The 55320-nt window shown below is 64.9% G+C and carries 53 protein-coding genes (1 of these 53 only partly in view); 26 read left to right on the top strand and 27 right to left on the bottom strand.

Annotated elements, in window-relative coordinates; translation table 11 throughout:
- On the top strand, window positions 1-10 hold the 3' end of the coding sequence (locus ACM9HJ_RS06905) for a 4a-hydroxytetrahydrobiopterin dehydratase (protein ID WP_416570974.1). 302 nt of this gene lie to the left of the window's left edge; 10 of the gene's 312 nt are visible here — the last part of the coding sequence; its start codon lies off the left edge, out of view; its stop codon occupies window positions 8-10.
- A 120-nt stretch (window positions 11-130) separates the two neighbouring features.
- On the opposite strand, the gene ACM9HJ_RS06900 is transcribed toward ACM9HJ_RS06905, so the two are convergent.
- The 7 genes from ACM9HJ_RS06900 to ACM9HJ_RS06870 form a co-directional block, all read right to left on the bottom strand.
- Window positions 131-1054, bottom strand: a complete 924-nt coding sequence (locus tag ACM9HJ_RS06900) for a 5'-methylthioadenosine/S-adenosylhomocysteine nucleosidase (protein ID WP_416570973.1) — start codon at window positions 1052-1054, stop codon at window positions 131-133.
- 99 nt (window positions 1055-1153) lie between these two features.
- Entirely contained in the window at window positions 1154-3016 is a 1863-nt protein-coding gene (locus ACM9HJ_RS06895) for a DUF885 domain-containing protein (RefSeq protein WP_416570972.1), read from the bottom strand.
- Between the two features lie 81 nt (window positions 3017-3097).
- Window positions 3098-3784 (bottom strand): DNA polymerase III subunit epsilon, encoded by a 687-nt coding sequence (gene dnaQ / locus ACM9HJ_RS06890; RefSeq protein WP_416570971.1) that lies wholly within the window; start codon window positions 3782-3784, stop codon window positions 3098-3100.
- Between the two features lie 5 nt (window positions 3785-3789).
- On the bottom strand, window positions 3790-4413 hold the full coding sequence (coaE, locus tag ACM9HJ_RS06885; protein ID WP_416570970.1) for a dephospho-CoA kinase: 624 nt from the start codon (window positions 4411-4413) through the stop codon (window positions 3790-3792).
- Window positions 4410-5255, bottom strand: a complete 846-nt coding sequence (locus tag ACM9HJ_RS06880) for a shikimate dehydrogenase (protein WP_416570969.1) — start codon at window positions 5253-5255, stop codon at window positions 4410-4412. Before ACM9HJ_RS06880 ends, coaE begins: the two co-directional genes overlap by 4 nt.
- A gap of 16 nt (window positions 5256-5271) precedes the next feature.
- Window positions 5272-5886 carry a Maf family protein gene (locus tag ACM9HJ_RS06875; protein ID WP_416570968.1) on the bottom strand — a complete coding sequence of 205 codons (615 nt, stop codon included), beginning with the start codon at window positions 5884-5886 and terminating at the stop codon, window positions 5272-5274.
- Window positions 5886-6773, bottom strand: coding sequence for a pyruvate, water dikinase regulatory protein (locus ACM9HJ_RS06870; RefSeq protein ID WP_416570967.1), 888 nt, complete (start codon window positions 6771-6773; stop codon window positions 5886-5888). Before ACM9HJ_RS06870 ends, ACM9HJ_RS06875 begins: the two co-directional genes overlap by 1 nt.
- Before the next feature lie 436 nt (window positions 6774-7209).
- Between ACM9HJ_RS06870 and hemE the strand changes: the two genes are divergently transcribed.
- The 5 genes from hemE (at window position 7210) to ACM9HJ_RS06845 (ending at window position 12157) form a co-directional block, all read left to right on the top strand.
- Complete coding sequence (gene hemE, locus ACM9HJ_RS06865) at window positions 7210-8274, top strand: uroporphyrinogen decarboxylase (RefSeq protein WP_416570966.1); 1065 nt, start codon at window positions 7210-7212, stop codon at window positions 8272-8274.
- Between the two features lie 30 nt (window positions 8275-8304).
- A complete protein-coding gene (locus tag ACM9HJ_RS06860; RefSeq protein WP_416570965.1) occupies window positions 8305-9330 on the top strand; it encodes a hypothetical protein in 1026 nt (341 codons plus the stop codon).
- A gap of 118 nt (window positions 9331-9448) precedes the next feature.
- Window positions 9449-10003 carry a NifU family protein gene (locus tag ACM9HJ_RS06855; RefSeq protein ID WP_416570964.1) on the top strand — a complete coding sequence of 185 codons (555 nt, stop codon included), beginning with the start codon at window positions 9449-9451 and terminating at the stop codon, window positions 10001-10003.
- Between the two features lie 442 nt (window positions 10004-10445).
- Window positions 10446-11483, top strand: coding sequence for a glucosaminidase domain-containing protein (locus tag ACM9HJ_RS06850; protein ID WP_416570963.1), 1038 nt, complete (start codon window positions 10446-10448; stop codon window positions 11481-11483).
- A gap of 86 nt (window positions 11484-11569) precedes the next feature.
- Window positions 11570-12157 (top strand): malonic semialdehyde reductase, encoded by a 588-nt coding sequence (locus ACM9HJ_RS06845; RefSeq protein WP_416570962.1) that lies wholly within the window; start codon window positions 11570-11572, stop codon window positions 12155-12157.
- 83 nt (window positions 12158-12240) lie between these two features.
- On the opposite strand, the gene ihfB is transcribed toward ACM9HJ_RS06845, so the two are convergent.
- Window positions 12241-12525: an integration host factor subunit beta gene (gene ihfB, locus ACM9HJ_RS06840; protein ID WP_416570961.1), complete on the bottom strand. Its 285-nt coding sequence runs from the start codon at window positions 12523-12525 to the stop codon at window positions 12241-12243.
- 358 nt (window positions 12526-12883) lie between these two features.
- On the opposite strand from ihfB, the gene ACM9HJ_RS06835 reads away from it, so the two are divergent.
- Window positions 12884-13201 (top strand): DMT family transporter, encoded by a 318-nt coding sequence (locus ACM9HJ_RS06835; protein WP_416570960.1) that lies wholly within the window; start codon window positions 12884-12886, stop codon window positions 13199-13201.
- A 7-nt stretch (window positions 13202-13208) separates the two neighbouring features.
- On the opposite strand, the gene ACM9HJ_RS06830 is transcribed toward ACM9HJ_RS06835, so the two are convergent.
- Window positions 13209-13871, bottom strand: a complete 663-nt coding sequence (locus ACM9HJ_RS06830; protein WP_416570959.1) for a TetR/AcrR family transcriptional regulator — start codon at window positions 13869-13871, stop codon at window positions 13209-13211.
- Between the two features lie 213 nt (window positions 13872-14084).
- On the opposite strand from ACM9HJ_RS06830, the gene ACM9HJ_RS06825 reads away from it, so the two are divergent.
- From ACM9HJ_RS06825 to ACM9HJ_RS06815, 3 genes are all read left to right on the top strand, one after another.
- Window positions 14085-14924 carry a SirB1 family protein gene (locus ACM9HJ_RS06825; protein ID WP_416570958.1) on the top strand — a complete coding sequence of 280 codons (840 nt, stop codon included), beginning with the start codon at window positions 14085-14087 and terminating at the stop codon, window positions 14922-14924.
- A gap of 93 nt (window positions 14925-15017) precedes the next feature.
- The gene (gene gshB / locus ACM9HJ_RS06820; protein WP_416570957.1) at window positions 15018-15968 is read left to right on the top strand and encodes a glutathione synthase; all 951 of its coding nucleotides are present in this window, start codon (window positions 15018-15020) and stop codon (window positions 15966-15968) included.
- A 191-nt stretch (window positions 15969-16159) separates the two neighbouring features.
- On the top strand, window positions 16160-17995 hold the full coding sequence (locus ACM9HJ_RS06815) for a DUF885 domain-containing protein (protein WP_416570956.1): 1836 nt from the start codon (window positions 16160-16162) through the stop codon (window positions 17993-17995).
- Here the strand turns inward: ACM9HJ_RS06815 and ACM9HJ_RS06810 are convergent.
- The 3 genes from ACM9HJ_RS06810 to ACM9HJ_RS06800 all read right to left on the bottom strand — a co-directional run bounded on the left by ACM9HJ_RS06810 (window position 17992) and on the right by ACM9HJ_RS06800 (window position 21864).
- Window positions 17992-18966, bottom strand: coding sequence for a quinone oxidoreductase family protein (locus tag ACM9HJ_RS06810; protein WP_416570955.1), 975 nt, complete (start codon window positions 18964-18966; stop codon window positions 17992-17994). The genes ACM9HJ_RS06815 and ACM9HJ_RS06810 overlap by 4 nt on opposite strands.
- 107 nt (window positions 18967-19073) lie before the next feature.
- Window positions 19074-19766: a dienelactone hydrolase family protein gene (locus ACM9HJ_RS06805; RefSeq protein ID WP_416570954.1), complete on the bottom strand. Its 693-nt coding sequence runs from the start codon at window positions 19764-19766 to the stop codon at window positions 19074-19076.
- 43 nt (window positions 19767-19809) lie between these two features.
- Window positions 19810-21864, bottom strand: a complete 2055-nt coding sequence (locus tag ACM9HJ_RS06800; RefSeq protein ID WP_416570953.1) for a thioredoxin domain-containing protein — start codon at window positions 21862-21864, stop codon at window positions 19810-19812.
- 146 nt (window positions 21865-22010) lie between these two features.
- Between ACM9HJ_RS06800 and ACM9HJ_RS06795 the strand changes: the two genes are divergently transcribed.
- The 10 genes from ACM9HJ_RS06795 to ACM9HJ_RS06750 all read left to right on the top strand — a co-directional run bounded on the left by ACM9HJ_RS06795 (window position 22011) and on the right by ACM9HJ_RS06750 (window position 30799).
- Entirely contained in the window at window positions 22011-22274 is a 264-nt protein-coding gene (locus ACM9HJ_RS06795) for a DUF6489 family protein (protein ID WP_416570952.1), read from the top strand.
- Window positions 22271-22666 (top strand): (2Fe-2S) ferredoxin domain-containing protein, encoded by a 396-nt coding sequence (locus ACM9HJ_RS06790; RefSeq protein ID WP_416570951.1) that lies wholly within the window; start codon window positions 22271-22273, stop codon window positions 22664-22666. Before ACM9HJ_RS06795 ends, ACM9HJ_RS06790 begins: the two co-directional genes overlap by 4 nt.
- 22 nt (window positions 22667-22688) lie before the next feature.
- A complete protein-coding gene (mnmE, locus tag ACM9HJ_RS06785; protein ID WP_416570950.1) occupies window positions 22689-24008 on the top strand; it encodes a tRNA uridine-5-carboxymethylaminomethyl(34) synthesis GTPase MnmE in 1320 nt (439 codons plus the stop codon).
- A 61-nt stretch (window positions 24009-24069) separates the two neighbouring features.
- Window positions 24070-25938, top strand: coding sequence for a tRNA uridine-5-carboxymethylaminomethyl(34) synthesis enzyme MnmG (gene mnmG / locus ACM9HJ_RS06780; protein WP_416570949.1), 1869 nt, complete (start codon window positions 24070-24072; stop codon window positions 25936-25938).
- A 55-nt stretch (window positions 25939-25993) separates the two neighbouring features.
- On the top strand, window positions 25994-26599 hold the full coding sequence (rsmG, locus tag ACM9HJ_RS06775) for a 16S rRNA (guanine(527)-N(7))-methyltransferase RsmG (protein ID WP_416571336.1): 606 nt from the start codon (window positions 25994-25996) through the stop codon (window positions 26597-26599).
- Between the two features lie 35 nt (window positions 26600-26634).
- Window positions 26635-27459 carry a ParA family protein gene (locus ACM9HJ_RS06770; RefSeq protein WP_416570948.1) on the top strand — a complete coding sequence of 275 codons (825 nt, stop codon included), beginning with the start codon at window positions 26635-26637 and terminating at the stop codon, window positions 27457-27459.
- Window positions 27452-28348: a ParB/RepB/Spo0J family partition protein gene (locus ACM9HJ_RS06765; RefSeq protein ID WP_416570947.1), complete on the top strand. Its 897-nt coding sequence runs from the start codon at window positions 27452-27454 to the stop codon at window positions 28346-28348. Before ACM9HJ_RS06770 ends, ACM9HJ_RS06765 begins: the two co-directional genes overlap by 8 nt.
- A gap of 81 nt (window positions 28349-28429) precedes the next feature.
- Window positions 28430-28855, top strand: coding sequence for a hypothetical protein (locus ACM9HJ_RS06760; protein ID WP_416570946.1), 426 nt, complete (start codon window positions 28430-28432; stop codon window positions 28853-28855).
- Window positions 28855-29235, top strand: coding sequence for an ACT domain-containing protein (locus ACM9HJ_RS06755; protein ID WP_416570945.1), 381 nt, complete (start codon window positions 28855-28857; stop codon window positions 29233-29235). Before ACM9HJ_RS06760 ends, ACM9HJ_RS06755 begins: the two co-directional genes overlap by 1 nt.
- 100 nt (window positions 29236-29335) lie before the next feature.
- Window positions 29336-30799: an alkaline phosphatase D family protein gene (locus tag ACM9HJ_RS06750; protein ID WP_416570944.1), complete on the top strand. Its 1464-nt coding sequence runs from the start codon at window positions 29336-29338 to the stop codon at window positions 30797-30799.
- 12 nt (window positions 30800-30811) lie between these two features.
- On the opposite strand, the gene ACM9HJ_RS06745 is transcribed toward ACM9HJ_RS06750, so the two are convergent.
- From ACM9HJ_RS06745 to ACM9HJ_RS06720, 6 genes are all read right to left on the bottom strand, one after another.
- Window positions 30812-31498, bottom strand: a complete 687-nt coding sequence (locus tag ACM9HJ_RS06745; protein WP_416570943.1) for a DJ-1/PfpI family protein — start codon at window positions 31496-31498, stop codon at window positions 30812-30814.
- 21 nt (window positions 31499-31519) lie between these two features.
- Entirely contained in the window at window positions 31520-31888 is a 369-nt protein-coding gene (locus tag ACM9HJ_RS06740) for a cupin domain-containing protein (RefSeq protein ID WP_416570942.1), read from the bottom strand.
- Window positions 31889-31922: 34 nt separating this feature from the next.
- Entirely contained in the window at window positions 31923-32951 is a 1029-nt protein-coding gene (gene holA, locus ACM9HJ_RS06735) for a DNA polymerase III subunit delta (RefSeq protein WP_416570941.1), read from the bottom strand.
- 12 nt (window positions 32952-32963) lie between these two features.
- Window positions 32964-33485: an LPS assembly lipoprotein LptE gene (gene lptE / locus ACM9HJ_RS06730; RefSeq protein WP_416570940.1), complete on the bottom strand. Its 522-nt coding sequence runs from the start codon at window positions 33483-33485 to the stop codon at window positions 32964-32966.
- A 110-nt stretch (window positions 33486-33595) separates the two neighbouring features.
- A complete protein-coding gene (leuS, locus tag ACM9HJ_RS06725; RefSeq protein WP_416570939.1) occupies window positions 33596-36181 on the bottom strand; it encodes a leucine--tRNA ligase in 2586 nt (861 codons plus the stop codon).
- Between the two features lie 168 nt (window positions 36182-36349).
- Window positions 36350-36871 (bottom strand): DUF3576 domain-containing protein, encoded by a 522-nt coding sequence (locus ACM9HJ_RS06720; protein WP_416570938.1) that lies wholly within the window; start codon window positions 36869-36871, stop codon window positions 36350-36352.
- A gap of 251 nt (window positions 36872-37122) precedes the next feature.
- On the opposite strand from ACM9HJ_RS06720, the gene ACM9HJ_RS06715 reads away from it, so the two are divergent.
- Together ACM9HJ_RS06715 and ACM9HJ_RS06710 are read left to right on the top strand one after the other, a co-directional pair.
- Complete coding sequence (locus ACM9HJ_RS06715; RefSeq protein ID WP_416570937.1) at window positions 37123-37545, top strand: putative toxin-antitoxin system toxin component, PIN family; 423 nt, start codon at window positions 37123-37125, stop codon at window positions 37543-37545.
- A complete protein-coding gene (locus ACM9HJ_RS06710) occupies window positions 37542-37799 on the top strand; it encodes a pilus assembly protein HicB (RefSeq protein ID WP_416570936.1) in 258 nt (85 codons plus the stop codon). Before ACM9HJ_RS06715 ends, ACM9HJ_RS06710 begins: the two co-directional genes overlap by 4 nt.
- Window positions 37800-37948: 149 nt before the next feature.
- Here ACM9HJ_RS06710 and ACM9HJ_RS06705 read toward each other — a convergent pair whose 3' ends face one another.
- Entirely contained in the window at window positions 37949-39163 is a 1215-nt protein-coding gene (locus ACM9HJ_RS06705) for a glycosyltransferase family 4 protein (protein ID WP_416570935.1), read from the bottom strand.
- Window positions 39164-39181: 18 nt separating this feature from the next.
- Here ACM9HJ_RS06705 and ACM9HJ_RS06700 point away from each other — a divergent pair, with 18 nt between their 5' ends.
- Together ACM9HJ_RS06700 and ACM9HJ_RS06695 are read left to right on the top strand one after the other, a co-directional pair.
- Window positions 39182-39952, top strand: a complete 771-nt coding sequence (locus tag ACM9HJ_RS06700; RefSeq protein ID WP_416570934.1) for an alpha/beta hydrolase — start codon at window positions 39182-39184, stop codon at window positions 39950-39952.
- A gap of 33 nt (window positions 39953-39985) precedes the next feature.
- A complete protein-coding gene (locus ACM9HJ_RS06695; RefSeq protein WP_416570933.1) occupies window positions 39986-41710 on the top strand; it encodes an ATP-binding protein in 1725 nt (574 codons plus the stop codon).
- A 12-nt stretch (window positions 41711-41722) separates the two neighbouring features.
- Here the strand turns inward: ACM9HJ_RS06695 and ACM9HJ_RS06690 are convergent, their stop codons facing one another.
- Both ACM9HJ_RS06690 and xth read right to left on the bottom strand, forming a co-directional pair.
- Window positions 41723-42160: a hypothetical protein gene (locus ACM9HJ_RS06690; protein WP_416570932.1), complete on the bottom strand. Its 438-nt coding sequence runs from the start codon at window positions 42158-42160 to the stop codon at window positions 41723-41725.
- Window positions 42161-42506: 346 nt separating this feature from the next.
- Entirely contained in the window at window positions 42507-43301 is a 795-nt protein-coding gene (gene xth / locus ACM9HJ_RS06685) for an exodeoxyribonuclease III (RefSeq protein ID WP_416570931.1), read from the bottom strand.
- A gap of 187 nt (window positions 43302-43488) precedes the next feature.
- Between xth and ACM9HJ_RS06680 the strand changes: the two genes are divergently transcribed.
- Together ACM9HJ_RS06680 and ilvD are read left to right on the top strand one after the other, a co-directional pair.
- Window positions 43489-44706, top strand: coding sequence for an MFS transporter (locus tag ACM9HJ_RS06680; protein WP_416570930.1), 1218 nt, complete (start codon window positions 43489-43491; stop codon window positions 44704-44706).
- Window positions 44707-44836: 130 nt separating this feature from the next.
- Complete coding sequence (gene ilvD, locus ACM9HJ_RS06675) at window positions 44837-46696, top strand: dihydroxy-acid dehydratase (protein WP_416570929.1); 1860 nt, start codon at window positions 44837-44839, stop codon at window positions 46694-46696.
- 13 nt (window positions 46697-46709) lie between these two features.
- Here the strand turns inward: ilvD and ACM9HJ_RS06670 are convergent, their stop codons facing one another.
- From ACM9HJ_RS06670 to ACM9HJ_RS06645, 6 genes are all read right to left on the bottom strand, one after another.
- Window positions 46710-48215, bottom strand: coding sequence for an ATP-binding cassette domain-containing protein (locus ACM9HJ_RS06670; RefSeq protein WP_416570928.1), 1506 nt, complete (start codon window positions 48213-48215; stop codon window positions 46710-46712).
- Window positions 48216-48354: 139 nt separating this feature from the next.
- Window positions 48355-49188 carry a penicillin-insensitive murein endopeptidase gene (gene mepA, locus ACM9HJ_RS06665; RefSeq protein ID WP_416570927.1) on the bottom strand — a complete coding sequence of 278 codons (834 nt, stop codon included), beginning with the start codon at window positions 49186-49188 and terminating at the stop codon, window positions 48355-48357.
- Window positions 49189-49271: 83 nt separating this feature from the next.
- Window positions 49272-49871, bottom strand: a complete 600-nt coding sequence (locus ACM9HJ_RS06660) for a YcbK family protein (RefSeq protein ID WP_416570926.1) — start codon at window positions 49869-49871, stop codon at window positions 49272-49274.
- A 380-nt stretch (window positions 49872-50251) separates the two neighbouring features.
- Entirely contained in the window at window positions 50252-51979 is a 1728-nt protein-coding gene (locus tag ACM9HJ_RS06655) for a L,D-transpeptidase family protein (RefSeq protein WP_416570925.1), read from the bottom strand.
- A gap of 95 nt (window positions 51980-52074) precedes the next feature.
- A complete protein-coding gene (locus tag ACM9HJ_RS06650) occupies window positions 52075-54126 on the bottom strand; it encodes a hypothetical protein (protein ID WP_416570924.1) in 2052 nt (683 codons plus the stop codon).
- 221 nt (window positions 54127-54347) lie between these two features.
- Window positions 54348-55220 (bottom strand): 3-hydroxybutyryl-CoA dehydrogenase, encoded by an 873-nt coding sequence (locus ACM9HJ_RS06645; RefSeq protein WP_416570923.1) that lies wholly within the window; start codon window positions 55218-55220, stop codon window positions 54348-54350.
- Window positions 55221-55320 lie beyond the last annotated feature (100 nt).

Raw genomic sequence — 55320 nt, 5'->3', positions numbered from 1 at the left:
GGCGCGCTGATATACATGTTCCGATGATCGTTATCGATCATCGGCCTCAAGCGCCGGCGCCCACATCCGTGGGCTTGGCTCACGCGGCACGTGCCGCGCGGCGGCGGTCGCCGCCGTACCGATCCCCGATTTATCCGGGATTGGCTGCAACCGGCATCGCCGCCAGGAACGCCGTCACCACCTTGGCGGCATTGCTGGCGGCCAGCGCCATGAAGGTGTGCATGCGGTTCTCATCCGGATCGGCACCCGCCAGATCGGAGACGGACCGGAAGATGATGTAGGGCACGCCGTTCTGTTCCGCGACCAGCGCCACGGCGGCACTTTCCATATCCACGACATCAGCGCCGACCGTACCGTGCAGATAGGTGCGCCAGCCGGCATTGTCCATGAAGGCCGGGCCCGACACCCCATCGCCGCCCAGCACCGTCTTGGGTTCGGTTGCCAGACAGGTCTTGTTGGCGGCACATTTGTCCAGTTTGACGCCGGGCACCACCTTGTCCGCCAGGGCCAGCAGCCCTGCATCGGCCTCGAACCAGAATTTGCGCAGGGGTTCGGTCTTGCCGGCCTGACGGACATAGGCGTTGGATGGCTGGATCACGCCATAGGCCGGATAGGGCAGGCTGGCCCAGGGGGCGGGCTGCAATTTGCCGTCGGCCCCTTCCCGCACGAAATGGCTTTCCAGATACTGGCCCCAGCGGCGCGGCACGGTGACATCACCGATATGCAGGGCCGGGTCCAGCCCGCCGGCAATGCCGCTGAACAGCAGCGCATCGACCTTGAAGCGGTCGATCAGCATCTGCGTGGTCATCGCCGCATTCACCATGCTGACGCCCGACAGGACCAGCACCACCGGCCGGCCCGACAATGTGCCCAGGGTGAAATCCACCCCGTTCACACTGACCATCTTCTTGTCCCTGGTGGCGGCCAGCAGGGTGACCAGTTCCGGTGCGAAGGCCGACATCACCGCCGTGCGCGGCGTGGCGTCCAGCAATTCCGCCCGCGCCGGCGCCAGAACGAACAGCAGGGTCAGCAGGGCGGTGATCAGCCGGGTCATCAAGGCGCCATCCATGTTGCGGTGCGAGATGGGCATGGTGGCGACAGGTCAAACCCGCGTCAATGGGGAGAGGCTCGGGGCCCCTCCCCTTTTGGGTTCTCAGCCCTTCTTCACCTTGATCCAGGCTTCCACCTGTTCGCCCAGCACCTCCAGCGGCACGGCCCCGGTGCGCAGCACCAGGTCGTGGAAGGCGCGCAGGTCGAACTTGGCCCCCAGGGCCTGCTTGGCCTTGTCCCGCAGGTCCAGGATCTTCAGCATGCCGACATAGTAGGACGTGGCCTGGCCGGGGCTGACGATATAGCGGTCGACCTCGCGGATCACCTGGTCGCGGTTCAGGGGCGTGTTTTCCACGAAATAGGTGATGGCCTGTTCGCGGGTCCAGCGCTTGGCATGGATGCCACTATCCACCACAAGCCGCACCGCCCGCCAGATCTGCGTCGTCAGGCGGCCGAAATCGGCATAGGGGTCCTGGTAGAAGCCATATTCCTTGGGCAGGCGTTCCGCGTACAGGCCCCAGCCCTCGATATAGGCGCCGAAGAAGCCATAGCGGCGGAAATCCGGCACATCACCCAGTTCCTGGGAAATGGCGATCTGCATGTGATGGCCGGGGATCGCCTCGTGATAGACGATGGCATCGGCCTGCCATTTGGCCATTTCCCGCATGTCGGCCAGGTTGGCGTAGAAGATGCCGGGACGCGACCCGTCGGGCGAGGGCTGGTTGTAGAAGGCGGGCGGCGCCGACTTCTCCCGATAGGGTTCCACCCGCTTCACGATCACCGGCGCCTTGGGCTTGGTGATGAACCATTCATCCAGGCGCTTGCTGTAATCGCCGATCACCTTTTCGCAATGCGCCAGATAGGCGGCACGGCCGGCATCGTCATTGCTGAAATAGAATTGCGGGTCGCTGCGCAGATGTTCGAAGAACTCCCGCAGGGTGCCCTTGAACGCCACTTTCTGCATGATGGCATGCATGTCTCTCTGCAAAAGACCGACATGCTTCAGACCCAGCGCATGCACCTCGTCCGGGCTCATCTCTGTCGTCGTGCTGCTCTTCACGCAGAAGCGGTAATAGGCATCGCCGTCGGGCAGCTTCCACACGCCGTCATCCTGGGTGGCCTTCGCCTCCAGCTTGGCCACCGTGGCGTCCAGCGCCTCATAGGCCGGCTTGACCTTGGCGGTCAGGATGCCAGCGGCTTCGGCCACCAGCTTGTCCTTCTCCCCCTGCGGGATGGACAGGGCGGCGATCTTCTTCTTGAAATCGGCATAAAGCGCGCTGTCCGGACCCTGGTCGAACGGGGCGCCGGTGATGACGGAACGGATGTCCGGACGCATCTTGGTCAGGGAGAATTTCGGCGGCACCACACCACGCGCAGCCGCATCCTCCCCCCGACGGATGACGTTCTGAATGACGGCAGAGATGCCATTCAGGCGCGCCAGATAGGCACGGGCGTCGGAAATATCCTCCACCTCATGCTGGTTGGCCAGGAAACTGGGGATGCCGGTATGGCGGCCATAGAGATGGTTGATCGGATAACGCTGGTTGCGCCAGCGATGGGCCTCGATCTCCGCCTCGCACTGCGCCTCGAACAGCCGGAAATTCAGCGCGTCGGCCGCCGGCAGCGCCGACGGCTTCCACCCCTTGCGCAGCAGGTCCAGCGCCTGGCGGGTGCGGGCGATGGCGGCATCGGCGAAGGCGTCGCTGCCATCATCCCAACGGTCATAGGCGGTCTTGCGCCCCCGTTCCGTCTGCGTCTCCGGCGACAGCGACAGGTCGGCCTCGTACACTTCCGCGAAGAAGGCGTGAAGGGCGGTCGCGTCCGCATTGCCCTTGGGCGTCGCAGCATCGGACAGGGAGAGCGGGCCGGGCAGGCCCTGGGCCAGCACCGGCAGCGGCAGAGCGGTGGCGAACGCGAGGCCGGCCGTACCGGCCAGCAACTGGCGGCGGGAGATGCGGTGATGCATGGATCGCTGTTCCGTTGGTTGTTTTCTTGGGAACTTGATGACTAGCCCTGTTTCACATGAAACACAGGTTCCATTTCGGGATCACGACGCCAGCCAGGCGGCGTTTTTCAGCCCCTTCACAAACGCCTCATGCGCGGCCAGCTCATCGGCCGAGGGCGCATGGGCACGCGCCGGCCGGAAGGTGCGTTCCAGCTTGATCTGTCCGACATCGGTGGTCGTCTGTGTCTGTACCGGCCCGCCAGCAAGCACCAGGTCCGGCTGCCGCCCACCCATCAATTCCAGATACACTTCCGCCAGCAGCTGGCTGTCCAGCAGGGCGCCATGCAGGGTGCGGTTGGAATTGTCGATCTCGAACCGGCGGCAGAGCGCGTCCAGGCTGGCCGGCGCGCCGGGGAAGCGCTTGCGGGCGATCTTCACCGTATCGACCACGGGGTTGGTGAGCTTGGGCATGCCGATCCGCACCAGCTCCATATTCAGGAAGCCGATATCGAAGGAGGCATTGTGGATGACCAGCTGGCTGTCACCGATGAAATCCCGGAAATCACCGACCACGGCGGGAAATATCGGCTTGTCGGACAGGAAGGCGGATGAGAGGCCGTGCACCGCCTCGGCTTCCGCCGGCATGTCGCGTTCGGGATTCAGATAGCAATGGTAATGCTTGCCCGTGGCCACATGGTTGAACAGCTCGACACAGCCGATTTCCACGACGCGGTCACCGTTCAGCGGGTCGATGCCGGTGGTTTCGGTATCCAGTACGATCTCACGCATGCTTCTCACGCCTTCCGTGCGGGCGACCAGGCCTTGGCCTTTCGACCCTTCATGGCCGCCACGATGCGGCGCAGGTGGATCAGCGTCAAGCGCCGGCCGGCACCCGTGGGCACCACGAAATCCGCCCGCCGACGCTTCACCGCATCCGGCACCTGCCGGGCCAGGATATTGGCCAGCTTGGCCGGGTTCATGCCCGGCCGGGCCAGGACGCGCTGGCGCTGCAGATAGGCGGGGGCCGATACGACGATGACCGCATCCACCCGCCGCTCCCCCTTCGTCTCATAGAGCAGCGGGATATCCATCACCGCCACGGGCACATGGCGGCGGGCACAGCGTTTCAGGAAATCGTGGGCATCGGCGCGGGTCAGCGGATGCACCGCCGCCTCCAGCCGCTTCAACGCCGCCGGCTTGCCCAGAACAGCGGCCGACAGGGCCGTGCGGTCCACGGCACCATCCCGCACCGCGTCGGGAAACAGGGCCTGAACCTTGGCCACCGCCTTGCCGCCCCTGGCATAAAGGCGATGGACGCAGGCATCGGCATCATGCACGGGCACACCCAGACGGCGCAGCATGGTTGCCGCCGTGGACTTGCCCATGCCGATGGAACCGGTCAGGCCCAGGATGATCATCGCGGGTCCAGCACGAAGCGGCGCAGATCATCCGTCACCTGCGGATCACGCCCGAACCAGGCATGGAAGCCCGGCCGCGCCTGGTGCAGCAGCATGCCCAGCCCATCCACCGTCGGGTTGCCCCGCGCCGCTGCAGCTTCCAGCAGCGGTGTGACCAGCGGGACATAGACGATGTCGGTCACCACCGCCTGCAGCGGCAGGGCCGACAGGTCGATCTCCAGCGGCGGGTAGCCGTTCATGCCCTGGCTGGTGCTGTTGACCAGCAGCACGGCACCGTCCAGCGTCTGGTCGCGCCCGTCCCAGGCGCCCACCCGGATGCGCGGGTCGCCCAGATCGGCGGCAATTTCCGCCGCCCGCGCCTGGGTACGGTTCAGCAGGCGGATTTCCGGTGCGCCGGCATCCAGCAGCGCCACAACGATGGCGCGTGCGGCCCCCCCTGCCCCCAGCACCACCGACGGGCCGGTGGTGACGGACCAACCGGCCGGCACGCTGGCCACCAGGTTTTCCCAGAAGCCGAACGCATCGGTATTGCGGCCTTCCAGGGTGCCGTCCTCGGCCACGATGATGGTGTTCACCGCGCCTATGCGCCGGGCGCAGCCATGCAGCCGGTCGACGATGCGGAACGCCACCTCCTTGTGCGGGATGGTGACGTTGCAGCCCCGGAAACCCAGTGCCGGCAAGGCGCGGATGGCCTGTTCGGCCCGGTCGGGCGGTACGGCCAGCGGCACATAGGCCCCGTCGATGCCGTATTGGCGCAGCCAGAACCCGTGCAAAAGCGGGCTGCGCGAATGGCTGATGGGCCAGCCCATGACGCCCGCGACCAGCCCCTTACCCGTCAACATTCACGCTCTCTCCCGGTCAGGACGGCAGCACCCGCCGCACGCGCAGGAAATCCAGCAGCGGCAGCAGGGGCAGGCCCTGGATGGTGAAATGGTCGCCCTTCACCTTGTTGAACAGCTGCGCCCCCAGCCCTTCCACCTGATAAGAGCCGGCGCAGGACAGCACCACGTCGCCCGCCGCATCCAGATAGCGGTCGATGAAGGCATCGGACAAAGGCCGCATGGTCAGGGTGGCATGGTCGATATGGTGCCAGACGCGCACGCCATTGTGGAAAACCACCACGGCGGAATAAAGCGTGTGGGTGCGGCCCGACAGCAGGCGCAGATGGCCAGCGGCATCGGCCCGGTCCACCGGCTTGTCGAACCAGCGCCCGTCGCATTCCAGCATCTGGTCGCCACCGACCACATAGCCGGATGTGTATTTGCGCGCCAGCTTGGAGGCTTTCAGGTCGGCCAGGGCCTCGGCCACCTCCGGCGGCTTCATGCCGGCGGCCTTGCCGGAATGTTTGATCTCCTCCTCATCCACACGCGCGGCTTCGGCATGCACCTCAACCCCGGCGGCTTCCAGCATGCGGCGACGCGACGCGCTGGCCGAGGCCAGGATGACCGGTTCGGATGTCAGGAAGGCGGACATCAATCATCCCCCTGCACGCCGGGAACCGCCTGTGGCCGCCGGCGGGCCAGCAGCATCATCACTTCCGCCGCCGTCTCCTCGATCGACCGGCGCGAGACATCGATGACGGCCCAGCCCTTGCGCGTGAACAGGCGCCGTGCCTCCAGCAGCTCCTCCCGCACCCGTTCGGGATCGGTATAGCTGGTATCGTCGCCCTGGTTCAGCAGTTTCAGCCGGTTGCGGCGGATCTGCACCAGCCGTTCGGGATCCTTGGTCAGGCCCACGATCAGCGGCCTGGTCAGCTGGTCCAGTTCCGGCGGCAGTGGGATGTTGGGCACATAGGGGATGTTGGCCGCCTTGATGCCGCGATTGGCCAGATAGATGCAGGTCGGGGTCTTCGACGTGCGGCTGACCCCCACCAGGATGACGTCGGCATCATGCAGGCCCCAGGCGCTTTGCCCGTCATCATGGTTGAGCGCGAAATCCATGGCATCGATGCGGCCGAAATATTCGGCGGTCAGGGCATGCTGGCGCCCCGGCTTGCTCTGGCTCTGCTGGCCCAGATAATTGCCCACCGCCGCGATCAGCGGGTCCAGCACGGAGATGCTGGGGATCGACAGTTCCCGGCAGGTATCCTGCAACTTATGCCGCAGCTTCTCGTTCACCAGGGTGAACATCACCAGGCCCGGATGTTCGCGGATACCTTCCAGCACCATGTCCAGCTGACGTTCGGTGCGGACGAGGTTCCAGAAATGCTCGATCGGATGCACCTGGTCGAACTGGCTGACGCAGGCGCGGGCGACGGAATTGATCGTCTCCCCCGTCGCATCGGAAACCAGATGCAGGTGGAAATTCCGGGGGGCCGTGGGCGGCTTTATATGGCCGCCATGATGATCGCCGGGGTGCATCCTGTGGGCCGCTCCTGGGGATATGTCGGGGACGGATGTGTGTGAACGGGCAGGAAATGCGTAGCCGGGCTTTTCCATCCCTGGCAAGCCCGGTTTTATCGGCCCGGTTGCGCGGCTTGGGATTAAGCCGGCGGGTTTGCCTGTGAATCAAGGACGAATCGGCGGCATGGCGTCAATTGTCCCCACATCGCAATGATCCCGGAGATGCCTGTATTTCCGCGGGCCTTGACATAAGGTCCATAAAGTTTTCCACAATTTTTTTCCACACCTGGAACTGTGAAACCAGCTTGTGGAAAAATTTGCGGACAAAATGGAATTACCGTTATCCACAGGCCCCACTACACCCTCAATCCTTCATCTAAAAAATTAAAGTTTTAAGGAGGGGCATGGGATAAAGTCCGCGCGCTTTGGCTTTTCGTGATCCGGGTCCCTATCCATGACGTCGCTATCTCCCGTTCCGCCCAAGAAGATGCTGGCCGCCCTGGCCGGCCATCCCCAGACCCCGCCGCCCTTCTGGCTGATGCGGCAGGCGGGACGCTATCTGCCCGAATACCGGCAGCTGCGGGCCCAGGCGGGCGGGTTCCTGGACCTGTGCATGAACCCGGAAATGGCGTGCGAGGTCACCCTGCAGCCGCTTCGCCGGTATGGCATGGATGCCGCCATCCTGTTCTCCGACATCCTGATCGTACCCCACGCCTTGGGCCAGGGCCTGCGCTTTGCCGAAGGCGAAGGGCCGGTGCTGGACGCCATCCGTAGCCAGCAGGGCCTGCTGAAACTGGATCTGTCCAGCCTGCACCGGCGGGCGGCACCCGTTTATGAGACGGTGTCACGCATTCGGGCCGCCCTGGATGAACGGACGGCCCTGATCGGCTTCGCGGGATCGCCCTGGACCGTTGCCTGTTACATGGTGGAAGGGGCAGGATCGAAGGAATATGCGCATGTGAAGCGTTTCGCCTATACCGACCCCGTTGGCTTCAACCGGCTGATCGACATTCTGGTCGAAGCGACGGTGGAATATCTGTCGATGCAGATCCAGGCCGGTGCCGAACTCGTCCAGCTGTTCGACAGCTGGGCCGGTGCCTTGTCCGCGGCCGATTTCCAGCGTTTTGTCGTGGCCCCTACCAAGCGCATCACCGCCGCCCTGAAGGAAAAGCATCCGGAAACCCCGATCATCGGCTTTCCGCGCATGGCCGGGCTGAACCTGGAAAGCTTCGTGGAACAGGCCGGTGTAGATGCCGTGTCGTTGGACCCCGGCGTACCGGCCGCCTGGGCGGCGGAAAAGCTGCAGGGCAAGGTGGCGGTGCAGGGAAATCTTGATCCCGTGCTGCTGATCGCCGGCGGGGAAGCGATGGACCGGGCCGTGCTGAACCTGCTCGACACGCTGGGTCATGGGCCGTTCATCTTCAATCTGGGCCATGGCATCATCAAGGAAACCCCACCGGAAAACGTATACCGTTTGGCTGGATTGATCCGGGACTGGAAGCCTGCCACAAGGGGTTGATTCTAAGACCCTACAATTTGTGTGCCTGTGGTGACCAACAGCCTGCGGGACCGCATTGCCGTCATTTTGATGCAGCCGGGTCAACCGGCGGCGGACGGGTTGGTATTGCCCTATCTGCGGGCCCTGCTGGCGGCCGCGCGGCCGCGACCTCCCTCCCTGCCCCTGCGTCCGCTGCTGGGCCTGCGTGCCCGGCTGCTGGCCCGCCATTTCGTTCTGGACGAAATGGCGGCGGTGGTGGAGGAACCGATGGAAGGTGCGCTGGAGAACGCCCTGTGGGGCGACGGCATCGTGCGGGTGTTCACCGCCGGCCTGTTTGCCCCGCCATCGCCCATCGCCATCGCCCATGAGGTGGTGGCGTTCAAGCCCGACCGGCTGGTGCTGGTGCCGCCGTCGCCCCTGTTTTCCGGCGGGCTGAACGGCATGGCGCTGCAGGCCTGGCATCGGGCGGCCAATGCGGCGGGCCTGGATGTGCCGACCAGCAGCCTTTGCTGCCATCCCACCGATGCCGCGGTGCTGCGCGCCTTGTCACTGCGGACGGGTGAGGTACTGGCGCCCGGCGGTACCGGATCGCTCCTGCTGGTGACCCCCGGCACGGGCTGGGCGGGTGGTGATCCGCTATCCTGGCAGATGGGGCGGCTGGCGGGGGAATTGGCCAAGCTGATGGATGTGCCGGCGGCGCGCATCGCCACGGCGCGGCTGGATGTGCCGGGCTTCGATGAAGGCGGAATGCTGTCCGTGGAACAAGCGATCCGGCGCTGCCGTACCCCGTCGCTTGCCATCCTGCCTCTGTCGCCCTGGCCGCTGATCCGGGCGCAATGGGCGGATTTCGAGGGCGAATGGCGTGACCTGGGTGCGGCATCGGGCATCCTGTCACTGACCTTGGCCCGTCCCGCCCTGGCGGAGGGTGGGGAACTGGCGCCGTTGGTGCGTCAGGCGCTGGCCGGCCGGGCAGGGGTCTGTGCGGGGTTCGGGCGGCGTCTGTGTCCCGATAATCATGCCCATTGCCCATACCGGCGCATGGCGGTGGCTGCCATGCGTGACGCCGCCATGGCTTGATTATGCCGGGCATTGGCCCCAACTTCGGGGTTAACGCCTCAATGGCATGATTTGAGGCTCACGCCTTAATGGCATGTTCGAGGCTCACGCCACAACGGCATGATCAGGATCGCACCAGATGTTCATCCAGACCGAAGAGACCCCGAACCCGGCCACGCTGAAGTTCCTGCCGGGCCGGGACGTTCTGGGCACCGGTACCGCCGATTTCACCGATGCCGCCGACGCGGCCGCCCGTTCGCCCTTGGCCGACCGGCTGTTCGCGGTGGAAGGGGTAACCCGTGTTTTCCTGGCCGGTGACTTCATCACCGTGACCAAGGATGCCGGCCGCGACTGGTACGTGATGAAGCCCGGTATCCTGGGCGCCATCATGGAACATTTCGCCACGGGCAAGCCCGTGCTGACCCAGGCCAAGGCTGACGATAACGAGATCGCCGAGGATGATGACGAGATCGTCGCCCAGATCAAGGAACTGCTGGACGCCAAGGTGCGCCCCGCCGTGGCCCAGGATGGCGGCGACATCACCTTCCACGGCTTCGACAAGGGCGTGGTCTACCTTGCCATGAAGGGTGCGTGCGCCGGTTGCCCCAGCAGTACCGCCACTTTGAAGGCCGGCATCGAAAACATGCTGCGCTATTACATTCCCGAGGTTGTCGAGGTTCAGCAAATCCGATAAGGTGCGCATCCCTTGGCCTGAATTGTGCCTCAATTCGGTCGCAATGGCCTGGGATATCATGCGTCGACAGACGGCGTGCCGGGGGGTATGGGGCCCCTTCGCGGGGAATTCTGACCCCACCGGCACGAAGCCTGCGCAACGGTTTACCCTATCGGAAGGGGTCCGTTGAAAGGTGTTACCATTAAGGTGTTAACGCTGACGCTGTTGGGCCGGCCTTATTAGGGGCCAAAGGCCAAAGTGCGGAGTTTGCTCCGGCAAAATGACGAACGTGCGCCCGGGTTTTCGGGCGGCGCGCCACGTCCTTTCGGCTTGGACTGTAAGAGGTTGAACAAACATGCTGACAGACGCGAACGAGGGCCATGTGAGCCCCCGCGGTACGGCTGCCCGCATTTGGGGCGTGTCCGCCCTATTTATGCTTATCACCGCCATCCTTCCGGCAACCGTGTTCATCACCGCTTCCAGCCGTTCGCTGGACCGGACGGCGCAGGAATTCCTGCTGCCGGTGCTGCGGCCCGATCCGGGCTTCACGGTGGAGATGGCGGCCGCCACGACGCGCCATGACCCGTCTTTCAAGCTGGACGCCAAGTCCACGCTGGACCTGTTCCATGCCCGTGAATACCGCATCGAAACGGTGCGCAGCGGGGAGACGGCGGTGCCGCGCCTGGTGCTGACCGACCTGCCCACCGGCATGACCGCCATGGACAGCACGGATGACCGTAAGGCCTTGTTCGTGAAGACGTTGCTGCCGCTGATCCTGATGACCAATGAACGGATCGAGCAGGATCGCGATCGTCTGCGCCGGCTGCATACCGTCCGTCAGGGCGGCCAGGGTCTGGCGCCGCAGGATCGGCGCTGGCTGGCCGATCTGGCCGTCCGTTATGGGCTGACCGCCGATGGCGAGGTCAATACCAAGGCGCTGTTGCAGCGTGTGGACGTCGTCCCCGTCTCCCTGGCGCTGGCCCAGGCGGCAGAGGAGAGCGGTTGGGGTACCTCGCGTTTTGCCCAGAAAGGCAACGCCCTGTTCGGGCAGCTGACCTTCAAGGCGGAAGACCAGGGCATCGTGCCCCGCAACCGCCGCCAGGGCGAGACACACCGCTTCAAATCCTTCGACGATCCCAAGGGCAGCGTCGACAGCTATATCCATAATCTGAACACCCACCGCGCCTATACCCAGTTTCGGCAGATGCGGGCCAGCCTGCGCGGCCAGGACAAGCCGGTCAGCGGTCTGGCCCTGGTGAATGCCCTGGGCGCCTATTCGGAGCGGGGGGAGGATTATCTGCGCACCATCCGGTCGCTGATCCGTGCCAATTCCCTGTCCGACTTCGACAAGGCGGTGCTGAGCGAGGACCAGATGGAAGAGGTGCTGGGGCCACGTACCCGGGCCGAGCTGGCCAGGGATCCGGTGCAAAGCCAAGCCCGCAACGATGCATCGGACCGTGGATTGATGCCGGGTGTGGTATCGGCCAGCCTGCGTCGCTAGGTTCGCCCTATCTTTGCCCCTTGCCGTCGTGCCCCTTGTTGACCCATACAACGGGCACGACCCTTGTCTTAACCAAGGATGCAAAGATGACGGATACGCTTTCCGACGGCGCCCTGGACCAGCTTTTCCGCACGGCCCGCACCTATAACGGCTTCATCGACAAGCCCGTGACGGCGGAGACCCTGCGCCAGATACATGATCTGGTCCGCTGGGGTCCCACCAGTGCTAATTGCTCTCCCCTGCGCATCGTCTTTCTGACGACGCCGGAGGCCAAGGAACGGCTGCGTCCGGCTTTGTCGTCGGGCAACCTGGCCAAGACGCTGGCCGCCCCGGTTACGGCCATCCTGGCCTATGACACCAAGTTCGCGGAGCATCTGCCGCGTCTGTTCCCGCATGTCGATGCCCGTCCCTGGTTCGCCAATCCCGACGTGGCGTTCGAGACGGCGTTCCGCAACAGCAGCCTGCAGGGCGGTTATTTCCTGATCGCGGCACGGGCCCTGGGCCTGGATTGCGGCCCGATGTCGGGCTTCGACCAGGGCAAGCTGAACGCGGAATTCTTCCCCGACGGCCGGTTCAAGGTGAATTTCATCTGCAACCTGGGCTATGGCGATCCCAGCAGCCTGTTCGCGCGCAGTCCGCGTTTCGATTTCGAGGATGTGTGTCAGGTGCTTTGAGGTTCGACCTCATAAGCAGATCAAACCCCGCCAACCAGCTGGTTGGCGGGGTTTTTTCATATTATCTCAGGGAGTTACAGCGCTCATTCGTCCGTGTTCAGACGCTCGCGCAGCTGCTTGCCGGTCTTGAAGAAGGGGATCACCTTCTCATCGACATCCACGCTCTCACCGGTGCGCGGGTTGCGGCCGGTGCGGGCGTCGCGTCGCTTCACGGAGAAGGCGCCAAAGCCGCGCAGTTCGACCCGGTCACCCTTGGCCAGCGCTTCCGTGATCTCATCGAAGATCGTGGTGACGATCTTTTCCACATCGCGCTGATACAGATGCGGATTGCGTTCGGCCAGTCGCTGGATCAGTTCCGACTTGGTCATGCCTGTTAATCCCCCCTGGGACGTGAAGCCTTCCGGACCCGACCTTCTTCGACCGCTCAACGGTAGCCGGGCCGAAGGTCTGGGCCCATGGCCACCTTTGTTTGACCCTTTGAGATTGCCCCAGCCCGGCCGGCTGCGCAAGGGTAAGTCTTTCTGCGCAAACAGTTTTCCTAGGTCCATTATGCCGTTTGGGCGGGATGCCGCATGTGGACTATGTCACAATGGCGGGTTGAAGGGGGGCAGGCCAGCCACAATATGATGCGCGATATCGGTATCATTGCCTGATGCCGGCCACCGGGGACGACCCCGATGGTGCCGTATGGTGGCGGGGACGGCCCTGCGCGATGGAGGATGCTCCATGGCCTGGGTTTATCTGTTGGCCGCCGGCCTGTTCGAAATCGGCTTTGCCGTGGGTTTGAAGGCCAGTCACGGCCTGTCCCGCCCGGTTCCTTCCCTGATCATGCTGGCCTGTCTGGGGACCAGCCTGTGGCTGCTGGCGTTGGCCATGCGCACCCTGTCGCTGGGTACGGCCTATGCCATCTGGACCGGCATCGGCAGCGTCGGTGCGGTGCTGTTCGGCATGTTCCTGGCCGGTGAAGGCTTCAGCCCCGGTCGCTTGGCCTGCGTACTGCTGATCCTGGCGGGTGTTGCGGGGCTGAAGCTGCTGGAAGGGTGAAGGGTTTTCAGCCCACCATCCCCCAATATTGCCGGATCAGCCGCTTGAACTCCGTCAGCAGGCGGGCCTTGACCACGGCGTCTTCTTCCAGGGGGGCGAAGCTGCTGCCGGCCAGCGCCTGCAGGAACTGCCAGGCCAGATGCCGTCCCATTTCGAACTTGACCGGGTCGGCTTCCAGGAAGGAGCCATAGACATCCTTCGCCGTCTGTTCCCAACGCGCGGCGAAGGTGGCCTTGGCGGGCCCCATGATGGATGCCAGCTCCGTGTCGGTACGGGCGGCGGCCTCCAGTTCCTTCCAGGCGGTCCAGAACGGGCTGTGCGCGGCATGCCACAGCGCCTCGATCCCCTGGTCCAGCCCCTCCCCGCCCTCATGCGCGACATTGGCCGTGGCGGCCAGATATTCGGCGGTGAAGCGCTGGGTGATGTGGTCCACCGTGGCGCGCAGCACCTCCGGCGTGGTGGGGAAGTAATATTGCACGGCCCCGCGGGTCACCCGCGCCTGCTTGGCGATCTCCGACGTGGTGGTGCGGTGATAGCCGATTTCCAGGAAGCAGCGGATCGCGGCCTCGATGATCCGCTGATGCGTGGCGATACTTTTTGGCGTTTGCCGCACGCGCGAAGCAGGAAATTCGCTTTCAACATCCGTTGCGACCACAGGGGGGATCGGCATGGTTCTCGTTCCGGAAACCGAGGTTACTGATTAACCTGATCTTAACCCTATATCGGGTTGAGCGTTTATCTAGAGCGAATGGCGTTACCAAGGCAATATGGCAATGCGCCGGGCAGACCAGACGGCGGGGCGGGTCGCGCCTTGGGGCTCGACACCTGCGCCCCGGCTGCGCTATGGGAAGCGCGGACCATCTAGAGAACGAGCATCCCGCCCGTGACGCCGCGCCTACAGGCCCTGGATTATCTGCGCCGCATCGGACAGACGGCGGACGATGATATCGACCTGGGCGAAGCCGCCCTGGCACTGGCTGTGCTGGACCATTCCACCGATCTGGCCCCCTATCGCGCCCACCTGGCCGTCATGGCCGCCGATCTGGGCCAGCTGACCGCCGGCAAGCCGGACGGGCTGGAGGATCGCGTGGCCGCCCTTGGCCGGCTTCTGGAGAAGCACGGATATCAGGGTGACAACGAGACCTATGAGGATTTGCAGAACGCCAACCTGCTGCGGGTGATCGACCGGCGGCGCGGCCTGCCCGTGGCGCTGGGTATCCTGGTGATGGCGGCGGCCCGGGCCCAGGGCTGGACCGTGATGGGCCTGAATTTCCCCGGCCATTTCCTGCTGCGCTTGGACCATGCCGGCGGGCGCCAGATCTTGGACCCGTTCGCCGGCGTCGCCGCCTTGGGTCCGCGCGAATTGCGCGAGATGCTGAAGCAGACCGCCGGGCTGGAGGCGGAGCTGACGCCCGACCATTACGCGCCGGTGTCGAACCGCGAGGTGCTGTTGCGCCTGCAGAACAATCTCAAGCTCCGCCACCTGTCGGCCGACCAGCCGGAGAAGGCGCTGGCGGTGATCGAGGATATGCTGCTGTTCGCACCCGACCATATCGGCCTGTGGCGGGAATCCGGTCTGCTGAATGCGCATCTAGGCAAGCTGACGGCCGGCATCCAGGCGTTCGAGACTTTCCTGCGCATCGGGCAGGAACGTGGGGCGTCCGCCCAGCTGCTGGACCATACGCGCAATCTGCTGCGCCAGCTGCGCGGACGGCTGAATTAACCCTTCACCCCTGTGATGGCACGCATGGCGCGGTGCTGCCGCTTGTGCTTTCCTGCGCCCATCTTCCTTTCCGCCTGCCGGAGACATGCCGACATGACCCTCAAGGTCGCCATCCAGATGGACCCGATCGAGTCCATCAATATCGATACCGACAGCACCTTCATGATGGCGCTGGAGGCGCAGCGCCGCGGCCATGCCCTGTGGCATTACCATCCCCGCGACCTGGCGCTGCGTGGAAACAAGCTGTTCGCCAAGGTCCGTCCCATGCAGGTGCGGCGCGAGCGCGGCAACCATCACAGCATGGGTGCGGCCGAAATCGTCGATCTGTCGACTTTCGACATGGTGCTGATGCGTCAGGACCCGCCCTTCGACATGGCCTATATCACCGCCACCCATCTGCTGGAACATATCCATCCCAAGACGCTGGTGGTGAACGACCCGGCCGCCGTGCGCAACGCGCCGGAAAAGCTGTTCGTCACGCATTTCCCCGAGCTGATGCCGCCCACGGTGATCACATCATCGCACGAGGAAGTGCTGGTCGCGCGTGCCGAATGGAAGGACATTATCGTTAAGCCCTTGTTCGGCAACGGTGGCTCCGGTGTGTTTCACGTGAAACCGGATGATGAGAACCTGGGCGCGCTGCTCGAAACCTTCACCCAGCTCTATCGGGAGCCGATCATCGTGCAGAAATACCTGCCGGAGATCCGCAAGGGCGATAAGCGTATCATCCTGATCGATGGCAAGCCGGCCGGTGCCGTTTCCCGCATCCCGATGGACGGCGAGGCGCGGGCCAATTTCCATGCGGGCGGCAGCGCCGGCAAGACCGTGCTGACCAAGCGCGAGCAGGAGATTTGCGAAGCGATCGGCCCCACCCTGCGCCAACAAGGCATGATCTTCGTGGGTATCGACGTCATCGGCGATTACCTGACGGAGATCAATGTCACCAGCCCCACGGGCATCCAGCAGATCAACCAGCTGGACGGGTCCGCCCTGGAAGCCGTGCTGTGGGACGCGATGGAAGCGCGCTTCGCGGCCACGCGCTGAGGATTAGAGCGGCTTCCGGGATACCGGGAGCCGCTCCGGCGGCGACTGCCGCTGCGGCGCGCGTGCGCCGTGGAGCCAAGCCGCGGATGCGGCGCCGGCGTTTGAGGAACACCAAAGGGGTGGCAAGCCCTTGCCCGCCGTCCCCGCTTGCTGTCATCCTCCCACCCCAAAACATCGATTTGGGGGATGTGATGGTGCGTTCAAGCAACAATCCGAATATCGGCCGGCGCGGCTTTCTCTGTTCCTGCTGCGGTTTCACGGCCTGGAGCATTGCCGGTGGCCTGCTGGCCGGTCCGGCCCGTGCGGCGGATGCCGATCCCGGCCTGAATGCCTTCTTCGCCGATGCCTTCGCCCGGCAGGCGGCGAAGTCGCCGGAGCTGCGCACGGCCCTGGGCCTGCCCGGGGATCAGGGATCGTGGGACGACCTGTCGGACGCGGCCCTGGCCGCCAGTGACAAGGAACTGACGGCCGATCTGGCCCGCCTGCGCCGTGACTTCCCCGATGACAAGCTATCGGCCGACGGCAAGCTGAACAAGAAGCTCTGGGAATATCAGGCGGAGGAAAAGCTGGCTGCAGCCCGCTGGCGTGCCAACACCTATCCCGCCGACCATTTCAACGGCCGGCACGGCGACATCATCGATACACTGACGACATATCACCCGATCCGGGACAAGGTGGGGGCGCAGGCCTGGCTGGCGCGGGTCAAGGGTATCGACCAGCCTGTGGGCCAGCTGATCCAGGCATTGGAGGCCCATGCCGCGAAAGGCGTCATCCCCCCGCGCTTTTCCGTGGAAAAGGCCCTGGTGGCCGTGCGCAACGTCCTGACCGGCCGGCCCTTCGTGGCCAGTGTGGCTGAGGAGACGGCCCTGCTGGCCGGTTTCCGCCGCAAGGTGGAGATGCTGGACCTGCCCACTGCGGACAAGGCGGCGTTGGTGGCGGAGGCCGGCACCCTGCTCACCACCCACTTCGCCCCGGCGTGGACACGGCTGCAGGCGACGATGGAAGGGCTGTTGGCCAAGGCGGATGATCGCGACGGTGTCTGGAAACTGCCCGATGGTGCCGCCTATTACCAATATTGCCTGTCCCGCCACACCACCCTGCCCCTGAAGCCGGATGCCGTCCATGATCTGGGCTTGGCGGAGGTGAAGCGCATCCATGCGGAGATGGAGGGGATCAAGGACAAGGTCGGGTTCAAGGGCGACCTGCCCGCCTTCAACCAGTTCCTGCGCACCGACAAACGCTTCTATTTCGCCGATGATGATGCCGGGCACGATGCCTATCTGAAGGGCGCCAACCTGGTTCTGGACCGGGTGAAACAGGTGCTGGACGGGCAGTTCAACTTGAAGCCCAAGGCCCCCCTGGTGGTGCAGCGGTTTGAACGCTATCGCGAGGCCAGCGAGACCATCGCCCGCTACAGCCAGCCGGCCGCCGATGGCTCCCGTCCCGGCATCTATTATGTCAACCTGTCCAACATGAAGGAGATGCCGATCTGGCAGATGGAGGTCCTGGCCTTTCATGAAGGCATTCCCGGCCACCATATGCAGATCGCCCTGGCGCAGGAAGCGACGGGCCTGCCTGACTTCCGCCGCCATGATTTCCACACCGCCTATGTGGAAGGCTGGGGGCTTTATTCGGAGCGGTTGCCCAAGGAACTGGGCTTCTATGCCGACCCCTATTCCGATTTCGGCCGCCTGACCTTCGCCCTGTGGCGGGCGCTGCGTCTGGTCATGGATACCGGCATCCATGCCAAGAAATGGACGAGGACGCAGGCCATCGATTATTTCGTGGCCAATTCCGCCTTCACGCGTGAGGTGGCGGAACGCGAGGTCGACCGCTACATCGTCTATCCCGGCCAAGCCTGTGCCTATTATATCGGCATGCAGAAGATTCTGGAACTGCGGGAAGCGGCGCGGAAAAAGCTGGGCACGAAGTTCGACATCAAGCGCTTCCACGACATGATCCTGGGCAACGGATCGGTACCGCTGTCGGTGCTGGAACAGGTCGTGGAAGGCTGGGTTAAGGCTTAAGGCACCAGCACAGTGGCGCCCGTGGTGACACGGGATTCCAGGGCACGGTGGGCATCGGCGGCGTCACGCAGGGCGAAGCGCTGATGGATGTTCACCTTGACTTGGCCCCCTTTGACCACCGCGAACAGGTCATCGGCCATGGAAAGCAGCTCCGCCCGCGTGCCGGCATAGTGCTGTATCGAGGGGCGGGTGATGAACAGGCCGCCTTTCTTGTTCAGCAAACCCACATCGAAGGGCGGCACGGCACCCGACGCGTTGCCATAGCTGACCATCAGGCCGCGCCGGCGCAGACTGTCCAGCGACCGTTCGAACGTGTCCTTGCCGACCCCGTCATAGACGACATCGACGCCCTGGCCGTTGGTGATCTCCCTCACCTTCGCCACCACATCCTCGTCCCGATAGAGGATGACATGGTGGCAGCCGTTGGCGGCGGCCAGGGCGGCCTTTTCCGCCGATCCGACAGTGCCGATCACCGTGGCGCCCAGGGCGTTGGCCCATTGACTGGCCAAAAGCCCCACGCCGCCAGCGGCGGCATGGATCAGGATCGTATCACCGTGCTTCACGTGGAACGTCTGACGCAGCAGATACTGCGCCGTCAGCCCCTGCAGCAACATGGCGGCCGCCACCTCGTCGGTGATCCAATCGGGTAGCTTGATCAGCTTTTCGGCCGGCACCAGGCGGTGTTCGGCATAAGCGCCCAGAGGTGACTGGCCATAGCCGACACGGTCACCGGGTGTCAGGTCTGTCACCCCCTCACCCACCGCTTCGACGATGCCCGCCCCTTCCATGCCCGGCGTGAAAGGCAGCGGAGCGGGGTAGAGGCCGGTGCGGAAATAGACATCGATGAAGTTCAAGCCGATGGCCGTGTGCCGGATCAGGGCCTGTCCCGGTCCCGGTTTGCCCACATCAACGCTGGTCCAGCGCAACACTTCGGGTCCGCCGGTCTGTTCGACGGTGATGGCATGGGTCATGGTGTGATCCTGACAAAGTGGGATCGGTTGAACAGAATCGTTTCAAGCGTGAATCGCACGACAATAAAAGAAGCCGGGATACGTTGATCCGCATCCCGGCAGGGGCCTCAGCCCAGGTGCTTCTTGAAGAACGCGGCCGAGCGGCCATGGGCCAGCTTGGCATCCGCATCGTCATAATGCTTGCCACCGATGCGGGTGAAGGCATGGTCGCGTTCCGGATAGACATGCACTTCGACCAGGAAGTTGCCGGCCACGGCCTCCTTGATGGCGGTCTGCGCCTCGGGCGGCACGAACCCGTCCTTGCCGGCGATATGCAGCAGCAGCGGCTTGGTGATGGCCGATACCTCGCCGATATCCTTGTCGATGCCGACGCCGTAATAGCTGACGGAGGCATCGACATCGGTGCGGGTGGCCATCAGATAGGCCAGCTTGCCGCCCAGGCAGAAACCGACACAGCCGACCTTGCCGGTGACGCCGGGATATTTGCGGATGAAGGCCAGGGTGGCGGCCAGATCCTCGACCCCCTTCACCTCGCTGAAGCCCTGATACAGCTGGAAGGCCTTCTGCCATTCGGCATCGGTCTTGTCGGTGATCTGGATGCCGGGTTCCTGGCGCCAGAACAGGTCGGGCGCGATGGCGAAATAGCCGGTGGCGGCATAGGCATCGGCGATGGCGCGGACATTGGCGTTGACGCCAAAAATCTCCTGAATGACGACGATGGCGGGACCCGCGCCATTGGCCGGGGTGGCGAGATAGGCGCTGAAGCTGCCATCATCGGTCTGGATCGAAACGTCGGGCATGGTGATATCCTTCTTCGTATGGATCGTGTGAAATAGGGCCGGATCATCCGCCCAGAAGGGCGGCCAGGTCTGTGGCGGCCGTCACCGGGGCCGAACAATGCTGTTCCTGACAAAGATAAGCGGTCGCACGTCCTTTAACCATGGTTTTACCTGCGGCGGGGTGCAGCGGCGGCGGCGATACCCCACCATCCTTTTGGTGGAATAACACCAGATTGGGCCGCGACCGTTCCAACGCCACCCGCCGCATCGCCATCGCCTCTGCGTCATCTGCCGGGCCGGCGATCACCAGCACCTGGCCGTGCAGCCGCAGATCGACGCCATTCAGGAACCCGGCCAGGGGGAAGAAGTTCCTTCCCACCTCACCCGCGAAGGCGGTGATCAGGGCATCCGCGCGCTGGCGCCATTGATCGTCCCCGCTCAGCAGCCAGAGCCGGCTGAACAGCCCGACCAGTGTGCCATTGCCGGCAGGCACGGCATTGTCATGGGCATGGCGCGGGCGGCGGATTAGGTCGTCGGCATCATCGGCGGTGATGAAATAGCCGCCATCGGCATCGTCATGGAAATGGGACTGGACTTTTCCCAGCCAGGTGACGGCCTGGTCCAGATATGTGCCTTCCCCGGTGACTTCGAACAGGGTGACGGCGGCGCGGGCCATGTTGGCATGATCCTCCAGCGTGCCGCGGTGGCGGGCCTGTCCATCCCGATATCCATGCCAGAGGCGCCCGCCGGACGTGGACATGTGGTCCCGGACAAAGGCGAAGGCCCGCTTCGCCGCGTCCAGCCAGTCCGCCCGTTCGAACACGGCCCCCGCCCTGGCCAGCGCCGCGATCATCAGGCCGTTCCAGTCGGCCAGCACCTTGTCGTCCCAGCCCGGCCGCACCCGTCCGGCGCGGGCCTGCAGCAGGATGGCACGGCATCGGGACAGCACCTGCTCCGTACCCTCATCCGCCAATCCATCCTCGCGCATGCGGTTCAGGATCGTGTGGCCTTCCCAATTGCCTTCCCCGGTGACGTCATAGGTTCGGCAGAACAGCTCGGCATCGTCGGCGGGCAGCAGGCGGCGGATTTCGCTCTGGGCCCAGACATAGAATTTGCCCTCCTCCCCCTCGCTGTCGGCATCCAGGGAGGCGGCGAAACCACCGCCCTCGGCCACCATCTCCGCCAGCACCCAATCGGCGGTCTCGGCGATGCGGACGGCCAGCAGCGGATCGCGCGTCTCCTGCCAGACGGTTAGCATCAGGTCGATCAACTGGGCATTGTCGTAGAGCATCTTTTCGAAATGCGGGACCAGCCATTCGGCATCGACCGAATAGCGAGCGAAGCCGCCGCCCAGATGATCATAGATGCCGCCCTGCGCCATGCGGGTCAGGGTCTGTATGGTGGCGGTGGCGAACTGCGGCCGGCCGGTATGGCGGAAGGCCCGCCACAGCAGTTCGAAAATACCCGGCTGCGGGAATTTGGGGGCGCCGCCGATGCCGCCTTGGACCGGGTCCACCTCCTGCACCAGTCGATCAGCCACCTGGATCAGGGTGTCGGCGGTAATGGCCTCTCCCGGCCGGCCGGTGGCCAGGTTGTCCATGGCGCTGGCCAGAGCCTGGACATTGCGCTGGACCTTCTCCGGCTCCTCCGCATAGGTCTGGGCCACGGTTTGCAGGACCTCCGGGAAGCCCGGCCGGCCCCAGCGCCGTTCCGGCGGGAAATAGGTGCCGCCCCAGAACGGATGCCCGTCGGGCGTCAGGAACATGGTCAGCGGCCATCCACCCTGTTGCCCCAGCAGGCTCAGCGCTTGTTGGTAGATATGGTCCAGGTCGGGCCGTTCCTCACGGTCGACCTTGATATTGATGAACAGCTGGTTCATCAGGCCGGCGATGGCGGGGCTCTCGAAACTCTCATGCGCCATCACATGGCACCAGTGGCAGGCGGCATAGCCCACCGACAACAGGATGGGCTTGCGCAGCGCCTTCGCCTTGGCCAGCGCCTCGGGCCCCCAGCCCATCCAGTCGACGGGATTGTCCATATGCTGGCGCAGATAGGGGCTGGTTTCCCGGTGCAGCAGATTGCCGGTGCCGCGATGGGCATCCGTATTGGGCGTGGCCATGGATTATCCTTTGGCTGGATCGGGCCATCATGGCGCGGGGCCGTGACGAGCCGATGAAGAACAGATAGTTTATCCTTGTGGTCGAACCCAGGGTGCGGGAAAAATCGCGGCCAAGTCTTTTTGGGGCCGACGGGGGAGCCGCCGACATGAAGGTCACCATCAATATCGATTGCACGCCGGAAGAGGCGCGGACCTTTCTGGGCCTGCCCGATGTGCAGCCCATGCAGGAGGCGCTGATGCGCCAGATGCAGGATCAGCTGTCGGCCAATATGAAGGCCATGGATCCGGAGACGATGATGAATACCTGGCTGCCGATGAGCATGCAGGGGTTCGAGCAATTCCAGAAACTGATGTGGTCGCAGATGTCCAGCGCCATGGGCGGCACGACCACCAAGGATGGCAAGAAGTGAGTGATGCCGTGAAGGGCGATCCCGCCCCCTATTACCGCGCCCATGTCTTCGTCTGCACGAACGAGCGGGAAGCCGGTCACCCCCGTGGCTGCTGCCGCAGCAAGGGTGGGGACGAGCTGCGCGACTATATGAAGAAGAAGGCTACGGGCCTGGGATTGGGCAAGTCCGTGCGCATCAACAATGCCGGCTGCCTGGATCGCTGCGAGCTGGGCCCCTGCATGGTGATCTATCCCGAGGGCGTCTGGTACAGCGTGACCAGCAAGGCCGACGTGGATGAGGTGCTGCAGACGCACTTGGCCGAAGGCAAGCGGGTGGAGCGGCTGATGCTGAAATCCACCGACAAGCTGCCCGCGGATGTCGCCGCCCGCCGGGCTGCCGCGGCGGCGGAATGATGTTTCACGTGAAACACGCCTGATGCGCGCCGACACCATCTTCGCCCTGGCATCCGCCCCCGGTCGCGCCGGGGTGCAGGTGATCCGCCTCTCCGGCCCTGATGCCGGCCGGGCGCTGCAGGTCCTGACCGGCCGCCCCCTGCCGGCACCGCGTCTGGCCGTATTGGTGGGACTGCGTGACCCGGTCACGGATGAACTGTTCGATAAGGCCCTGGTCCTGCACTTCGCCGCTCCCGCCAGCTTCACCGGTGAGGATGTGGTGGAACTGCACCTGCATGGCGGTCGTGCCGTGCTGGCGGCGGCGACCAATGCGCTGACCGGCCTGGGCTTGCGGGTGGCGGAACCGGGGGAGTTCAGTCGCCGCGCCTTCGAACATGGCAAGTTGGATTTGACCGAGGCCGAGGCCATCGCCGATCTGGTGGATGCAGAAACGGCTGCGCAGCGGCGCCAGGCCCTGCGCCAGATGGAAGGCGCGTTGGGGCAGCTTTATGATGGCTGGCGCCATCGCCTGACCCGCGCGCTGGCCCATCTGGAGGCCGATATCGACTTTCCGGAGGAGGATCTGCCCGGCGGCCTGTCCGATGCCGTGCGGCCGGCGGTGGAAGGGCTGGTGGCCGAGCTGTCGGCGCATCTGGCCGATCAGGGGCGGGGGGAGCGGCTGCGTGACGGTATCTCCATCGCCATCCTGGGCGCACCCAATGCCGGCAAGTCCAGCCTGCTGAACGCCATCGCCCGCCGTGATGTTGCCATCGTCTCCAATCAGGCCGGCACCACCCGCGACGTGATCGAGGTGCAGCTGGACCTGGGTGGATATCCCGTCCTGCTGGCCGACACGGCCGGTCTGCGCGATGCGGCGGACCAGGTGGAGAGCGAGGGTATCCGCCGCGCCCTGGACCGGGCGGCAAAGGCCGATCTGAAGCTGCTGGTCTTCGATGGCGGTGAACTGCCCGACCCGGCGACTCTGGCCTTGGTGGATGAGGATGCGCTGCTGGTGATGAACAAGGCTGATCTGGCAGGTGCCGCCGCACCGCTGGTTGGCCGTCCCATCCTGCCCATATCCGCCCGCACGGGCGATGGGGTGCCGGCGCTGCTGATGGCGCTGGAACAGGCGGTGGCTGCCCGTTACGCCCCGTCCGGCGCCCCCGCCCTGACCCGCGCCCGCCACCGGTCGGCGCTGGAGGAATGCCGGGAAGATCTGCAACGGGCGCTGCAGGCACCTCTCCCCGAACTTGCGGCGGAGGATGTGCGGCTGGCGGTCCGTGCCCTGGGACGGATCACGGGGCGCGTGGATGTTGAGGATTTGCTGGACGTGATCTTCCGGGATTTCTGCATCGGCAAGTGACGGGGCGGCATGCAAGCCCAGCCCTTTGACTCGAAGCCTTGGTCGACATATGTTCCGCGCCATGCAGCACTATGATGTGATCGTGGTTGGCGGCGGCCATGCGGGATGCGAGGCGGCGGCCGCGGCGGCGCGTGCGGGGGCCCGTACGGCGCTGGTGACCCACAAGATCGAAACCATTGGCGAGATGTCGTGCAACCCGGCCATCGGTGGTCTGGGCAAGGGGCATCTCGTTCGCGAGATCGACGCGCTGGACGGGGTCATGGGGCGGGTTACCGACCAGGGCGGTATCCAGTTCCGTGTCCTGAACCGGTCCAAGGGCCCGGCCGTGCGCGGCCCCCGTGCCCAGGCCGACCGAAAGCTCTATCGCCAGGCGATGCAGAAGGCGCTGGCCGAGCAGCCGAACCTCGACATCATCGCCGCCGCGGCCGAGGACCTGATCATCGACGGGTCGGGCACCTGTGCCGGCATCGTGACCGGTGACGGGCGGGAAATCCGTGCCGGCGCCGTGGTCCTGACCACCGGCACTTTCCTGCGCGGTCTGATCCATATCGGGGAAGAGAAAATCCCCGCCGGCCGCGTGGGGGAAGAACCGGCGATCGGCCTGTCCCTGACGCTGGAAAAGCTGGGCTTCAATCTGGGAAGGTTGAAGACCGGCACGCCAGCGCGCCTGGATGGCAAGACCATCGATTGGGCCGGGCTGGAGATGCAGCCGGGCGACAATCCGCCCCCGCCCTTCTCCACCCTGACCGACCGCATCACCACGCCGCAGATCGACTGCGCCATCACCTATACGACGCCGGAGGTTCACCGGATCATCCGGGAGAATATCCACCGTGCGCCGATGTATTCCGGCCAGATCGAGGGTGTGGGCCCGCGCTATTGCCCCAGCGTGGAGGACAAGGTTGTCCGCTTCGCCGACAAGGAACGCCACCAGATTTTCCTGGAGCCGGAAGGGCTGGATGATGACACCGTCTATCCCAACGGCATCTCAACCTCCCTGCCGCGCGACGTGCAGATCGACATCCTGAAGAACATTCCCGGTCTGGAACATGTTCGCATGATCCGACCGGGCTATGCCATCGAGTATGATTATGTCGATCCGCGCGAGCTGACCCGCACCTTGGAGACGCGCCGCCTGCCCCGCCTGTTCCTGGCCGGGCAGATCAACGGCACGACCGGGTATGAGGAGGCGGCGGCCCAGGGGCTGGTGGCGGGCACCAATGCCGCCCTGGCCGTGGCCGGTTCCGCACCCTTCGTGCTGGACCGCGCCGAGGCCTATATCGGCGTGCTGATCGATGACCTGATCACGCGGGGTACGTCCGAGCCCTATCGCATGTTCACCAGCCGCGCCGAATACCGGCTGCTGCTGCGCGCCGACAATGCCGATCAGCGCCTGACCGACCGGGGCCTGGATATCGGCATCGTCGGCAGCAGGCGCGCCGCGCATTGGGCGGACAAGAAGGCGGCGCTGGCGACAGCGCGCGATATGGTCACCGGCCTGTCAGCCACGCCGAACGAGCTGGAGAAGCACGGGCTGCATATCAACAAGGATGGCGTCCGCCGCACCGCGCTGGATCTGTTGCGTTATCCGGAGATCGATTTTCCCCGCCTGTGTCAGGTTTGGCCTGAACTGTCCGCGCTGTCGCCCGACATCGCGGAGCAGGTGGAGATCGACGGGAAATATGCCGGGTATCTGGATCGACAGGAGGCGGATATCCGCGCCTTCCGCAAGGATGAGGCTTTGGAACTGCCGGCCGATCTGGACCCGGACAGCATCGCGTCCCTGTCTGCGGAAATCCGCCAGAAACTGAAGAGCACCCGGCCGGCGACCTTGGGGGCGGCTGCGCGTATTCCGGGAGTGACGCCAGCTGCACTCACGGCATTGTTGCGGCATGTCAAGAAGCGTGGGAGCGACCGTGGTGCCGCGTAAACCGTCCAAGCCACTGAAGCTGCCGCCCATGCCTCGCCCCCCGGGGCCGCCGCCGATGACCCCGGCGCAGTTCCAGGAAAAGTTCGGTGTTTCACGTGAAACACTGGAGAAGCTGGAGGTCTACGCGGCGCATCTGCGCAAGTGGAACCCGGCCATCAACCTAGTCTCCAACACCACCTTGGAGGACCTGTGGAGTCGGCATCTGGCCGACAGCGCGCAGGTGTTTTCCCTGGTGCCCGACGGCACGAAGGTGCTGGTCGATCTGGGCTCCGGCGCCGGCTTCCCCGGTCTGGTCCTGGCCATCCTGGGCGTGCGGTCGGTGCATCTGGTCGAATCGGATGTGCGCAAGGCGGCATTTCTGCGGGAAGTGGCGCGGGTTACCGGGGCACCGGCCACCATCCATCCGGTACGGATCGAGGTGGCGGATGTGCCGGAGGCCGATGTCGTGTCGGCACGCGCCCTGGCGGAACTGACGCTGCTGCTGCCCTGGGCGCATGGAATGCTAAGGCCGGGGGGTGTCTGCCTATTTCCGAAGGGCAGGACGGCCGAGGATGAATTGACCGCGGTCAAGGATTCCTGGAATATGCGGATCGAGCGGTTCCCCAGCCAGACCGATCCGGCCGGAACCATTCTTCGGATCAGCGATCTTTCGCCGAAGTGAGCCTGCCTCGCCACCAGCCGAACAGCAGAGGTTGAATGTCAGTGTCGAGCGCCGCCCTGCCCCGCCCCGCCGCCCGTGCCCGCGTCATCGCCCTTGCCAACCAGAAGGGCGGCGTGGGCAAGACCACGACCACCATCAATCTGGCCACAGCGCTTGCCGCTTGTGGCAAGCGCGTGCTGATCATCGACAATGATCCGCAGGGCAACGCCTCCACCGGCCTGGGTATCTCCCAGGGCAACCGGGAATTCGGCATCTATGACCTGCTGTTCGCCGACCTGACGGTGGAAGAGGTGGCGGTGGCCACCTCCGTTCCCGGTCTGTGGGTGGTGACGGCCAATGTCGACCTGTCGGGGGCCGAGGTTGAGCTGGTCAATGTCGAACGCCGCGAATTCCGCCTGAAGGACAGCCTGGAAAAATCGTCGGGCGGCTTTGATTATATCCTGATCGATTGCCCGCCGGCCCTGGGCCTGTTGACCCTGAATGCGCTGGCGGCGGCCGATGCCGTGCTGGTGCCGTTGCAGTGCGAGTTCTACGCCCTGGAAGGACTGTCGCACCTGATCCGTACCATCGAGCGCGTGAAGCGCGCCTTCAACCCCACGCTGGATATCAACGGCGTGGTCCTGACGATGTTCGACCGTCGGAACAACCTGTCCGACATGGTGGCCGCCGATGTGCGTGGCTTCTTCGGCGAAAAGGTCTATGAGACGGTGATCCCCCGCAATGTGCGGGTGTCCGAGGCGCCCAGCCATGGGAAGCCGGTGCTGCTGTACGATCACAAATCGGCCGGCGCACAGGCCTATATCCATCTGGCGGGCGAGATGTTGAAGCGCGAGCGGAAGCGGCAGTTGGCTTATGGATGAACCAAGGAAGAATAATTCGCGCACCGGTCTGGGGCGCGGCCTGTCGGCCCTGTTCGGGGAAGCCGCGGGGAATGAGGAGGAGCAGCAGGTCGACCGGGTCCGCCTGACCCGCCTACTGCCCATCGATCAGGTTCATCCCGGCAAGTTCCAGCCGCGCCGCCGCTTCGATGAGGAAGCGCTGACGGCGCTGGTGGAGAGCGTGCGCGAGCGCGGCATCCTGCAGCCGCTGCTGGTCCGCAAGGATCCCGCCGCCCTGCCCGGCAACAGTTCCTACGAGATCATCGCCGGCGAACGCCGCTGGCGTGCCGCACAGCTGGCCGGCCTGCATGAGGTGCCGGTGCTGGTCCGCACGCTGACGGACCGCGAGGCGCTGGAAATCGCGCTGGTGGAGAATATCCAGCGCTCCGACCTGACGCCTTTGGAAGAGGCGGAGGGCTATAAGCGGCTGATGGATGAGTTCAGCCACACGCAGGAAGACCTCGCCCGCTCGGTGGGCAAGAGCCGATCCCATGTGGCCAACATGCTGCGCCTTCTAGCCCTGCCGGACGAGGTGAAGCAGATGGTGCAGGACGGTCAGCTGTCCATGGGCCATGCCCGCGCCCTGCTGACCGCCCCCAACCCGGTCACCGCCGCGCAGGAAGTGATCAAGCGGGAACTGAATGTCCGCCAGACCGAAGCACTGGTGAAGCAGATGTCGGCCGAACCGCTGGTTCTGACCAAGCCGGTGAAGGAGAAGGCGCCGGACACCGTGGCGCTGGAGCGTGAGGTTTCCCTGGCGCTGGGCCTGAAAGTGTCACTGAGCGGCACGGGCAAGAAGGGCACCTTGCAGATCCATTACCGCACGCTGGACCAACTGGATGGCGTGCTGAACCGCATCCTGAAGCGGTGAGATTGGGAGAAGGCCGGGCTCAGACCTGGCCTTTTTCATATCCGGACATCAACGATAACAGCAGCTATCCTTGGGGGAAGCATGACCGACAGCAGCCAGATCGGGGCCGAGGCCGCCGCCTATTTCAACGCCTATAGCGCCGCCTTCGCCGCTTATGACACGGAACGCGTCGCATCGCTGTTCGACCAGCCGCTGACCGTGCTGACGGCGGCACGGCCGATCGTGCATGGGGATCAGGACGCGGTGCGCGCCTATGTCGATGGCATGCTGGACACCTATCGCTCCATCGGCCTGGCCTGGCCGGTGCCGGCAGCGGTGTGGGCCTGGCCCTGCGGCGATGATCTGGCGCGGGCGGAGGTGTTGTGGCTGCTGCGCTCGGCCGACCGGGCAGAGATCATGCGTTTCTCCACCTCCTACCTGCTGCGCCGGGACGCGGATGCCGGCTGGCGCGTTTCCGTCGTCATCTCCTATGAGGAGCCGGAGAAGCTGCCGGCCGCCGGCGCCTGATGGTGTCGCTGCCGCTGACCCTGCTGCGGGATGTGCTGGCGGTCTGCCGGCTGACGCCGGATGCTCCCCTTCCCGCCTGGGCGGCGGGTCCCGGCTTTGCCAGCATCACCCGCACGCAGGAGGAGCTGTCCATTGTCGTGCGGCAGGACCGTGTCCCGGGCGATGTGGTGGCCGTGCAGGGTTGGCGGGCGCTGAAGGTGCAAGGACCCCTGGATTTCGCCCTGACGGGCATCCTGGCGGCCCTGACGGCCCCGCTGGCGGATGCGGGCATCAGCCTGTTCGCCATCGCCACCTATGACACGGACTATGTGCTGGTGAAGGAAGAGACACTGGAGGCGGCGATCACGGTATTGACGGCGGCCGGGCACAGATTGGTTTGATCTGCGACCAGCGCGTGCTTGAGTGAATATCAGTACATGATTTTGCGATTTTTATTCATATGCCATATGCGACGATTTCCCCTGCTCGATGGGGGTAATCATGACGCGCTTTCTCGGTCCCGTTCTCAATATCCGCAATGCCACGCCCGAGTTCTGGCATCTGTCCGTGCTGGTGGTCGAGGATGCGGCCCCTGCGAACATCGACTGGCAGGTGGGCGATAAGACGGGGATATCGACCGCCGCGGCTTTATGGACGCGGGGTACGCGAACAGCCTGGTGCTATGAGCTTCTCCTGCCCCGCATCGCCGTGAATGGCCGTTACCGGCTGGATGGGATCGACTATGCGGTGGCGATCCCTGAAAGCGGGGCCGATCCACGCTGTGTCTATATCTCCTGCAACGGCTTCTCAGATCCGACGGTGATGGCGAAGCACAAGTATGAGAAGACGAATATGTGGCGGAATATCGCCGGAAGGATCGGCAGGGAGACCTATCACCTGCTCATCGCCGGCGGCGATCAAGTCTATGCCGATTCCCTGCTCCATAAGGGAGGATTCAAGGAATGGGAGGCTCTCTCTTTCGATAATGGCAACGCTGCGCCCTTGACCCCGGACATGGCCGAGGCACTGCAGGATTTCTACTTCGATCTCTATTGCGATAACTGGTCGGACACTCATATGGCGAAGGTAATGGCCAGCGTGCCGATGCTGGCCATGTGGGATGATCACGACATCATCGATGGGTGGGGGTCCCACCCGACCGCGCGGCAGGAATGTGCCGTCATGGTTGGCATTTTCAATGCGGCCCGGCGCGGCTTCGCGGTCTTCCAGCAGCATCTGGAATCCTTTGTGACGAGATATCCGGACGGGATCGGTGATTGCTTCAGCCGCGGATTGCTGATCGGATCGACGGCTATCCTGGCCCTGGATATGCGGTCTGAGCGGCAGCCCAATCAGGTCATGCTGCGGGAGCATTGGGACAAGGCGGTGCAATGGATGGCCGCGCTGGACCCGGCCAAGGTGAAGCATCTTCTGCTTCTTTCCTCCATTCCCGTCGCCTATCCCAGCTTCAGCCTGCTGGAGGATGTCCTGGCCACCATTCCGGGGCAGCAGGAACTGGAAGACGATCTGCGCGACCATTGGAACAGTGTATCCCATGCGCAGGAGCGCATACGCCTGATCCACCAGCTGATCGCCTTGTCGGTGCGCAACATCCGGCCGACAATTCTGTCGGGCGATGTGCATGTGGCGGCGCTGGGGCAGATTGAATCGACCCGTGATCCCACCCGGGTGGTCACCATCAACCAGCTGATATCAAGCGCTGTCATCCACCCGCCGCCGCCGGCGCTGGCCGCCTTTGCGCTGGGCTTCCTGTTCGACAAGGCCATGGAACTGGACACGCGCATCACAGTTCGAATGGCGCCTTTCCCCGGTACCCGTAGCCGCATGATCGCCCGACGCAACTACATGGTCCTGGAACCGGACAACCAGAACCGCATCTGGGCCAACTGGATCGTGGAAGGGGAAGACAGCCTCTACACCAAGGTGATCCATCCCTTGTGCTGACAGGAGGGGCAGCTACGGCATCGCGCTGCGCAACCGTTGCGCCGCCGCTGTCGCCGCCTGTCGGCGTTTTTCCTGAAACACCGCCGCACGGGCCCGCATATCGGCCACCATGGCCGCATCGGCGCTGCTTGGATGACCGCTGCCGAACGGTGGGGCGGGGTCGTATTCCATGGAAAGCTGGGTGCGTTCCGCCTGCTCGCGGCCGAACAGCATCTCGGCCAGATGCAGGGCGAAGTCGATACCCGAAGTGACGCCGCCGCCGGTGACGCGGTTACGGTCCACCACCACACGCTCCGCCGTTGCTGTGCAGCCGAACAGCGACAGCTGCTCCAGTGACATCCAGTGGCAGGTGGCGCGGTAGCCGGTCAGCAGGCCGGCGGCCGCCAGGACCAGGGAACCGGTGCAGACAGAGGTGACATAACGCGCGCTTGCCGCCTGGGTGCGCAGGAAGTCCAGGGTCTCAGGGTCATCCATCAGCTCTAGCTGTCCCGGCCCGCCGGGCACGAACAGGATGTCGGCCTGGGGGGCGTCAGCCAGAATATGGGTGGACAACAGGCGCAGGCCGCCGCTGTCGGTGACCGGCTCCAGGTTCTTCGCGGCCAGGGTGATCTTCACGTTGGGCAGCCGCGTGAACACCTCGAACGGGCCGGTGAGGTCCAGTTGGGTCAGGCGGGGATAGAGCAGCATGACGATGTTCATGACGGCTCTCCCCCGGGGCGATCAGGCCGACAGTTGCTGATCGATGCTCTTGGTCAGCGGCGTATCGACGTCGCCCGTATGTTTGGTCGTCACCGTTTCGATCAGGGCGATCCAGCATTCCTCGTCGGCGACGGGATTATGCAGCGTGTCGCGGGGAACGACGTGCATGTCGCCCTCCCCCAGTTCCACCGCCACACCGCCTTCATATTCGATGCGCATACGCCCCTTCATGACCAGGAAAAGCTCATCCTCGGTGTCATGCTTGTGCCAGGCGAGCGTCCCATGGATCTTGGCCAGTTTGACATACTGGTCGTTCACCTGGCCCACGACCTTGGGGGACCAATGGTCGGTGACGCTGGCGAAGGCGGTGGACAGGTTGACGACGCGCATGGCGGGGGGCTCCGGCGGGATCGATGCCGGCAGCTTACCCGCGCCGCGCCAGCTGCGCCAACTGGAAGAAGGCGCGGGAGCAGATGGTCTCGTCCGGCATATGGGTGCGCTTGCACTCCGCTTCCGCCTCCTGCAGCCGGTCCAGGGCCTGGTGCAGCTTGGGCAGGGTCCAGTTGCGGATCTGGGCGGTCAGGATGGGTTCCAGCTTGAAGAAGACGGGCGGACGCAGGGCCTTCACGGCGGCCTGCGGGGTCTGGCCCTTGGCGACATGGGCCACGGCCATGTGCAGGCGCTGGAAATAGCGCTGGCCGGCCCGCAGCAGCGCCACGGTGGCCGTGCCGTCGGCATAGAGGCGGCGCAAGGAACGATCCACTTCCGCCATGTCGCCGCTGGCCGCCGCCTGGGCGGGTTCGTCCAGGTCGAGTGCGGCGCTGTCGCCGATCACGGCGCGGGCATCGGCCAGGGTCACTTGTCGCTGGCCCAGCATGTAGAGCGCCAGTTTGTCGATCTCGCCCCGCGCCATGGACCGGTCGCCGACCAGATTGCCGGCCAGCCAGTCGCGAGCGTCCATGTCGATCTGCAACCCGTGATCGGCCATGATGCGGGCGATGGTGCCGGCCAGCTCCTCCTCGCTTTCCACATAGCAGGCGACGGCGCCGGCAATGTCGCCGACATCCTCCACCGCCTTGCGCAGCTTGGACCGGGCATCCAGCTCCCCCGCCTCGATCACCAGCAGCGTGTCGCCGCCGGGAAAGGCCTTCAGCAGGGCGGTGATGGCGGGGGACAGCTTGTCGTCGGCATCGCGGACACGCACCACGCGGCGCCCGCCGGTCAGGGCGATGGCGGCCAGCTCGTCACCCAGGCGGGCGGGGTCGGAGGCGGCTTGATCGCCCTTCAGTTCCGTCACGCGGAACGGGTCGGACAGGTCCTCGCAGGCCGATTGCGCCGCCGCCTTGCCGCGTTCGCGCACCAGACCCTGGTCGGGGCCATAGAGCAGGACAAGCCGCGTGACAGGCGGCGGGCGCTTGGCGAAGGCGTCGGCGTTGCGGGGCTGGACCTTCAAACCGCCCTCCCCTTACTGCTTGTCGCGGGCGAAATACAACGACAGACGGGTGCGGATATCGTCGGCCAGTTCCGTCAGGCCGCGATCATAGGCGTCCTGGCGGGTGGCCAGCACCGCGAACTGGCTGTCCAGCAGGTTGAAGCTGACCACGGAGCGGGAGAAGGTGCGATAGACCACCTGGCCCGTGCTGATCTCGATCAGTTCGTAACTGGCCTGCAGGCGCAGGCGGGCGCGGGTGGCCGTGGCGTCCTTCTGGATGCCCAGTTCCTCCTCCGTCGCGGCCAGGGCCACCGACAGGCGGTAGCGCGGGCTGGCGGGGCGGCCGTCGGTGTAGAACCGGTCGATCAGGTTGTTGCGCAGGACCTGGCCGTTGCGATCGACGATCGGGTCGATCTGGACATTGGCCAGGGCCACGCCCACCGCACTCTCATGCGCGCCGGTACCATAGACCGGCTTGAACCCGCAGGCGCCCAGCATCGCCGGCAACAGGGCCAGCATCAGGGGAACGGCAAGGCGGGAAGGACGGTGGGACATGGCGCGCCTCTTTGAGGCTTGGTTCAAGGATTTGGGGCCATATCGAACCGGACGGCCCCGATAAACTGGCCGGAAGGTTGAACCAAGCCTCAACCTTCCGGCCCCTTCACTCATACAACAATATTCACGATACGGTTCGGCACCACGATGATCTTGCGCGGTTCCTTGCCGTCCATGGCGCGCTGGACATTGACGTCGGCCAAGGCTGCCTCCCTGGCGACGGCTTCGGCACAGTCGCGCGGCAGGGTCAGGGTGGCGCGCAGCTTGCCATTGACCTGCACGGCGACGGTGGCGCTGTCATCCACCACCAGGGAAGGATCGGACACGGGCCACAACCGGTCGACCAGCAGGCCGCCATGGCCCAGTTCTTCCCACATCTGCTGGGCCAGATGCGGCATCACCGGCTGGACGATCTGCGCCATGTACTCCAGCGCTTCGCGTGCGGCCCAGGCCTCGTCGGCCGGAACCTCACCCTTGGCGGCGATCTTCGACAGCGCGTCGCCCAGGGCATTGGTGAAGGTGCGCAGCTTGGCCACGGAGCTGTTGAAACGGTAGCCTTCGACATCATCGGCCACGGCGGCCGCGGCCTTGTGGGCGGCGCGGCGGATAGCGGTGGCGTCGGTCCCGAAACTGGCAGGTGCTGCCGTGCCGGCGGCGGGCAGGGCAAAGCCCGGCTCCGTCACCAGACGCCACAGGCGGCTGATATAGCGCCAGGCGCCGTCGATGCCGGCCTCGGTCCATTCCAGGTCGCGATCGGGCGGGCTGTCGGACATCATGAACAGGCGGGCGGCGTCGGCGCCATAGCTGCCGATGATGCCCTCCGGGTCCACGACATTCTTCTTGGACTTCGACATCTTGATGACCGGGCCGACCGTGATGGGCGAGCCATCGGCGACCTTCGTGGCCTTGGTCCCCTGGATATCCACGTCCACCGGGAACACCCACTTGCCGTCGGTATCCTGGAAGGTGGCGTGTGTCACCATGCCCTGGGTGAACAATCCGGCGAACGGTTCCGGCAGGTCCAGATAGCCGACATGGGACAGGGCGCGGGTCCAGAAGCGGGAATAGAGCAGGTGCAGGACCGCATGCTCGATGCCGCCGATATAATTGTCGACGGGCAGCCAGTAATTGACGAGATCCTTGTCGAAGGCCACCTGCTCGTTGCGCGGGTCGGCGAAGCGCAGGAAATACCAGCTCGACTCGATGAACGTGTCGAACGTGTCGGTCTCCCGCTCCGCATCTTTGCCGCAGCTTGGGCACTTCACATGCTTCCAGCTGGCGTGGCGGGCCAGCGGGTTGCCGGGCGCGTCGAAGGTGACATCCTGGGGCAGCGTGACGGGAAGCTGATCCTCCGGCACCGGCACCACGCCGCAATCGGGGCAATGGATGATGGGGATCGGGCAGCCCCAATATCGCTGGCGGGAAACACCCCAATCGCGCAGGCGGAACATGGTCGTCCCCTGCCCGCGCTCCAACGCCTCGATCTTGGCAACGGCCGCCTTCTTGCCGTCTTCCACGGCCAGACCGTCCAGGAAGTCGGAATTGCGCAGCAGGCCGGGACCGGCATAGGCCTCGGTGCCCACGGCGAAGGTCGCCGGGTCCTCGCCCTCCGGCACGACCACCGGCTTGACCGGCAGATCGTACTTGCGGGCGAAGTCCAAGTCGCGCTGGTCATGGGCGGGGCAGCCGAAGATGGCGCCCGTGCCATATTCCATCAGCACGAAGTTGGCCACATAAACCGGCAGGTTCCAGCCCTTCACGAAGGGATGCTCGGCCGTCACCGGCGTGCGCCAACCCTTCTTTTCCGCCTGTTCCAGCGTGGCTTCGCTGGTGCCCATGCTGTTGCATTCGGCGATGAAACCGGCCAGCCCGGCATCGCTCTCGGCCAGCTTGGCGGCCAGCGGATGATTGGGGCTGATGGCCACGAAGGAGGCGCCGAACAGCGTGTCCGGACGGGTGGTGAACACCTCCAGGTCCGGATGGCCGTCGGACAGCTGGAAGAAGAAGCGGCAGCCCGTGGACTTGCCGATCCAGTTCTCCTGCATGATGCGGACCTTTTCAGGCCAGCGATCCAGCGTGGTGATGGCCGACAGCAGCTCATCGGCGAAATGGGTGATCTTAAGGAACCATTGGGAAAGCTTGCGCTTTTCCACCAAGGCGCCGGTGCGCCAGCCGCGGCCGTCGATCACCTGCTCGTTGGCCAGGACGGTGTTGTCCACAGGGTCCCAGTTGACCCAGCTTTCCTTGCGATAGGCCAGACCGGCCTTCAGGAAATCCAGGAACATCTTCTGTTCGAACCGGTAATATTCCGGCCGGCAGGTGGCGATCTCGCGCTCCCAGTCGATGGCCAGGCCCATCGTCTTCAGCTGGGCGCGCATGGCGGCGATATTCTCGTACGTCCAGGTGCCGGGATGGGTATTGCGCTCCAGTGCCGCATTCTCCGCCGGCAGGCCGAACGCGTCCCAGCCCATCGGGTGCAGGACATTGAAGCCCTTGGACCGCTTGTAGCGGGCGATCACATCGCCGATGGTGTAATTGCGCACATGGCCCATATGGATGCGCCCCGACGGATAGGGGAACATCTCCAGCACATAGGTCTTGGGCTTGGTCTTGTCGGCGGTGACGGCGAAGCTGCGGCGCTCATCCCAGACGGATTGCCACTTGGCTTCGGTTTCGCGGACGTTGTAGCGGGACATGCGGGTGGGCCCTGTCGAACGAGTGTCGCATCGCCGGGCGTCACCCGTGACAGGGGGCCGATGCCCGGCGGTTAAGAATGTCTGCCAGCGATCATTACCATGAACGCTGAAGGCCGGCGAATGCCGGCCTTAGCATGCCTGCGCCGCAAAGCGGCGACAGGGAATGGATCAGTTGCTGGGTGCCGCCGACTGCTGACGCAACTGGCGGGCACGCGTCAGGATCGTGTCTTCCATCTGCGTGCCGGTTTCGGCCGTCACGGCGGCATCGATCCATACGCCGTTCTTCAGCTCCTGACGGAACACGGTGGCACGCACGCCATCGGCGCGCAGGGCCGCATCCAGGATGTAGAGATTGACCTTGAACCGCTCGCTGGGCGTGGCCGGCGGGCTGTACCAGTCGGTCAGGATCACGCCGCCATAGGGGTCGGCCTGGATCAGCGGCATGAAGGTGACGGTATCGAGCGCGGCGCGCCACAGATAGGCGTTCACCGTCACGGTGCCGGCCGGACGGGCGGCGGCATTCATGCCGGCCTGGCCGTCATTGTTCTGGCGCAGGATCTGCGTGTTGGGAGCCTCGGGCTCCCCACCGCCAAGACCCAGGCTTTCCAGCGTGGAGCAGCCGGAGAGACCCAGCGCCAGGGTGCCCAGCAGGGCGGAACGACCGATCACGGACAGGGCACGCAAGGACATGGGAAGACCACCCGGGTAACGCCAGCGGAGATATGGAGCCATCCTTAGAGCAAAAAAGCCGGCACTAGGCAAGGCCGGGCGGTTCGCCCCGAAGATGGAGTTGCTGCTTACACGGCAATCAAGGCGGGATTCTGGCGTGGGAAAATGCGGAAAGTGGGTGGATCAGAACAGGCGCTGGTCTTTCAGTCTGGATGGGATAGGGGCTTGATGCGGATTGTCACATCGCCCGTGATATGACATCATTTCTTTCCATGAGATTGGTCCTCGATACAGACGTGATCATTGCCGCACTGCGCAGCCCGACGGGGGCTTCTGCGGCGCTGTTGCTGGCGGCTGATGACGGGATCGTGGACCTGTTGGCGACCGTGCCCTTGTTCGTGGAGTATGAGGCGGTCAGTTGCCGTGCTGAACATATTCTCGCAGCCGGCTTGACGCGAGCGGACGTGGAGACGTTCCTCAATCATCTTGTTGAGCTGGTGCAGCCGGTGGAGCCTTGGTTTCTATGGCGACCACAGTTGCGTGACCCGGCCGACGAGATCGTTCTGGAAGCGGCGGTCAACGGTGGGGCGGATGCGCTGGTATCCTTCAACCACCGCCACTTTGTGCCAGCGGCGGAGCGGTTTGGCTTGCCGGTTTTACGTCCGGGCGAGGTATTGGAAAGGATCAGGCGATGAGCAAGCTGTCGACATATCCGTTACGACTGCCGGCGTCGGTAAAGGCGGAGGCGGAGCGTGTTGCCGCCGAGGACGGCACAAGCCTGAACCAGTTCGTGGCAACTGCGGTTGCGGAGAAGCTGGCGGCCCTTCGTACGGCCGCCTTTTTCACTGAACGTCGCGGTCATGGTGATCGCGACGCCTTTCGCGCCTTGCTGACACGCCAGGGCGGGCAACCCCCGCAGTCCGGTGACGAACTGCCGGGCGGCAACTGACCGCTTGTACCAAGTCTCGGTGATCGCTTGCGATCACCGACCTCAGTCGCCGGCGCTGCCTCCGGCAGCTTGGCTATGCCGCACGTGCGGCGCGGCGGCGGTCGCCGCCGAACCAATTCCCGATGAGTCGAAATCATCGGGAATTGGTATTACCCCAGCAACTCCGCATAAACCGCCAGGGTCGCGGCGCACATGCCGGCCTTGGTGAAGTTGGTGCGGACATGGCGCATGCCGTCCAGGCCCACGGCCTGACGCTGCAGCGGGTCCAGGTCCAGGGCGGCGCGGATGGCGCCGGCCAGGGCGTCGGGATCGCCCGGGGGCACGACCAGGCCGGTTTCCCCGTTGATCACCGTTTCCTTCACCGCGCCTAAGTCCGACACGATGACCGGGCGGCCCATGGCCTGGGCCTCGGCGATGACGCGGCCGAAGGCTTCCGGTTCGGTCGACGCATTGACCACGATGTCGGACAGCATATAGGCGGCCGCCATGTCGTTGCAGTGGCCGGCGATGGTGACCTGTCCGCCCAGGTTCAGGCGGCGGATATGGTCCTCCAGCTCCTGCCGGTAATGATCGCGGCCCTGATCGTCACCGACCAGCACGGCGCGCACATCGGGCCGGCCCAGGCGGGATATCGCGTCGATCAGCACCCCCTGCCCCTTCCAGCGGGTCAGGCGGCCGGGCAGCAGCACGATGCGCTGATCCTCCGGCAGGCGCCATTGCTGGATCAGCTGGGCCATGCGGGCCTGGGTCACCTTGTCGGGCGACATGATGTCAATATCGACGCCGCGATGGATCAGGCGCAGACGGTCGGGGCCGACGCCATATTCGGTGGCCACATGGTCTTGAACGAAGCGGGAGACGGCGATGATCCGGTCGCCCTTGGCCATCACGCCATTGTACCATTTCTTCAACCGGCCCTTGAAATTATAGGGCGCGTGGAAGGTGGTGACGAAGGGGATGCCGGTATCCTTGGCCGCCCAATAGGCGCTCCAGGCAGGTGCGCGCGAGCGGGCATGGATCAGATCGACGCCATGCTGGCGGATCAGGTCGACCAGCTTCTTGGCATTGCGGCGCATGGTCAGCGGGTTCTTGGACTGCACCGGCAGCTGGATATGCTTGGCGCCATAACGGTCCAGTTCGCGTGCCATCGGCCCACCGGCCGACACGACGATGGCCGTGCCGCCCGCCCGTTGGATCGCGGCCGCCATATCGACGCAGCCACGCTCCGCCCCGCCGGTGACCAGCGTCGGGATGATCTGCAGGATGACGGGCTTGCCGCCGCCGAACAGGCTGGCGGCGTCGAGGCCGGGATTGTCCGGCGGCACATCGCCGGCTAGGGTGCCGGCGTCATCTTGGGGCGGCATGGGCGGGATTTCAGACGGATGAACGGGACAGCCTTGGAAGGCGAGACGGCGATACATAGCCTGGATCGGGCCGGCACCGCCATAGCCTATCGGCACAGCCCAGGGGTGGTGCCGGGGCTGATGTTCCTGACCGGTTTCCGATCGGACATGGGCGGGGGCAAGGCCGTGGCCCTGGAACGCTGGGCGCGGGCGCGGGGCCGGGCCTTTACCCGTTTCGATTACCATGCGCACGGGTTGAGCGGCGGTGACTGGGCGGATGGGTCGATCGGCCGCTGGCGGGATGACGCGCTGGCGGTACTGGATCAGGTGGCCCAAGGGCCGCAGATCCTGGTCGGGTCGTCCATGGGCGGCTGGATCGCGCTGCTTCTGGCGCTGGCCCGGCCGGACCGGGTGGCGGGGCTGCTGGGGGTAGCACCAGCGCCGGATTTCACCGAGCGCATGATCCGGCCGCGCCTGAGGCCGGCGGAGATCGAAGCGCTGGAGCGTGACGGGCGGTTCATCGCCCCGTCGGCCTATGATCCCGCCGGGTATCCGATCACCCGCCATCTGCTGGAAGAGGCGCGGGCACATCTGCTGCTGCCCGGGCCTATCCCCCTTCGCTGCCCCGTGCGGCTGCTGCACGGACAGCGCGATCCGGACATTCCCTGGCGCACCAGCCTGGAACTGGCCGAGGCGCTGCAGGCCGAGGATGTGCGGGTGACGCTGGTCAAGGATGGCGACCATCGCCTGTCGCGCGACGCGGATCTGGCGCTGATGCTGCAACTGGCGGGCGAACTGGTGGCGGCGTGACGCGGCCTTCATCACATGTTATACAACCGTTTGATGGGACAGAGAACCCGAGACGATGGTGGCCGCTTCCGCCGGCCGCCGGCGCTGCTGGGCCGGACCGGCATCAACCTGCTGTCGGCCATGGTGCTGGGCGGATTGTGGCTGCTTGTCGGCTGGCAGATCCATTCCTCCTACCTTGACGCGCTGGCCGATGCGGAACGCGACACGGCCAACCTGACCCGCGCCTTCGGCCAGCATGTCAGCCGTACCGTCAGCCAGGTGCAGCAGCTTTTGCAGGAAGTGTCCGACCGGGTGGAGGCGGGATATCCCGCCGACCTGGAGGTGATGCGCCGGCGCGTGGCCGGGCTGGACCGGGTGTCGAAATTCCTGGGCATCATGGATGCGCGCGGCTTGGTCGTCGATGCCACGCGGCCGGGTGCCGTGGGCCTGGACATGTCCGACAGCGATTATTTCCGCCAGGCGACGGAGCCGGGATCGCCACGCCTGGGCTTCGGCAAGCCGATCATCGGCCGCACGCCGCTGATGTCCTCCATCCCCTTCTGGGTGCGGGTGGAGGCACCGGATGGCAGCCTGATCGCCGTCGTCGTCGGCGACGTGCTGTCGGAATATTTCGCGGGCTTCTTCAGTGCCGTGGACCTGGACCTGGGGGCTGTGGCGACCCTGATGGACCTGGACGGCACCGTCTATGCCCGCGGTGCGTCCACGCCCGGCATCGTCGGCCAGTCCTATCCCGACCTGCCCGATGTGGGCGCGGCGCGGGAGGGTGACGGCCATGGCATCATCCGCGCCGTCAGCCCCATCGATGGCGAGGACCGTATCGCCAGCTATGAACTGCTGCCCGGCACGCGGCTGCTGGTGTCGGTGGGGCAGGACATGGACCATGTGCTGCAGCCCTATCGCCAGTTCCGTAACCAGACGCTTCTGCAGGGCACGTTCGGCACGCTGCTGGTGCTGGCCCTGGTGGTGCTGGTCCGCCGCTATGTCGCCAAGCTGGAAGCCAGCGAGACGGCGGCACGGGTTGCCAGGGCGGAGGCCGAACAGGCCACGGCCGCCAAGTCGCAATTCCTGGCCGTGGCAAGTCATGAGCTGCGCACGCCGCTGAACGCCATCATCGGCTTTGCCGAGGTCATGGTACACCGTATCCACGGGCCCATGGGTAATCCCAAATATGCCGAATATGCCGAGGATATTCGCAGTTCCGGCCTGCATCTGCTGGCTCTGATCAACGACATCCTGGACCTGTCGAAGATCGAGGCCGGGCGTATGGAACTGCGCCTGGAGCCGGTGGACCTGCCCAACCTGGCCACGGAATGCGTACGGCTGATGCGCGGGCGGGTGGAGGCGGCGGCGCTGGAAATGCGCGTCGTGTCGGCGGAAGAGAAGGCCCCGCACCTGCGCGCCGACGCCATGAAGCTGCGCCAGGTGCTGCTGAACCTGATCAACAATGCCGTGAAATACACGCCCTCGGGCGGGTCCATCACCGTGTCGGTGGAACGTGATCCGCTCTGGCCCGACGATTACATGGTGATGCGGGTGGCCGACACCGGCTGCGGCATGACGCCGACGGAGGTGGCCATGGCCATGGAACCCTTCCGCCAGGTCAACAGCCACCTGACGCGCACGGCCGAAGGCACCGGTCTGGGCCTGCCCGTGGCCAAGTCGCTGGTGGAGCTGCATGGCGGCACGCTGTCGATCGACAGCGTGCCGGGCGAAGGCACCAGCGTCAGCATCCGGCTGCCGACGCGGCTGCATGTGTGACGTGGCGGTTGGTCAGACGACCACCTCAACCACCTTCACCACCACCTTGCCGACGTCCAGAAGGATATCGCCGACGCCGATATTCTTGCCGCCATCGGTGGTGTTCTCTATCGTGTCGCTGCCGGGATAGATCGTCAGGTTGACATTGTCGCTGACCTTGACGCCCTGCGGCAGGGGGTTGGGATAGGTGTCGCCCACCGCGAAATAGATGAGGTTATTGTCCTTCCACAGGCTGAATTCATAGTCGGTGGAGGTGAAGGTCATCCGGTGCTCGCTCCACCATTCCGGGCCGCTGCAATCCGGGATATCGCAGCCCTTGCCCTTTTGGCCGGGCGTGTTGCTGGCCCCATCCTTGGCCACCGTCATATCGTCGGCGGCGCATTCCAGATTCTTGAAAACCAGATCCTCACCCGTGTTGTTGGTGACGGTCCAGAGCTTGTGATTGGACATGGGTCTCTCCCTCCGATGGGGTGGCAATCTATGATTTTGGCGATACAACCAAGCAACAACCAAACATATAGGAATGTCCTATGGAGTCTAGATGGTTTCCACCTTTGGATGTGTGGCAAAACAATTTAAGCGCGAAAGCAGAAAGGCCCGCCGGAGGGGCGTCCGGCGGGCCTTTCGAGGCGGTATCATACCAATGGTCGAAGTATTCGACCGTTGGTTCGGCGGCGACCGCCGCCGCGCGCCACATGGCGCGTAGCCAAGCCCACGGATGTGGGCGCCGGCGATTGAGGGGCGGAGAAGATTGGCCGAAGGTCAAACTTTTCCGCCGCGGGTAAATGGTGCCGGATCAGATATCCAGATCGACGATCACCGGCACATGGTCGCTGGGCTTGGGTTCCCATCCCCGCGCCTCGCGCAGGATGGTCTGGCCCTTCAGGCCCTTGGCCAGCGGCGGGGTGACCCAGACATGGTCCAGGCGGCGGCCCTTGTTGGACAGGTTCCAGTCGGCGGCGCGGTAGGACCACCAGCTGTACAGCTTCTCGTTGGCCGGCACGAAATGGCGCACGGCATCGACCCAGTTCAGGCTGTTCTGCAGCGCCGTCAGCTTCTCCACCTCGATGGGCGTGTGGGACACGACGTCCAGCAGCTGCTTGTGCGACCAGACATCATGTTCCAGCGGCGCGATGTTCAGATCGCCCACCAGGATCATGGGCTGGCTGGCCGAGCGTTTCTCCTGGAACCAGGACTGCATCTCGTCCAGGAACTGGAGCTTGTGGGCGAACTTGTCGTTCAAGGCCGGGTCGGGAATGTCGCCGCCGGCGGGGATATAGAGATTGTGGATCTCCACCCCGTTCTCCAGCGTCGCCAGGACATGGCGGCAATCCTCTTTCCCACAGGAATGGCGGATGTCGCTGGACGAGAACGGGATGCGCGACAGGATGGCGACGCCGTTATAGCTCTTCATCCCGTGGATATGGATATGCTCATACCCGCGATCCTTGAAGGCGGCGCGGGGGAAGGCATCGTCCACCACCTTGGTTTCCTGCAGGCACAGGATGTCCGGCTTGTGCTCGTCCAGCAGCTTGCCGACGATGTCGATGCGCAGGCGGACGGAATTGATGTTCCAGGTGGCGATACGCACGGGGATGGCCTCAGGCGTCGGGGATGGGGTGCGACAGGATTAGGCGGGCGGGCCGTTCCTGTCCAGGGGCGGTGAAGGATGTGGTGACCGTCCGCGCTACACCATCCCCAGCCATACCGGGGCATGCCTTGTCCCCCCCTTCCCCTGCATGGTATCGATCCCTCTGCCGCCCCCCGCCGCCAGAATCATGAAACCTCGCCCCTCCAGCATGCCGGCCGCCCTGATCGCCATGGCGTTCCTGGCCTTCATCAGCCTGGGCCTGCCCGACGGGCTGCCCGGTGTCACCTGGCCCTATATCAGGGAGGCGTTCGACCGGCCGCTGGGCAATCTGGGCATCCTGCTGGTCTGTGGCACGGGCGGTTACCTGTTCTCCGGTCTGGCTGGCGGAACCATCGTGCGCCGCGCCGGGCTGGGCCTGGTGCTGGTGGTCAGCAGTGCCGCCATGGTGGCCACCATGGCCACCTATGCCGTCACCCCCTCATTCTATCTGCTGATCCCGGCCGCCATCCTGGGCGGGCTGGCCTCTGGCGCCATCGATACCGGCATCAATCTCTATGGTGCCCGCCGCTTCTCCCCGCGGGTCATGAACTGGCTGCACGGGTCCTGGGGTCTGGGTGCGACCGCCGGGCCGCTCTTGATGACGGCGGCGATCACCTTCGGGGCCGGCTGGCGCTGGGGTTATGCCCTGATCGCCGCCATCCTGGGCGCGATGGGCCTGATGTTCCTGGCTACCATGCGGCGGTGGGAGGAAGGGCGCGATGGTGGTACTGGTGAGGGCGGAGGTGCCACGGCCATCGCCCCCTTCACCGACGCGCTGCGCCATCCGGTGCTGTGGCTGAATGCCGGCCTGTTCATGGTTTATTGCGGGGTGGAGATGGCGGCCGGCCAGTGGCTGTTCACGCTGCTGACCCGCCAGCACGGGATCGAGGTCGGCACGGCCGGCACCATCGCCGGGCTTTACTGGGGGGCGCTGACCTTCGGGCGGCTGGTGTTCGGGCAGGTGACAGCGCGGGTGCGCCCCCTGTCGGCGCTACGCGCCGGCCTCATCATCGCCCTGGTCTCCGCCTGTCTTTTCGCCTGGTTTCCGACGCCCGCTGTCGGTATGGCGGCGGCACTGGGCCTGGGTTTCGGCCTCGCCCCCACCTTCCCCACGCTGGTGTCGCTGACCCCGCTGCGCGTCGGCGACGCCATCGCCCCGCATGCGGTGGGGTTTCAGATGACGGCGGCTGGCGCCGGCGCCACCTTGGTGCCTGGGGCACTGGGCTGGCTGGCCCAGCATCTGGGGCTGATGGTTCTGCCCCTCTGGCTGGTGCTGGGCATGGTCATCCTGATCGGCCTGTCGGAATTCGCCGAACGCGTCGTGCGCCGCCGTGCGCGGGCCGTGACACTGGCGGCGGTGGCTTGAACCGGCCCCTGATGGCGTCATATACGGGTTGCAGGAATGTTGGATGCGGTTTGGCGGCCGCGTTCATATTATTCTGTCCAACAGCAATCCATTTTTGAAATCTTAGTACCAAGCTTGAAGGAAGACCCCCGTGCCGCAGCTTCGTTCCCGCAAAAGCACCCATGGCCGCAACATGGCCGGCGCTCGTGGCCTGTGGCGGGCCACCGGCATGAAGGATGAGGATTTCGGCAAGCCCATCGTGGCCATCGCCAATTCCTTCACCCAGTTCGTGCCCGGCCATGTGCATCTGAAGGATCTGGGCCAACTGGTGGCGGGCGAGGTGTACGCGGCCGGTGGCGTGGCCAAGGAATTCAATACCATCGCGGTGGATGACGGCATCGCCATGGGCCATGACGGCATGCTCTATTCCCTGCCCTCGCGCGAGGTCATCGCCGACGCGGTGGAATATATGGTCAATGCCCATTGCGCCGACGCGCTGGTCTGCATCTCCAATTGCGACAAGATCACGCCGGGTATGCTGATGGCGGCATTGCGCCTCAACATCCCCACCATCTTCGTCTCCGGCGGGCCGATGGAGGCCGGCAAGGCCAACGTCAAGGGCCGCGACATCGCCATCGACCTGATCGACGCCATGGTCGCCGCCGCTGACGACAAGTACAGCGATGAAGAGGTCAAGGTCATTGAACGGTCGGCCTGCCCGACCTGCGGTTCCTGCTCCGGCATGTTCACAGCCAATTCGATGAACTGCCTGACGGAAGCGCTGGGCCTGGCGCTGCCCGGCAATGGCACGGTGCTGGCTACCCATTCCGACCGCCGCCGCCTGTTCGAGGAAGCGGGACGGCGCATCGTCGGTCTGGCCAGGCAATATTACGAGGGCGAGGATGAGGGCGTGCTGCCCCGCTCCATCGCCAATTTCAAATCGTTCGAAAACGCCATCGCGCTCGACATCGCCATGGGCGGGTCGACCAACACGGTGCTGCATCTGCTGGCCGCCGCGAACGAGGGCGAGGTGAATTTCACCATGGCCGACATCGACCGCATGTCGCGCCGTGTGCCCAATATCTGCAAGGTGGCACCGGCCGTGGCCGATGTGCATATCGAGGATGTGCATCGGGCCGGCGGCATCATGGGTATCCTGGGCGAGTTGGCGCGCGGCGGCCTGCTGCATACCGATGTGAAGCGTATCGACGCCCCGTCGCTGGCCGATGCGCTGGCCCGCTGGGACGTGGCGCAAACCAACAATCCCGACGTCCAGAATTTCTTCAAATCGGCCCCCGGCGGGGTGCGCACCACGCTGGCCTTCAGCCAGTCCAGCCGTTACCACGAACTGGATCTGGACCGTGCCAAGGGCGTGATCCGGTCCACGGAGAACGCATTCTCCAAGGATGGCGGCTTGGCCGTGCTGTTCGGCAATCTGGCGCTGGAAGGCTGCATCGTGAAGACGGCGGGCGTGGATGCGTCCTCTCTGGTCTTTGCCGGCCCCGCCCGCGTGTTCGAAAGCCAGGATGCCGCTGTCAGCGCCATCCTGGGCAACCGCATCAATGCCGGCGACGTGGTGCTGATCCGCTATGAAGGGCCCAAGGGCGGGCCCGGCATGCAGGAGATGCTGTACCCGACCAGCTATCTCAAGTCGAAGGGGCTGGGCAAGGCCTGCGCCCTGATCACCGATGGCCGCTTCTCCGGCGGTACGTCCGGCCTGTCCATCGGCCATGCCAGCCCGGAAGCCGCTGAAGGCGGCACCATCGGTCTGGTGATCGAAGGCGACCGGATCGAAATCGACATCCCCAACCGCCGCATCCATCTGGCCGTGTCGGACGAGGAACTGGCGCGGCGGCGTGAGGCGGAAGACGCCAAGGGCCAAGCCGCCTGGCAGCCCACCGAGAAGCGTGAGCGCTATGTCTCCCAGGCGCTGAAGGCCTATGCGGCGCTGACGACGTCGGCCGCCAAGGGTGCGGTGCGCGATGTGGGGCAGCTGACGCGGCGGAAGTGAGGGGCATCGCCCCTCACCCCAACGCCACCTCCCCTGTGACACCCACGGCCCGGCGAAAATCCGGGTCGTGGCTGACCAGGATCAGGGCGCCGTCATAGGCGGTCAGGGCCTCCAGCAGGGCCGCCCGCCCCTCCAGATCCAGATGGTTGGCGGGTTCGTCCAGCAGCAGCAGGTGCGGCGGCTCCATCCCGCCCAGCGCGGCGCAAAGATGCGCCCGCACCCGCATGCCGCCCGACAGCAGGCGCAGCGGCACCTCTGCCGCCGTGCTGCGGAAACCGAACCGGGCCAGGGCGGCGCGGATCGCCCCTTCCCCGTGCCCTGCCTGCGCCTTGCGGGCCAGTGACAGGGGTGTGTCTTCCGATGCCGATGCCAGCCGCTGGTCCAGCCAGGTCAGACGCAGGCCGGGGGCACGGTCGATCCGGCCGGCATCTGGGGATAATGTTCCGTCCAGGCAATCCAGCAGGCTACTTTTGCCTGCCCCGTTGGGTCCCGTCAGGGCCAGACGTGTTGGCCCGGTCAGGGTGAAGGACAGGTCCCGCCAGAGCCGCCGCCCGCCGCGCGACAGGGCCAGTTCCTCGACCCACAGCAGTGCCCGCCCCGCCGGCACCCGCGTCGGGGCGATGGCCATGTCCAGCGGCGGCAAGGGCTGGGCCAGACGGGCGTTTGCATCGGCCAGGGCCTGGCCGGCCTGCTCCGCCTGACGTTCCGCCTTGATCCGGCGGGCGGCACCGGCACGTTCGGCATTGTCGCGGCGAGTGCCCAGCAGGATGGGAGCATTCGATCCCCTCGCCTTTTCCTGTTTGCCCGCACGGGCACGGCGGCTGGCGCGGGCTTCTTCCTGCTGTGCCACTTCCCGCGCTTGGCGTGCCTGTTTGCCGGCATCGGCCAGGGCACGCTTCGCCGCTTGCCGCTCCGCCTCCCTGGTCGCCAGCCAGCCCGGATAGCCACCGCCATGGCTGCGCAGCCCCAGCGGCGACAGGTCGAGGATACGGGTTGTCAGCGACAGCAGCCCGACCTCATGACTGACCAGCAGCAACCCGCCGCGCCAGCCCGTCACCAGATCGGCCAGCAGCCGGCGCCCGTCCTCATCAAGATCGTTGCCCGGCTCATCCAGGACCAGCATGTCGGGCCGTGTCAGGCGGATGGCGGCCAGCCGCAGCCGCGCCACCTGTCCGCCCGACAGGTGGGACAGCGGCACCGTGTCCGCCAGATCGGTGGGCAGCCCGAAACGTGACAGGGAAGCCGCCCGGCCGGGATCATCGGCGGGCAGCAGATCGCCCACGCATTGCCCCGGCGACGGCAATTGCGGCCAGTGGAAATGCCGACCGCGCCGGGACACGTGCCCGCGCTCCGGCCGCAGTTCATCGGTCAGCAGGCGCAGCAGCGTGGATTTGCCGACACCGTTGCCGCCCACCAGGGCGACGCGTTCATCGGTGATGGAAAAGGAGATTTTGTCGAAAAGCGGCCGGTCGGCACTGTGCGCGAAGCACAGCCCCTCGGCCACAAGCCAATGCGGCATGGATGGAATCCCGGTCGAACCTTGGAAGCCCCTTTTCAGGGGCGGCGGTCAGGACAGCGGGTTCAGATCCATGGCAATCAGGCTCCGGTATTGATGATGGGCGGGACCGTAATCCATCCGGGATCGGATGTAAAGAAGATCACTCTTCGGCATAGAGCGCCAGACAGGCGGCGGGCGGCGGGGGCGGCGGCTTGGGCGGCAGCGCGGGGCCGGTCGATGGCGGTGGCGGCTTGAACCAGCTCAGCAGTTCCTCACCACAGCCATCACCCTCGGGTGGCGCTTCCTGTGTCTCGCATTGCCCGGCATCGGGCGGGCAGGCCAGGCGCACATGGAAATGGGCGGCATGGCCGAACCAGGGGCGCAGCTTGCCCAGCCAGGCCTTGTCCCCCGTTTCCCGCTCGCACAAAGCCAGCTTGATGGCCGGGTTCACGAAGATGCGGGTGACGGTGGGGGCCGATGCGGCCAGTTTCAGCACCCGTACCTGGGCGGGACCGAAATTGCTGTTCACCCGCTGGGCCTTGGCATCGACCATGCTGGCGAAATCCTCCCGCTCCCGGTCGGGCAGGGGCAGGCGGCCCAGATCCAGCGGGAACCAGATATCGGCGTCCAGTCCCATCTGGTGGCTGGCATGGCCGGTCGGCATGCGCCCGCCGCGCACCATGGACAGGTCGCCCACCGACAGGATGCCGAGCTGTTCCCGTTCCACCTCCGCCGCCAGCGCCTTCAGATAGGCGATCAGGCTGGGATGGCCGTAATTGCGGCGGCGGGACAGGTTCATCACCTGGAACCCCTGCCCGTCCGCCGGCAGCGACACCGCCCCGCGCACGCAGCCATTGGCGTAGGTGCCGATGGGTTCGGGCGCGCCCTTGCCGGGTGTGCGTAGTGTCTGGGGGGCGGGGGTTTTGCTATCAGCGGCGAAGGCGGCACCTGAGCCCAGAGCCAGGGCCAGAAGTCCCCATCCAACCCAGCGCATGATCCCTCCGCCCGAAAACGAAACGGCCCGCATCTTAGCAGAGGCGGGCCGGTGAAAAGCAGGTCTCGTAAGGCAGAGAAACGTTACACGCCCCACTGCCGGACACGGCCGGTATCGACATGCACGAAGCCGGTCTTGGAATAGATGCCGACACCGCCCTGCTTCAGGTTCAAGGCTTCCTGGCGGATACGGCTCAGCTGCCGGCCGGCCATGGTGATGTCGATGGCCTTGCCTTCCATATGCAGGCTCTTGGTGGCCACACCTTCCGACTTCGATGCCAGCATGGCGTTGGTCTTGGGGCAACGGTAACCGGAGATCACCTGGAACGGCTCTTCGGTACGCAGGCGCTGGCGCAGCTGGAACAGCAGGTCCAGCAGCTTGGGGTCCATCTTGCCGATCTCGCCCGTGCGCCAGTCGCGCAGCATGTGGTTCACGTCCTTCAACGCCGAACGGTCATAGGTGCCGTTGGTGAAGTAGGTGACGTTCAGCTTTTCCCGGGTGTGCAGCGACACGAAGGAAATCTGCCGGCGCGGCGCGCTGACCGGGGCGGCATCGGCGGGATTGGTGATGATGGTGGGGGCGGCGATGGCGGCCCCGGCGCCCAGGAACAGACCGCCCAGGCCGCGCAGGAAGCCGCGGCGGCCGGTATCGGCACCCAGATCGATGATTGGGGAAACGGACATTTGGGTCGGGGAAACGGACTCGCATCCAATGGTCAGGTCGGTCGTGTTCGGCCGTGCCACCATGCCCCTTGCCCCCCTTAAGCCCCGAAGCAGCAACCCCCGGCGTCCGTTACGCCAGAGACACTCTCGTCCAAGATTTCGCCAAATGCCCCGCGCCACAGACAGGACACAATTGCAGTCATGGCAGAACGGCATAGCTGACGCAAGCGGAAATCCACCCTTCCGGCCTATCTCCAGCCTATCTCTTCCGGGTTCATGGCTTGCGCCCTCAGGCGCCGGGCGCCGCCATCCGGCGGCTTGGCTTGCGCGACCACGCGGTCGCGGGCCGGCGGTCGCCGGCCCACAGCGGCATGAAAATGTATGCCGCTGCGGTCGGGTTATCAGTGGCTTCCGCTATCGGTACCCCGTCCGGCGGCAGCCCCGCCGGGGGCCATGCGGGCCTCCGCCTCCACCGCATCCCATTTCACGCGTGATGCCCGTATGGCTGTGGCCAGCTTGCGGTCGCGGCCATAGATGTCGGACCGGAAATTCACCGATCCGTCGTCGGCGACGAAGGACGTGACATAGCTGATATGGATGGGGATGGGCTGTTTCAGGCGCACCACGGTGCGTTGCCCGCTGTTCAGCGCCTCGTCCAGCTTGGCACGCGGCCAGTCGGTGGTGCCTGACAGGCGCAGGATGACCTCCGCCACGTCGAACGGATGCTCCACCCGGATGCAGCCATGGCTGAAGCTGCGATTGGCGCGGTTGAACAGGTTCTTGGACGGCGTGTCGTGCAGGTACACGTCGAACTGGTTGGGGAACATCATCTTGATGCGGCCCAGGCTGTTCTTGTCGCCCGGCGCCTGGCGCACGCGATAGGGCAGGCGGGTCATGTGGGCCCAGTCCAAACTCTTGGGATCGACCGGCACCGCGGCCTCCGTCCAATCGGACAGCAGCTCGTAATTATGCTGGGCCAGGTATGACGGGTCGCGCTTGGCCTTGGGGAAGATCTCGTCCCGCACGATCTTGGCCGGGACGTGCCAATAGGGATTGACCTCCAGATAGCTCATCTTGCGCGAAAATACCGGGGTGCGGGTCGATGTCGTGCCCACCACGACGCGCGCCTCATGCACCACGGTGCCCTGCTCGAAGATCGACAGATGGAAGGCGGCCAGGTTCACCAGGATATAGGACGGGCCCATATCCACCGGCATCCAGCGCCAGCGTTCCATATTCATGGCGATCTGGGCCACGCGCTGTTCGGCGGTGATGTTCAGCGCCAGCAGGGTCTGCTTGCCCAGCACCCCGTCCGGTTCCAGCCCGTGCCGGGCCTGGAACTTCTTCAGCGCCGCGACGGTGGCCTCGTCGAACAGGGTGGGGTCTTCGGGGATGGGCGCGTCGGCGGGCAGTTCCCCGGTGACATGCAGCCGGGCACGCAATGCCGGCAACCGCTCGTCCTTGCCGCCCTCGGGTTTCAGCGACAGTTCGGCCAGGGGCACCGGCTTCCACCCGCCGGCGGCGGCCAGTTCGCGATACTGCTGCAAGGCGCCCTTCAGGCGCTGATACTCCGCGCGGCGCGGCGGCAGTTCCGCCAACTCCACCCCCGGATCGGGCAGCATGGCCAGCCGGCTCAGCAGGGTCAGGACATCGATCTCGCGCTTTTCGACATAAAGCTCGCTGTCGATGGCCATGGGGGCCAGCCGGCCCGTGGCCAGGTCGCGGCCATAATCCAGCGCGCCATGCGACAGCATCACCTCCAGCTCCGCCAGCGCATCGGGGCTGTCGCCGCGCTCCAGCAGGGTGGCGATGCGGGCCACGCCGTAATCGGACGGGTTCAGCCCCTGGCTGGCGGCCTTCTGCAGGGCCATCAGCAGCAGGCGGGCCCGGTCGGATGGCTGGCCCTGTTCGATCCAGGCCGGCGCGTAATGGCGCTTCTCGTAAAAACGACCCAGCGTCAGCAGGTCCTGGCTGTCGCGGTCATTCTCCGGCGTGTCGATGCCGCCGGTCAGCCTCTGCTGCAGGGCGGTGGTGAAATCCTTGGACAGGGCGGGAAGGGGTGAGAAGGCCAGAAGCCCGGCCAGCAGGCCAACGGAAAGGCAGCGTCCCGCAACAAACCGCACAATCATCTCCGTCCGCCGTTACAGCCCTGGGGACAGGGTAACATCGGGGGAAGGGGTTTGGGCAGGGTAGAAGTCGCGGGGGGACCCTATCCGGACATGGATCAAGCGGGGCGCGTCAACACGCCGGACAGTTCCGCACCCAGGGCGATGACCACCGCCAGCGCCGTAAGCCGCAGGATGATCACCGCCGCGCGAACCCGTGGCGGCAGAATCTTGGGCTGTTCAAAGGCTTCATCCGCCTCGAACAGGGTTGAAAGCCTGGTCATCAGAATGCCCGCCGTCGTCCATATCAGCGGCCTGCCAGCCATTTCCGGCCGCAATTTCAGCGCGGACATGGAAACAGCCATGGCCAGGGCGAACACCCCCAGGAACCAGGCCAGGATCAGTTGCGGCGCATATCCGAACCCGACCATCGCCCAGGATAGAAAGGCCAGAACCTTTTCCAGGCTCATCTCCGCGTGCCACATCGCCTGAAAGCGGCCTTCGCGACGCAAGCCGTCGGCATCCTCCTCCATTCCCGCTGCCTGCATGTGATCGGCGATCATCATGTACGGCCCGATGGCGAAATTCCCTCCCGTCTGCACGCCACATCCGGGGGACGTGCGCGGTTTCAGATGCTTGGCCCACCAATCCGCGCCACGCCGTTCAAAATTGCGCCCCTCGGGTGTCTTGATTTCCTTCTCCTTGTCCGATGGCAGGCTGTAGCGGTTGACCTGGAAGCCGCGCAGGTCCCCACTTTCAAATCCACCCCAGAAATCCTTGTTATCCAGGATGCCGCCAACCCTGGTATCCAGCAGGCGTCCACGGTCGGTCCGGGTATCCCGCAGGTTCAGGTCGCGGGTGATCGTCGCGGCCCTGAAATGCACATCATGAAAATTCGACCCGGAAAGCCGCAGGTCGCCGCGTACCTCCAGTTTCTCCGCCCGCAGGCTGTTCTGGCCGTGACCCAGATCCTCGGCAAACCATGCCTCGGCAAGGATGGGGCAGAGATATTTATCGCGGGCCTTGAGTTTGGGGATGGTGAATTTGGATATGCCGCTGCCCAGTCTTTCCAATGCCAGTCCGGATTCGAAAAGACTGCCTGTCAGGTTCATGCCATCCCAAAGCAAACTGTCGGTCAGCATGGCCTGGCCGGCGATCACCATATCGCGGGCGTCGGTTGTGCATAGCGAACGGATGTGGCTGATGATCAAGGCCTTCGCCTTCAATCCCGGCATCATCAACCGCATGACGGGAAGCGGCCTGTCTTCGTTCCCACCGATCTTGACCTGACGGCCGATTTGCGCCGCCGGTAGCTTGACCAATCCCACAATGCCGCTGTCGATGTGAAGATCAGTGCCGATCACCGCCTGGCTCATGTCCAGGGTGCCGATGACCGATCCTGAATTGACGACCACGGACTTCCCGATGCGTGACGAGCTGGCGTCCCAGACATTGATCCGCGACCCGATGGATAAAACCGCCTTGGCCTCTGTACCGGCCAGCTGCACCGATCCGATATGGACGTATTCGAGCGTGATCGCCTTGCCGATTTGCGCATATCCGATCAGCAGCTTGTCAATCCGGGAGTTGCTGATGCTGAAATCCCCGTCGACCGTGGCGCCGATCAGGTTCACCTCACCGGATGCGCCGAACCCGTCCAGCTTGAACAGGTCGTGGAAGGTGGATGGTATCGGCTCGATGCCAGGATCAAGCCCGTTGGCGGTGATATAGCAGTCGTCACCATCGGCGCATTTAAGGCCTTGGTTGCTGCGCGGCTCCGCCATCTCGGGGACATTGGCGCAGGCGTCATCGGGATTTTTCTCATCGCCCGCATGCCCGACAGACACATTCCTGAAATGCAGATCGCCCCTTGCATGCAGTCCTTCGGCCTTCAATCCACGGCAGAAGATGACATTGTCGAAGACCAGCCCTTTCGCCAGGGTCAGTTTCTCCAGGACGAGCTGTTCTGTGAAGGCGACGCACTGTACCGTCCAGTTTGCTTTTTCAACCAAATGCTGCGGATGCTTATTGTCGGCGGGGGGCTGCGCTATGAAGTTGAAGAAATTCTCATTTTTCCACTGAAGGTGTGATTGGCATGTCTGGCTGGCTGCGGCCGGCGCGGGACCCGTGGTTGCCAATAGCAGAAGCAACAGTGCTAGAAGCCCCCACATTCCCGCCTCCATGAAGCAGGGCCGGCAGCGGCGACCTCGCGTCACCCTGGTGCCGCCCGGCTAACGTGAAGATGGAAGCATATTAAAAGAAAATTGAGCAGATTATATTTTGAAAGGTAGAGTTAGGCATATGCTCAAAAAGCACATGCCTGTCGGGGCAATGCCAAAAAAACGGCCCGGTCGTTGCCGGGCCGTCCATCAATCAACCTTTGAATTCCACCTCACCGCGTCGGGCGCGGGACCGGGCCGGAATAGTCGTAGAAGCCGCGGCCGACCTTGCGGCCCAGCCAGCCCGCCTCGACATATTTCACCATCAGCGGGCAGGGGCGGTACTTGCTGTCGGACAGGCCCTCATGCAGGACCTGCATGATCGACAGGCACGTGTCCAGGCCGATGAAATCGGCCAGTTCCAGCGGGCCCATCGGGTGGTTCGCACCCAGCTTCATGGCCGTGTCGATGGCTTCCACCCCGCCCACGCCCTCATACAGCGTATAGACCGCCTCATTGATCATGGGCAGCAGGATGCGGTTGACGATGAAGGCCGGGAAATCCTCGGCGATGGCGGCGGTCTTGCCCAGCCTGGCCGTCAGAGCCTTGATCAACTGGAAGGTCTCGTCATCCGTGGCGATGCCGCGGATGATCTCCACCAGCTGCATCACCGGCACCGGGTTCATGAAATGCATGCCGATGAACCGGTGCGGCCGGTCGGTGGCGGCGGCCAGACGGGTGATGGAGATGGAGCTGGTGTTGGTGGCAATGATGGCGGTGGGCGACAGGTTGGGCACCAAAGCCTTCAGGATCAGGCGCTTGACGTCTTCCGACTCGGTCGCCGCCTCCACCACCAGATCGCTGTCCTTGAAGACGGACAACTCGGTAGAGGTGGTGATGCGCGCCAGGGCCGCGTCCTTTTCCGCCGCGTCCAGCTTGCCCTTGGCGACCTGACGTTCGAGGTTCTTGGCGATGCCGGCCACGGCGCTGGACAGCTGTTCGGCATTGATGTCCGACAGCGCCACCGACAGGCCCGCCACGGCGCAGACCTGCGTGATGCCGCTGCCCATCTGGCCGGCCCCGATCACACCCACCTTCTCGATCATCGCAGTCCCCATTCAGGGTTGGAATTCTGTCTCAATCGTTTGTCGCATGAACGCGCCCCCCGCGTACCGGCGACATTCGTCCAATAGTTCGGCGGGAAAA

This window comes from Niveispirillum sp. KHB5.9 (assembly GCF_048066115.1).
GTDB lineage: Bacteria > Pseudomonadota > Alphaproteobacteria > Azospirillales > Azospirillaceae > Niveispirillum.
This window is presented reverse-complemented; position numbering and strand designations above follow the sequence as displayed.

What these genes read in the sequence shown, in the direction of transcription:
- ACM9HJ_RS06690 (WP_416570932.1), bottom strand. Translation starts at nt 42,160, where the DNA reads ATGTCCAATCACAAGCTCTGGACCGTCACCAACAACACGGGTGAGGAT.
- mnmE (WP_416570950.1), top strand. Translation starts at nt 22,689, where the DNA reads ATGCGCGCCGACACCATCTTCGCCCTGGCATCCGCCCCCGGTCGCGCC.
- ACM9HJ_RS06855 (WP_416570964.1), top strand. Translation starts at nt 9,449, where the DNA reads ATGTTCATCCAGACCGAAGAGACCCCGAACCCGGCCACGCTGAAGTTC.
- ACM9HJ_RS06700 (WP_416570934.1), top strand. Translation starts at nt 39,182, where the DNA reads ATGAACGGGACAGCCTTGGAAGGCGAGACGGCGATACATAGCCTGGAT.
- ACM9HJ_RS06795 (WP_416570952.1), top strand. Translation starts at nt 22,011, where the DNA reads ATGAAGGTCACCATCAATATCGATTGCACGCCGGAAGAGGCGCGGACC.
- ACM9HJ_RS06670 (WP_416570928.1), bottom strand. Translation starts at nt 48,215, where the DNA reads ATGCCGCATTGGCTTGTGGCCGAGGGGCTGTGCTTCGCGCACAGTGCC.
- ACM9HJ_RS06835 (WP_416570960.1), top strand. Translation starts at nt 12,884, where the DNA reads ATGGCCTGGGTTTATCTGTTGGCCGCCGGCCTGTTCGAAATCGGCTTT.
- gshB (WP_416570957.1), top strand. Translation starts at nt 15,018, where the DNA reads ATGACCCTCAAGGTCGCCATCCAGATGGACCCGATCGAGTCCATCAAT.
- ACM9HJ_RS06660 (WP_416570926.1), bottom strand. Translation starts at nt 49,871, where the DNA reads ATGTCCGTTTCCCCAATCATCGATCTGGGTGCCGATACCGGCCGCCGC.
- ACM9HJ_RS06750 (WP_416570944.1), top strand. Translation starts at nt 29,336, where the DNA reads ATGACGCGCTTTCTCGGTCCCGTTCTCAATATCCGCAATGCCACGCCC.
- ACM9HJ_RS06800 (WP_416570953.1), bottom strand. Translation starts at nt 21,864, where the DNA reads ATGGCCACGCCCAATACGGATGCCCATCGCGGCACCGGCAATCTGCTG.
- ACM9HJ_RS06805 (WP_416570954.1), bottom strand. Translation starts at nt 19,766, where the DNA reads ATGCCCGACGTTTCGATCCAGACCGATGATGGCAGCTTCAGCGCCTAT.
- ACM9HJ_RS06760 (WP_416570946.1), top strand. Translation starts at nt 28,430, where the DNA reads ATGACCGACAGCAGCCAGATCGGGGCCGAGGCCGCCGCCTATTTCAAC.
- ACM9HJ_RS06770 (WP_416570948.1), top strand. Translation starts at nt 26,635, where the DNA reads ATGTCAGTGTCGAGCGCCGCCCTGCCCCGCCCCGCCGCCCGTGCCCGC.
- lptE (WP_416570940.1), bottom strand. Translation starts at nt 33,485, where the DNA reads ATGTCCCACCGTCCTTCCCGCCTTGCCGTTCCCCTGATGCTGGCCCTG.
- ACM9HJ_RS06650 (WP_416570924.1), bottom strand. Translation starts at nt 54,126, where the DNA reads ATGTGGGGGCTTCTAGCACTGTTGCTTCTGCTATTGGCAACCACGGGT.
- leuS (WP_416570939.1), bottom strand. Translation starts at nt 36,181, where the DNA reads ATGTCCCGCTACAACGTCCGCGAAACCGAAGCCAAGTGGCAATCCGTC.
- ACM9HJ_RS06715 (WP_416570937.1), top strand. Translation starts at nt 37,123, where the DNA reads ATGAGATTGGTCCTCGATACAGACGTGATCATTGCCGCACTGCGCAGC.
- ACM9HJ_RS06645 (WP_416570923.1), bottom strand. Translation starts at nt 55,220, where the DNA reads ATGATCGAGAAGGTGGGTGTGATCGGGGCCGGCCAGATGGGCAGCGGC.
- ACM9HJ_RS06680 (WP_416570930.1), top strand. Translation starts at nt 43,489, where the DNA reads ATGAAACCTCGCCCCTCCAGCATGCCGGCCGCCCTGATCGCCATGGCG.
- ACM9HJ_RS06745 (WP_416570943.1), bottom strand. Translation starts at nt 31,498, where the DNA reads ATGAACATCGTCATGCTGCTCTATCCCCGCCTGACCCAACTGGACCTC.
- mnmG (WP_416570949.1), top strand. Translation starts at nt 24,070, where the DNA reads ATGCAGCACTATGATGTGATCGTGGTTGGCGGCGGCCATGCGGGATGC.
- ACM9HJ_RS06810 (WP_416570955.1), bottom strand. Translation starts at nt 18,966, where the DNA reads ATGACCCATGCCATCACCGTCGAACAGACCGGCGGACCCGAAGTGTTG.
- ACM9HJ_RS06755 (WP_416570945.1), top strand. Translation starts at nt 28,855, where the DNA reads ATGGTGTCGCTGCCGCTGACCCTGCTGCGGGATGTGCTGGCGGTCTGC.
- ACM9HJ_RS06900 (WP_416570973.1), bottom strand. Translation starts at nt 1,054, where the DNA reads ATGACCCGGCTGATCACCGCCCTGCTGACCCTGCTGTTCGTTCTGGCG.
- ACM9HJ_RS06740 (WP_416570942.1), bottom strand. Translation starts at nt 31,888, where the DNA reads ATGCGCGTCGTCAACCTGTCCACCGCCTTCGCCAGCGTCACCGACCAT.
- ACM9HJ_RS06765 (WP_416570947.1), top strand. Translation starts at nt 27,452, where the DNA reads ATGGATGAACCAAGGAAGAATAATTCGCGCACCGGTCTGGGGCGCGGC.
- ACM9HJ_RS06705 (WP_416570935.1), bottom strand. Translation starts at nt 39,163, where the DNA reads ATGCCGCCCCAAGATGACGCCGGCACCCTAGCCGGCGATGTGCCGCCG.
- dnaQ (WP_416570971.1), bottom strand. Translation starts at nt 3,784, where the DNA reads ATGCGTGAGATCGTACTGGATACCGAAACCACCGGCATCGACCCGCTG.
- ACM9HJ_RS06870 (WP_416570967.1), bottom strand. Translation starts at nt 6,773, where the DNA reads ATGCACCCCGGCGATCATCATGGCGGCCATATAAAGCCGCCCACGGCC.
- ACM9HJ_RS06710 (WP_416570936.1), top strand. Translation starts at nt 37,542, where the DNA reads ATGAGCAAGCTGTCGACATATCCGTTACGACTGCCGGCGTCGGTAAAG.
- ACM9HJ_RS06830 (WP_416570959.1), bottom strand. Translation starts at nt 13,871, where the DNA reads ATGCCGATCCCCCCTGTGGTCGCAACGGATGTTGAAAGCGAATTTCCT.
- ACM9HJ_RS06875 (WP_416570968.1), bottom strand. Translation starts at nt 5,886, where the DNA reads ATGTCCGCCTTCCTGACATCCGAACCGGTCATCCTGGCCTCGGCCAGC.
- ihfB (WP_416570961.1), bottom strand. Translation starts at nt 12,525, where the DNA reads ATGACCAAGTCGGAACTGATCCAGCGACTGGCCGAACGCAATCCGCAT.
- hemE (WP_416570966.1), top strand. Translation starts at nt 7,210, where the DNA reads ATGACGTCGCTATCTCCCGTTCCGCCCAAGAAGATGCTGGCCGCCCTG.
- mepA (WP_416570927.1), bottom strand. Translation starts at nt 49,188, where the DNA reads ATGCGCTGGGTTGGATGGGGACTTCTGGCCCTGGCTCTGGGCTCAGGT.
- ACM9HJ_RS06815 (WP_416570956.1), top strand. Translation starts at nt 16,160, where the DNA reads ATGGTGCGTTCAAGCAACAATCCGAATATCGGCCGGCGCGGCTTTCTC.
- ACM9HJ_RS06720 (WP_416570938.1), bottom strand. Translation starts at nt 36,871, where the DNA reads ATGTCCTTGCGTGCCCTGTCCGTGATCGGTCGTTCCGCCCTGCTGGGC.
- ACM9HJ_RS06895 (WP_416570972.1), bottom strand. Translation starts at nt 3,016, where the DNA reads ATGCATCACCGCATCTCCCGCCGCCAGTTGCTGGCCGGTACGGCCGGC.
- ACM9HJ_RS06845 (WP_416570962.1), top strand. Translation starts at nt 11,570, where the DNA reads ATGACGGATACGCTTTCCGACGGCGCCCTGGACCAGCTTTTCCGCACG.
- ACM9HJ_RS06655 (WP_416570925.1), bottom strand. Translation starts at nt 51,979, where the DNA reads ATGATTGTGCGGTTTGTTGCGGGACGCTGCCTTTCCGTTGGCCTGCTG.
- coaE (WP_416570970.1), bottom strand. Translation starts at nt 4,413, where the DNA reads ATGATCATCCTGGGCCTGACCGGTTCCATCGGCATGGGCAAGTCCACG.
- ACM9HJ_RS06880 (WP_416570969.1), bottom strand. Translation starts at nt 5,255, where the DNA reads ATGTTGACGGGTAAGGGGCTGGTCGCGGGCGTCATGGGCTGGCCCATC.
- ACM9HJ_RS06695 (WP_416570933.1), top strand. Translation starts at nt 39,986, where the DNA reads ATGGGACAGAGAACCCGAGACGATGGTGGCCGCTTCCGCCGGCCGCCG.
- rsmG (WP_416571336.1), top strand. Translation starts at nt 25,994, where the DNA reads ATGACCCCGGCGCAGTTCCAGGAAAAGTTCGGTGTTTCACGTGAAACA.